Annotated in this window: 45 protein-coding genes and 1 pseudogene; 25 read left to right on the top strand and 21 right to left on the bottom strand. The window is 71.8% G+C overall.

The window, feature by feature from the left end:
- Positions 1-379: 379 nt before the first annotated feature.
- Positions 380-1354 carry a hypothetical protein gene (locus ADK64_RS31265; RefSeq protein ID WP_053664508.1) on the bottom strand — a complete coding sequence of 325 codons (975 nt, stop codon included), beginning with the start codon at positions 1352-1354 and terminating at the stop codon, positions 380-382.
- A gap of 145 nt (positions 1355-1499) precedes the next feature.
- Between ADK64_RS31265 and ADK64_RS31260 the strand changes: the two genes are divergently transcribed.
- The 6 genes from ADK64_RS31260 to ADK64_RS31235 all read left to right on the top strand — a co-directional run bounded on the left by ADK64_RS31260 (position 1500) and on the right by ADK64_RS31235 (position 6781).
- Complete coding sequence (locus ADK64_RS31260) at positions 1500-1949, top strand: enoyl-CoA hydratase-related protein (protein ID WP_234384767.1); 450 nt, start codon at positions 1500-1502, stop codon at positions 1947-1949.
- 1 nt (position 1950) lies between these two features.
- The gene (locus tag ADK64_RS31255; protein WP_053664506.1) at positions 1951-2697 is read left to right on the top strand and encodes an acetoacetate decarboxylase; all 747 of its coding nucleotides are present in this window, start codon (positions 1951-1953) and stop codon (positions 2695-2697) included.
- Complete coding sequence (locus ADK64_RS31250) at positions 2694-3632, top strand: 3-hydroxyacyl-CoA dehydrogenase NAD-binding domain-containing protein (RefSeq protein ID WP_053664504.1); 939 nt, start codon at positions 2694-2696, stop codon at positions 3630-3632. The genes ADK64_RS31255 and ADK64_RS31250 overlap by 4 nt, the downstream gene beginning before the upstream one ends.
- A 1-nt stretch (position 3633) precedes the next feature.
- The gene (locus ADK64_RS31245) at positions 3634-4989 is read left to right on the top strand and encodes an acyl-CoA dehydrogenase family protein (RefSeq protein WP_078992942.1); all 1356 of its coding nucleotides are present in this window, start codon (positions 3634-3636) and stop codon (positions 4987-4989) included.
- A 197-nt stretch (positions 4990-5186) separates the two neighbouring features.
- Positions 5187-5381 carry a DUF3046 domain-containing protein gene (locus ADK64_RS31240; RefSeq protein WP_053664502.1) on the top strand — a complete coding sequence of 65 codons (195 nt, stop codon included), beginning with the start codon at positions 5187-5189 and terminating at the stop codon, positions 5379-5381.
- 149 nt (positions 5382-5530) lie between these two features.
- The gene (locus ADK64_RS31235; RefSeq protein WP_078992941.1) at positions 5531-6781 is read left to right on the top strand and encodes an AI-2E family transporter; all 1251 of its coding nucleotides are present in this window, start codon (positions 5531-5533) and stop codon (positions 6779-6781) included.
- Positions 6782-6853: 72 nt separating this feature from the next.
- Here ADK64_RS31235 and ADK64_RS31230 read toward each other — a convergent pair whose 3' ends face one another.
- The 4 genes from ADK64_RS31230 to ADK64_RS31215 form a co-directional block, all read right to left on the bottom strand.
- Positions 6854-7597, bottom strand: coding sequence for a hypothetical protein (locus tag ADK64_RS31230; protein ID WP_053664500.1), 744 nt, complete (start codon positions 7595-7597; stop codon positions 6854-6856).
- A 102-nt stretch (positions 7598-7699) separates the two neighbouring features.
- Positions 7700-8863 carry an oxygenase MpaB family protein gene (locus ADK64_RS31225; protein ID WP_053664498.1) on the bottom strand — a complete coding sequence of 388 codons (1164 nt, stop codon included), beginning with the start codon at positions 8861-8863 and terminating at the stop codon, positions 7700-7702.
- 130 nt (positions 8864-8993) lie between these two features.
- Entirely contained in the window at positions 8994-10049 is a 1056-nt protein-coding gene (locus tag ADK64_RS31220; RefSeq protein WP_053664519.1) for a polyprenyl synthetase family protein, read from the bottom strand.
- Positions 10039-10317 carry a hypothetical protein gene (locus tag ADK64_RS31215; protein ID WP_053664496.1) on the bottom strand — a complete coding sequence of 93 codons (279 nt, stop codon included), beginning with the start codon at positions 10315-10317 and terminating at the stop codon, positions 10039-10041. The genes ADK64_RS31220 and ADK64_RS31215 overlap by 11 nt, the downstream gene beginning before the upstream one ends.
- A 197-nt stretch (positions 10318-10514) precedes the next feature.
- Here ADK64_RS31215 and ADK64_RS31210 point away from each other — a divergent pair, with 197 nt between their 5' ends.
- The gene (locus ADK64_RS31210) at positions 10515-10835 is read left to right on the top strand and encodes a hypothetical protein (RefSeq protein ID WP_053664494.1); all 321 of its coding nucleotides are present in this window, start codon (positions 10515-10517) and stop codon (positions 10833-10835) included.
- On the opposite strand, the pseudogene ADK64_RS47715 reads toward ADK64_RS31210, so the two are convergent.
- Positions 10735-11252, bottom strand: a pseudogene (locus tag ADK64_RS47715) (hypothetical protein). The gene ADK64_RS31210 and the pseudogene ADK64_RS47715 overlap by 101 nt on opposite strands.
- A gap of 289 nt (positions 11253-11541) precedes the next feature.
- On the opposite strand from ADK64_RS47715, the gene recA reads away from it, so the two are divergent.
- The 3 genes from recA (at position 11542) to ADK64_RS31195 (ending at position 13926) form a co-directional block, all read left to right on the top strand.
- Positions 11542-12669, top strand: a complete 1128-nt coding sequence (recA, locus tag ADK64_RS31205; protein ID WP_053664492.1) for a recombinase RecA — start codon at positions 11542-11544, stop codon at positions 12667-12669.
- A 7-nt stretch (positions 12670-12676) separates the two neighbouring features.
- The gene (recX, locus tag ADK64_RS31200) at positions 12677-13480 is read left to right on the top strand and encodes a recombination regulator RecX (protein ID WP_053664490.1); all 804 of its coding nucleotides are present in this window, start codon (positions 12677-12679) and stop codon (positions 13478-13480) included.
- A 179-nt stretch (positions 13481-13659) separates the two neighbouring features.
- Positions 13660-13926, top strand: coding sequence for a hypothetical protein (locus tag ADK64_RS31195; RefSeq protein ID WP_420713063.1), 267 nt, complete (start codon positions 13660-13662; stop codon positions 13924-13926).
- 176 nt (positions 13927-14102) lie between these two features.
- Here ADK64_RS31195 and ADK64_RS31190 read toward each other — a convergent pair whose 3' ends face one another.
- From ADK64_RS31190 to ADK64_RS31160, 8 genes are all read right to left on the bottom strand, one after another.
- The gene (locus ADK64_RS31190; protein ID WP_324614459.1) at positions 14103-14504 is read right to left on the bottom strand and encodes a rhodanese-like domain-containing protein; all 402 of its coding nucleotides are present in this window, start codon (positions 14502-14504) and stop codon (positions 14103-14105) included.
- A 122-nt stretch (positions 14505-14626) separates the two neighbouring features.
- Positions 14627-15160 carry a cysteine dioxygenase gene (locus ADK64_RS31185; protein ID WP_053664517.1) on the bottom strand — a complete coding sequence of 178 codons (534 nt, stop codon included), beginning with the start codon at positions 15158-15160 and terminating at the stop codon, positions 14627-14629.
- A 78-nt stretch (positions 15161-15238) separates the two neighbouring features.
- Positions 15239-15286, bottom strand: a complete 48-nt coding sequence (locus tag ADK64_RS49200) for a hypothetical protein (protein ID WP_309506048.1) — start codon at positions 15284-15286, stop codon at positions 15239-15241.
- Between the two features lie 116 nt (positions 15287-15402).
- Entirely contained in the window at positions 15403-17025 is a 1623-nt protein-coding gene (locus tag ADK64_RS31180; RefSeq protein ID WP_053664484.1) for an FAD-dependent monooxygenase, read from the bottom strand.
- Positions 17026-17404: 379 nt separating this feature from the next.
- Entirely contained in the window at positions 17405-18343 is a 939-nt protein-coding gene (locus ADK64_RS31175; protein ID WP_053664482.1) for an amino acid ABC transporter permease, read from the bottom strand.
- A complete protein-coding gene (locus ADK64_RS31170) occupies positions 18340-18987 on the bottom strand; it encodes an amino acid ABC transporter permease (protein WP_053664480.1) in 648 nt (215 codons plus the stop codon). Before ADK64_RS31170 ends, ADK64_RS31175 begins: the two co-directional genes overlap by 4 nt.
- A gap of 164 nt (positions 18988-19151) precedes the next feature.
- Positions 19152-20069 carry a glutamate ABC transporter substrate-binding protein gene (locus ADK64_RS31165; RefSeq protein WP_053664478.1) on the bottom strand — a complete coding sequence of 306 codons (918 nt, stop codon included), beginning with the start codon at positions 20067-20069 and terminating at the stop codon, positions 19152-19154.
- A 74-nt stretch (positions 20070-20143) separates the two neighbouring features.
- Positions 20144-20920, bottom strand: coding sequence for an amino acid ABC transporter ATP-binding protein (locus ADK64_RS31160; RefSeq protein WP_053664476.1), 777 nt, complete (start codon positions 20918-20920; stop codon positions 20144-20146).
- A 289-nt stretch (positions 20921-21209) separates the two neighbouring features.
- Between ADK64_RS31160 and ADK64_RS31155 the strand changes: the two genes are divergently transcribed.
- Entirely contained in the window at positions 21210-21896 is a 687-nt protein-coding gene (locus tag ADK64_RS31155) for a response regulator transcription factor (RefSeq protein WP_053664515.1), read from the top strand.
- A gap of 9 nt (positions 21897-21905) precedes the next feature.
- Positions 21906-23309: a sensor histidine kinase gene (locus tag ADK64_RS31150; protein ID WP_053664473.1), complete on the top strand. Its 1404-nt coding sequence runs from the start codon at positions 21906-21908 to the stop codon at positions 23307-23309.
- A 128-nt stretch (positions 23310-23437) separates the two neighbouring features.
- On the opposite strand, the gene ADK64_RS31145 is transcribed toward ADK64_RS31150, so the two are convergent.
- Entirely contained in the window at positions 23438-24436 is a 999-nt protein-coding gene (locus ADK64_RS31145; RefSeq protein WP_053664471.1) for a TAXI family TRAP transporter solute-binding subunit, read from the bottom strand.
- 141 nt (positions 24437-24577) lie between these two features.
- Here ADK64_RS31145 and ADK64_RS31140 point away from each other — a divergent pair, with 141 nt between their 5' ends.
- Positions 24578-25006 (top strand): MazG nucleotide pyrophosphohydrolase domain-containing protein, encoded by a 429-nt coding sequence (locus ADK64_RS31140; RefSeq protein WP_053664469.1) that lies wholly within the window; start codon positions 24578-24580, stop codon positions 25004-25006.
- On the opposite strand, the gene ADK64_RS31135 is transcribed toward ADK64_RS31140, so the two are convergent.
- From ADK64_RS31135 to ADK64_RS31125, 3 genes are all read right to left on the bottom strand, one after another.
- Entirely contained in the window at positions 25003-26472 is a 1470-nt protein-coding gene (locus tag ADK64_RS31135; RefSeq protein ID WP_053664467.1) for a hypothetical protein, read from the bottom strand. The genes ADK64_RS31140 and ADK64_RS31135 overlap by 4 nt on opposite strands.
- Positions 26473-26759: 287 nt before the next feature.
- Positions 26760-27203 (bottom strand): MarR family winged helix-turn-helix transcriptional regulator, encoded by a 444-nt coding sequence (locus ADK64_RS31130; RefSeq protein WP_053664465.1) that lies wholly within the window; start codon positions 27201-27203, stop codon positions 26760-26762.
- Between the two features lie 24 nt (positions 27204-27227).
- Positions 27228-27587, bottom strand: coding sequence for a DUF6204 family protein (locus ADK64_RS31125; RefSeq protein ID WP_053664463.1), 360 nt, complete (start codon positions 27585-27587; stop codon positions 27228-27230).
- A 566-nt stretch (positions 27588-28153) separates the two neighbouring features.
- Between ADK64_RS31125 and ADK64_RS31120 the strand changes: the two genes are divergently transcribed.
- The 5 genes from ADK64_RS31120 (at position 28154) to ADK64_RS31100 (ending at position 33322) form a co-directional block, all read left to right on the top strand.
- The gene (locus ADK64_RS31120) at positions 28154-28843 is read left to right on the top strand and encodes a class I SAM-dependent methyltransferase (RefSeq protein ID WP_053664461.1); all 690 of its coding nucleotides are present in this window, start codon (positions 28154-28156) and stop codon (positions 28841-28843) included.
- A 341-nt stretch (positions 28844-29184) separates the two neighbouring features.
- Complete coding sequence (locus ADK64_RS31115; RefSeq protein ID WP_053664459.1) at positions 29185-30384, top strand: serine hydrolase domain-containing protein; 1200 nt, start codon at positions 29185-29187, stop codon at positions 30382-30384.
- Between the two features lie 181 nt (positions 30385-30565).
- On the top strand, positions 30566-30844 hold the full coding sequence (locus ADK64_RS31110; RefSeq protein WP_053664457.1) for a hypothetical protein: 279 nt from the start codon (positions 30566-30568) through the stop codon (positions 30842-30844).
- A gap of 76 nt (positions 30845-30920) precedes the next feature.
- A complete protein-coding gene (gene miaB, locus ADK64_RS31105) occupies positions 30921-32450 on the top strand; it encodes a tRNA (N6-isopentenyl adenosine(37)-C2)-methylthiotransferase MiaB (protein ID WP_053664455.1) in 1530 nt (509 codons plus the stop codon).
- A 158-nt stretch (positions 32451-32608) separates the two neighbouring features.
- The gene (locus ADK64_RS31100) at positions 32609-33322 is read left to right on the top strand and encodes a class III extradiol dioxygenase subunit B-like domain-containing protein (protein ID WP_078992939.1); all 714 of its coding nucleotides are present in this window, start codon (positions 32609-32611) and stop codon (positions 33320-33322) included.
- A gap of 109 nt (positions 33323-33431) precedes the next feature.
- Here ADK64_RS31100 and ADK64_RS31095 read toward each other — a convergent pair whose 3' ends face one another.
- Both ADK64_RS31095 and ADK64_RS31090 read right to left on the bottom strand, forming a co-directional pair.
- Positions 33432-33701, bottom strand: a complete 270-nt coding sequence (locus ADK64_RS31095) for an antitoxin (RefSeq protein WP_053664451.1) — start codon at positions 33699-33701, stop codon at positions 33432-33434.
- A 24-nt stretch (positions 33702-33725) separates the two neighbouring features.
- The gene (locus ADK64_RS31090) at positions 33726-34028 is read right to left on the bottom strand and encodes a hypothetical protein (protein ID WP_053664449.1); all 303 of its coding nucleotides are present in this window, start codon (positions 34026-34028) and stop codon (positions 33726-33728) included.
- A gap of 182 nt (positions 34029-34210) precedes the next feature.
- Between ADK64_RS31090 and miaA the strand changes: the two genes are divergently transcribed.
- From miaA to hflX, 6 genes are all read left to right on the top strand, one after another.
- The gene (miaA, locus tag ADK64_RS31085; protein WP_053664447.1) at positions 34211-35149 is read left to right on the top strand and encodes a tRNA (adenosine(37)-N6)-dimethylallyltransferase MiaA; all 939 of its coding nucleotides are present in this window, start codon (positions 34211-34213) and stop codon (positions 35147-35149) included.
- Between the two features lie 374 nt (positions 35150-35523).
- A complete protein-coding gene (locus ADK64_RS31080; protein WP_053664514.1) occupies positions 35524-35991 on the top strand; it encodes a hypothetical protein in 468 nt (155 codons plus the stop codon).
- A 105-nt stretch (positions 35992-36096) separates the two neighbouring features.
- Complete coding sequence (gene dapF, locus ADK64_RS31075) at positions 36097-36972, top strand: diaminopimelate epimerase (RefSeq protein WP_053664445.1); 876 nt, start codon at positions 36097-36099, stop codon at positions 36970-36972.
- Positions 36973-37255: 283 nt separating this feature from the next.
- Entirely contained in the window at positions 37256-39436 is a 2181-nt protein-coding gene (locus ADK64_RS31070) for a RelA/SpoT family protein (RefSeq protein WP_053664443.1), read from the top strand.
- A 143-nt stretch (positions 39437-39579) separates the two neighbouring features.
- Complete coding sequence (locus ADK64_RS31065) at positions 39580-41082, top strand: M1 family metallopeptidase (protein WP_053664441.1); 1503 nt, start codon at positions 39580-39582, stop codon at positions 41080-41082.
- Between the two features lie 156 nt (positions 41083-41238).
- Positions 41239-42732 (top strand): GTPase HflX, encoded by a 1494-nt coding sequence (gene hflX / locus ADK64_RS31060; RefSeq protein ID WP_053664439.1) that lies wholly within the window; start codon positions 41239-41241, stop codon positions 42730-42732.
- A 65-nt stretch (positions 42733-42797) separates the two neighbouring features.
- On the opposite strand, the gene ADK64_RS31055 is transcribed toward hflX, so the two are convergent.
- Positions 42798-44015, bottom strand: a complete 1218-nt coding sequence (locus ADK64_RS31055; protein ID WP_199829755.1) for a trypsin-like serine peptidase — start codon at positions 44013-44015, stop codon at positions 42798-42800.
- Positions 44016-44436: 421 nt separating this feature from the next.
- Between ADK64_RS31055 and ADK64_RS31050 the strand changes: the two genes are divergently transcribed.
- A partial coding sequence (locus ADK64_RS31050) for a diaminobutyrate--2-oxoglutarate transaminase family protein (protein WP_078992944.1) occupies positions 44437-45947 on the top strand: 1511 nt, incomplete at its 3' end.

Raw genomic sequence — 45947 nt, 5'->3', positions numbered from 1 at the left:
GGTGGGGGCCTGGGGCAGAGGGGTGAGGGTGCGGGGGTACGGGTGGTACGGGGGTACGGGGCGTGGTGAGTGGCTCAGCGGTGCGGTGGACGGGTGCAGCCGGTGGGGGCGGTGGGGGCAGGTGTACGGCACAGGTGGGTGTGGTCGGCAGGCTGTGGCTTTTCAGTGGTGCGTCTGGTGGTGCGTCCGGTGGGACGGTGGGTTTTCAGTGGTGCGTTCGGTGGGACGGTGGGTTCTGTGGTGGGGCAGGTGGGTGTGGCCGGCAGGAGCGGTGGGCATGGCAGCGCCGCGGGCCGGGGCAGTTGACCCGGTCGGGTCGGCCCGTGCGGCGGGACGGCTCGACCTGTGCCCCGGACCGCCCCCGGCGCAGGGTGCCGGCTCAGCCCACGAAGCGGCCGTACGACCTCAGGGTGCGCAGTGCCGCGATCGTCACCAGGGGGCGTGCCTCCAGGGCGGGGGCCGGGGCCCACTGGCGCTGGGGGTACCACCCGCGCGTCTGGCAGTGGGGGAGGACGGGCCAGCCGCCGTCGTCCTGCTGCTCGGCCGCCAGGTGGTCCAGCGAGCGGGCCATCTCGTCGTCCGTGAACCACGCGCGGGCGAGCGAGTCCGGGCTTCTGGCGAAGTCGTGCGGGAAGTGGTGCCCGGCCGGGGCGTAGCCGGCCGCGACCGGATATCTGTCGAGCCGGTCCGGATCCAGTGCCGCGAGCCGCTGCGCGCGCACCATGCGACCCAGCCGGTCGGCGGCGGCCTCCGCGCGCGGGCGGTCGGGCACGGAGTCCAGGAAGGCCACGGCGGCCTCCACCTCGTACGGGTGGGACTTCTCCAGGGACTCCACGGCCTGCCAGCAGAAGTCGGTGGCCCGGAACAGCCAGGCGTGCCACACCTCGTTGCGGTGCAGCAGCCCGACCACCGGTCCGGTCGCGAGCAACTCGCTGGGCGGGCTGTCGAGGATCGGCACGAACGGTGCCGCCGGATAGCCGCGCTGGCTGGGATGGACCGCCGGCAGGGCGCCGTCCGCCGTGGAGACCGAGGTGAGATAGCGGCACACGCGCTCCACCCGCTGTCCGCCGCAGCGCCCGATGGCGTCCAGGACGTGCAGTGCGTGGGCGGTGTGCAGCGGCTGGCTCACGGGTCCGCGCAGATCGGGCTCCAGCGCGTGCCCGTACCCGCCGTCCTCGTTGCGGTAGGCGTCCAGCGCCGCTTCCACCGCGTCCGGGGTGCCGTGCAGGAAGTGGTGGGCGAAGAGGCGCTGCTCCAGCACGCGCGCGGTGAGCCATACGAACCGTTCGGCGCGGAAGAGCGGAGAGCGCGCCTGGGGCGTGGAGGGGAGTGGGGAGACTCCGGTGTCGGCCATGCGTCAGACCGTAGGACGGAAAGCGGTCTCGGCAAGCGGTCCCGGCCGGGGCCCACCCCCAGGGGCGGGATACTGAGGTCATGCGGTTGACAGTCTGCTGGCGGCGGAAGCCCCGGCGACTCGCGGAGACCTTCGTCGTCGTGCCGTGAACCGACTTGGTGCGGATCGGTTCGTACACGAGGGACGGCCTCCCGCCAAGTTCGGTCTGCCGGAGGTCACGCGTGGCCTCATCGCCGCGGGCGGCGGGGTGATCCGGCTGCCCAAGCGCATTCCGTACCACCTGGCGATGGAGCTTCTGCTGACCGGTGAGCCGGTCAGCGGCCGGCGTGCCGGAGATCTGGGCCTGGTCAACCGGCTGACCACACCCGGCGAGGCGGTGGCCGGCGCGCTGGAACTGGCCGAACAGCTCGCCCGGAACGGCCCGCTCGCGCTGACGGCCGTGAAGGCGCTCGTGCGGGTCGCGGACGGCATGCCGGAGGCCGACGCCTTCGCCGTGCAGCGGGGGGAGATGGCCGCCCTGACGTCCTCGGCCGACGTACGGGAGGGCATGACCGCGTTCGCCGAGTGCCGCGCCCCGCAGTGGACGGGGAAGTGACATGAAGATCGAAGACGTCCGCCGCCACCCGACGACGCCGCTGACCAGTCCGGCGTACCCCCCGGTGATGCCCTGGTTCACCGACCGCGAGTACCTCAACATCGTCTACCGCACCGACCTCGACGCGCTGCGTGCCGTCGTACCGGAGCCCCTCGAGATCGAAGAGCCGCTGGTCCGGTTCGAGATCATGAAGATGAACGACGTCACCGGGTGCGGCCCCTACACCGAGGCGGGCCAGGCGATCCCGGTCAGCTTCGACGGCGAGAGCGGCGAGTACCTCCACGCGATGTACCTCGACAACTTCCCCGCCACCGCCGCCGGGCGCGAGGTCAGCGCCTACCCGAAGGCCATGGCCTCGCCGAAGCTGTACGTCGACAACGACGTGCTGGTCGGCACGCTCGACTACGGCACGCTGCGGGTGGCCACGGCGACCATGGGCTACAAGCACTACCAGCTCCACAAGCGTGAGGCCGAGGCAGAGATCACGGTGCCGACCTTCATGCTCAAGACCGTCCCGGGCTACGACGGCACCCCGCGCGTCCAGGAACTGGCCCGCACCCAGATCACCGATGTGGTCGTCAAGGCTGCCCACACCGCTCCCGCGCGGCTGCAGCTGTTCCAGCACGTACTCGCCCCGCTGGCCGATCTGCCCGTCCTCGAGGTCGTCTCCGCCAGCCACATCCTCACCGACCTGGCTCTCGCCCCGGTCAAGCCGGTCTTCGACTACCTGAAGGAAGGCAACCGATGACACAGGACTTCCGCACCGCCGCGGTGATCGGCGCCGGCATGATCGGGCTGTCCTGGACGGTGCTGTTCGCCGGTCACGGCATGGACGTGTGGGTGAGTGACCCGCGGCCGGACCTCGCCGAGGCACTGGACGCCGCGCTGGCCGAGTTCACCCCGCACCTGGCTGCGCAGGGGCTCGACGTCGCCGGGTTCGCCGACCGCGTCCACGTCGCGACCGATGTCACCGAAGCTGTCCGCGACGCCGACATCGTGCAGGAGAACGGTCCCGAGGACGTCGAGTTCAAGAAGAACCTGTTCGCCCAGCTGGTGCGCGAAGCCCCGCGCCACGCCCTGCTGCTCAGCTCCTCCTCGGCGATTCCCTCGACCGCCTTCACCGGTGAGATCGAGGACGCCGGCCGGATCCTGATCGGACACCCGTTCAACCCGCCGCATCAGATCCCGCTCGTCGAGACCGTGCCGGGCGAACACACCGGCGAGGACGCCGTCCAGGCAGCCGTGGACTTCTACACCTTCGTCGGCCGCACCCCGGTCGTCGAGCGCAAGGAGATCCCCGGGTTCGTGGGCAACCGGCTGCAGAACGCACTCAGCCGCGAAGCCAGGTACCTCGTCGAGCAGGGCGTGGTGACCCCCGACGACCTCGACAAGGTCCTCACCACCTCGCTCGGTATCCGCTGGGCGGCTGTCGGCCTGTTCCTCGGCCAGCACCTCGGCGGCGGCCCCGGCGGCTACCGGCACCTGATGGAGCACATCGGCAAGTCCATGGACCGGATGCCCCTGGGTGCGCCGTCGGCCGACCCCGAAGACCAGGAACGAGTCATCCAGGCCGTCGAGCAGGCCTACGGCTCCTCCCCCTCCGCGCAGCTCGCAGAAGCCCGCGACCGCAAGCAACTGGCCGTGCTGTCCGCGCTGGACGTCGCCGCCATCAAGGAGAACTGACATGAGCACCGACGTCGCACCCCTGGACGACCAGTTGGTCTCCGACTTCTACAACTTCGAGGCCCTCCTCCCGGACGACGAGCGCAAGATACTCCTCAAGGCCCGCACCCTCCTGCAGCAGGACATCAAGCCGCTGGTCAACAAGTACTGGGCCAAGGACGAGTTTCCCGAGGAGCTGATCCGGAAGTTCCGCGGCAGCGGCCTGGCCGGCCTCGCCTACGAGGGCTACGGCGAGCACAAGCTGGCGGTCAGCAACCTCCTCCAGGGCATGCTCGCGGCTGAACTGACCCGCCTGGACGCCTCGGTCGCCACCTTCTTCGGTGTCCACAACGGACTGGCCGGCTACTCCATCTACGCGGGCGGCGACGAGGAGCAGCGCGAACGTTTCCTGCCCGCGTTGTTCGCGTTCGACAAGATCGGCGCGTTCGGCCTGACCGAGCCGCTCAGCGGCTCCGACGCCGCGGGCGGCCTGCGTACCACCGCCAAGCGCGAGGGCGACTCCTGGGTCATCACCGGCGCGAAGCGGTGGATCGGCAACGGCACCTTCGCCGACCACGTGGTGGTGTACGCCCGGGACGTCGACGACAACCAGGTCAAGGCCTTCGTCGTCGAGAAGGGCATGCCGGGATTCCAGCCGGAGAAGATCGAAGGCAAGATCGCGCTGAAGATCGTCCAGAACGCCCACATCACCCTGACCAATGTCCGGGTGCCGGAGGCGAACCGCCTGCAGAACATCAACTCCTTCAGGGACGTCGCCGAGATCCTCCGGTTCACCCGCAGTGGCGTCGCCTGGCAGGGCCTGGGCCTCATGCTCGGCGCCTACGAAAGCGCCCTCGCCTACGCCAAGGAGCGCCAGCAGTTCGGCCGTCCCATCGCGAAGTTCCAGATGGTCCGGGACCTCCTGGTCAAGAGCCTCGGCAACATCACCTCCTCGTGGGGCATGCTGGTGCAGCTCGCGCGCCTTCAGGACGCCGGCGTCTTCCGTGACGAACACTCCTCGCTCGCCAAGGGATTCGTCACCGCGCGGATGCGCGAGGTCGTCGCCTGGTGCCGCGAGATCTTCGGCGGCAACGGCATCGTGGTGGACTACGACATCGCGCGGTACTTCTCCGACGCCGAGGCCCTCTACTCCGGGCTCCGCGTGCTTACCCGCTTTTCCTGGCCACCCGGCAGCGGCGCGCACGCAACCGCGACACATGGAACGCGCGCCTTTGGAAGCCCGCGCTCGCCTCCGCCGGACTCATCGGCAAAGTGGACCCCGATTCCGGCGGGAGCAAGTGGCAGCCGTCACGCGAGCTCGGCTTCCATGCCTTGCGCCACACCTACGCCGGCGTCCAGCTCGAAGCCGGCGAGTTGATCGTCTCCCTCGCCCGCCGGCCCTGGCTTTACTCTGCGTACATACATGCACTTCACGCCCGGCGCAGACACGCGAGGTCGCGCCGCCATGGATGCTTGGTTCAGTGGGGAGGCGAACTCCCTGGAAACCCCTGACGGGTCATGCGGGGCATGAAGGACGAGAAACATGCAGGTCATGGCAGGTACGGAGCGGAATTCATGCGGTTGACGGTCTTCTGGCAGCGGATGGCGGATCACTTCGGTCCGGGGTACGCCGACACCTTCGCGCGCGATCACGTGATGACGGAGCTGGGCGGACGCACGGTGAACGAGGCGCTCGACGCCGGCTGGGCGGCGAAGGACGTGTGGCGCGTGGTCTGCTCCGTCATGAACGTGCCGGGCGAGCGGCACTGACGCGTTGACTGCCGGCCTGCTGCCGTCCCGCTCCCCATCGCCGCCCTATATGCCCGAATTGCGGGTAAAGGTAGTTGCGGTACGGCACTGATCGGTCACGAAATCGCAGGTGGGCGCGGGTTGTCGGTGGCGTCGGCGAGACTTGCCTCGTGGCACCCACTGACGAGGACAACGAGCCGCTGACCCGGCACACGGCATCCACCGGTACGACAGCGCCCGACCGGCCCCCGGCCCGGACCACCGTCGTTCCGGGCGGCCGCATGCCGCGCTGGCTGCCGCGCGCCATGGTGCTCGCGCTCGCTCTGATCGCCGTCTTCCAGCTGGGCACGTGGGCCTTCCACCAGCTGACCGGGCTGTTGATCAATGTATTGATCGCGTTCTTCCTGGCCCTCGCGATCGAGCCCGCGGTGAGCCGGATGGCCGCCCGCGGGATGCGCCGGGGCCTCGCCACCTTCCTGGTCTTCCTGGCATTGACGATCGCCATCGCCGGGTTCGTCACGTTGCTCGGATCCATGCTGGCCGGACAGATCATCAAGATGGTCGAGGGTTTCCCGGACTATCTTGATTCGCTCATCCGCTGGATCAATGACTCCTTCCACACGGACCTCAAGCGCGTGGACGTCCAGGAGGGCCTGCTCCACTCCGACTGGCTGCGCAAGTACGCGCAGAACAGCGCGGCCGGTGTCCTCGACGTGTCCGCGCAGGTGCTCGGCGGGCTGTTCCAGCTGCTGACGGTGGGACTGTTCTCGTTCTACTTCGCCGCCGACGGCCCCCGGCTGCGCCGCGCGCTGTGCTCCGTACTGCCGCCCGCGCGCCAGGCCGAGGTGCTGCGCGCCTGGGAGATCGCCGTCGACAAGACCGGTGGTTATCTCTACTCGCGCGGTCTGATGGCGCTCATCTCCGGGATCGCGCACTACATCCTGCTCCAGACCCTGGGCGTGCCGTACGCGCCCGTGCTCGGTGTCTGGGTGGGGCTGGTCTCGCAGTTCATCCCCACCATCGGGACGTATCTCGCGGGCGCGCTGCCGATGCTGATCGCCTTCACCGTCGACCCCTGGTACGCGGTGTGGGTGCTGGTCTTCGTCGTGGTCTACCAGCAGTTCGAGAACTACATGCTCCAGCCCAAGCTGACCGCGAAGACGGTCGACATCCACCCGGCGGTCGCCTTCGGCTCGGTCATCGCGGGCACCGCGCTGCTCGGTGCCGTGGGCGCGCTGATCGCCATCCCCGCGGTGGCCACCCTCCAGGCCTTCCTGGGGGCGTACGTGAAGCGGTACGACGTCACGGACGACCCCCGGGTGCACGGGCACCGCAGCAGCCGGGGCCCGGGCGGTCCCGGGATGTTCGCACGCATACTCCGTCCGCGGGCCGGGGAGTCCGAGGCGGAGGAGACGCCGTAGGCCGTTGCCGCTCGGGTCGGGCCGTCGGCCCTCGGAGGGGACGTCGCGGAACGGCGTGTCCCTGGGCCCTTCTCAGTACGTCAGCACCGCCCACACGCCCGCTCCGGCGACGGCCGCCGCGTAACAGCCGACCGCCGTGGCCACGATCCGGCGGCGCGTCTGCTCGCTCCAGGGCGAGCGGGACAGCAGCCGGGCCAGGAGCGGCAGGACGAGGACGGCGTGCAGGCTCACGGCGTGCAGGGGCTTGAGCGGGGCCGTCGAGTGGTAGGCGGCCTGCTGGTGGCCGGTCCGGGTCAGCACGACCCCGCGCGCGATCATCGCCGCGCCCGAGGCCAGCGCCACCAACAGGATGGCGAAGCCGGAACGGACCGCGAGCGACATGCCGGCGGGGCCCGTCGGCCGGTACCGGAACGACGCGACGGCGAAGACCGTGAGCAGGACCACCAGGACGGCGCCGCCCACCGCGAGGCTCATGGACACCGCCGTGTCGAAGGGCGTCTCCATGTTCAGATGCGAGGGCACCCGGCGCCACGCCTGGAGCGTGATGCCGCCGACCTCCACCACGCAGTCGGCGGCGAAGACGAGCAGCAGGACCGCACGCAGCCGCGCCTCCACGCGCAGATACGACGTGACCCAGGTGACCGCGATCAGCGTCAGTCCGAAGGAGAGCCCGAACGTGAAGGGTTTGCGCCAGGAGACCGGGCCGTCCCAGGGGCCGCCGTCGACCGCGAACACCACCAGGTGCACGAGACCGGACAGGACGAGGAACAGCCCCGTCGCGTGACAGAGGCGGTCGACGGGCCGCGGAATGTTCATGGGCCAAGGCTCCCGGGAGCGGCCCGCGCAGTCGTCGTCCGGCCGAAGACAACCGCCGTACACCACAGGGAGTAGCGGCGTCGGGTATCCGGCCGGGAGGGGTCACGGGGAGACCGTGGCGACGGGCGGGGTCCAGCGGTTGGTGCGGGGCACCGAGCCGGTGACGCCGTAGTCCTTCTTGAGGTGCTCGGGGATGGCGTAGTGCATCACGCGCCCCCGGGTGAGGGACGACAGTTCGAAGATCGTCGTGAGATGGCCGAGCCGGTCCAGGGCCCAGGCGCCGAGCGGGGAGCGGTCCTCGATGGTCTCCAGCACCCCGAGGAGGTGCGGAACGGCCTTGACCAGGGTGTCCCAGCGGGTGCGGGGCACCCGCAGCCAGTCGGCGCAGGTGTCGCCGATCAGATGGCGGACGAGGGCGGAGACGATCGGATCGAAGAGGGTGCCGGGCACGACCTCCTCGTAGAGGTCGATGAGCTGCCGGGTCAGCTCCGCACCCTCCTCGGAGGGGCCCATGTGACGGAGCATGTACAGGTCGAGGAAACTCCGCGCCTCCTCGAGGGTCTTGGGCACGGCCTCCTGGTCGACACCGAGCATCGCGCCGACCACCCGCCAGGCGTAGTAGTAGGCCTCCGCGCCCTCCGTGGTCATGTGGATGCCCAGCCGGTGCAGGCTGTCGAGGACCAGCAGCGAGAAGCACATCTGCCCGCCGATCATGTCCTCCTGGCAGATCGGCGTGCCCAGGGCCGCCGTGTCCCAGCGCTCCTCGCGCGCGAGGTGGTGCCGGATGGACGCGTGCAGCAGCCGGACCTTCTGGGCGGCGGGGACGAAACGGCTGCCGGCCTCGAAGGCGTCGGGCTGCATCAGGTAGACGGTGAACTGCCCGGTCTCCGCCATCCGTTTGGATGGGTACTTGAGCGAGTGCGTGGCCGACAGCAGCTTCGCCACGTGCGGGACGACGTAACAGGCGGGCATGGAGGCGAAGGACAGCGCCGTGGAGATGTGCACGTTGTTGTCGATGAAGAACAGCCGCGCCTTCTCCATCTCGCCCCAGTCCACCCAGGCCGGCGGGACGCTCGTCGCCAGGAGGTACTCGCGGGCCACGTCGGGCAGCCCGTTCGGCAGCGGAGCGCCGGCCGTGGAGACGTACCGCATGAGGCTGTTGAAGGTACCGACCTCCCCGCGCGCGAAGAGGGTGGCGACGGTCGCGTCGGCGAGTTCGTCGCCGGCCTCCCGCAGCGCGTCCATCGAGGCCTCGGTGAAGGTCATGGCAGGGCTCCTTGTCCAGGCGGTCATGGGGTCCAGGCGGTCGTGGGATCCGGGGATTCGCGGGGGCCGGGCGTCGGCCCGGGTCGTTGCGAGGGTCGGCCGCCCTCCCGTTAGGCCCCTGTGCTGCGAGTCAGAACGGGCGGATCGTCGCCGCATGCGCCAGCCCGGCCAGGGCGTCGGCGGCGGGCGCGGACACGTCCAGCTCGTGCAGGGCGTCGAGCGCCTCCGCCACGCGCGCGGAGATCATGTTCTCGACGCGGTCCGCAGCCCCGAGCCGGCGCATCACTTCCCGTACGGCGTCGAGGCCCGCCCGGTCCGGCCCGCCCCGGCCCAGCAGGCCCCGCAGCCGCTCCCGCTCGTCCGCGCCGGCGATGCGCCAGGTCTCCGCCAGCAGCGCGGTCGGTCGATGGCCGCGCACGTCATCGGTGTCGGCCTTGCCGGTGCGCTCCGGGTCTCCGAAGAGCCCGAGCAGGTCGTCGCGCAGCTGGAAGGCCTCGCCGAGCGGCAGCCCGTACGCCGAGTAGCCCGCCCGCATGCGCTCGCCGGCCCCGGCCAGGGTGCCGCCGATCAACAGGGGCTGTTCGACGGTGTACTTGGCGGTCTTGTACCGGATCACCTTCAGCGACGCCGTGGTGTCCGGGACGGTCCCGGTGTGCAGGATCTCCAGGCACTCGCCCGCGATCAGCTCCCGGGCCAGCAGCGACCACAGCGGGCGGGCCCGGGCCAGGTACGCGGCGGGCAGGCCGCACGTGGCGAACAACTGCCCGGCCAGCGACATCAGCAGGTCCCCGACCAGCATCGCCAGCGACCGCGCGGCGGCGCCGGGACACGGATGCCCGGGTACGGCACCGCGCAGGGCCAGGTGGGCGGTGGGCCGGCCGTGCCGCAGGGGGCTGTCGTCGATCAGATCGTCGTGGACGACCGCGGCGGCGTGCACCAGCTCCATGGAGGCCGCGGCCCGCAGCAGCGCGTCGCTGTCCGGCTGGCCGGCCGCGCGCCAGCCCCAGTAGCAGAACGCCGCCCGCAGCCGCTTGCCGTGCGCGACCGTCGCCTCCAACTGGTCGGCCACCGGCGCCAGGGCCGGGTCGACCTCGGCCAGCAGATCGGCCTCCTGGGTGACGAAGCGGTGCAGCACCTGGTCGACGCGGGTCCGGAACGCGGCCGCGTCCCAACGCTCAGCCGCCATCGGCACCCCGGCGGGCGAGCGCGTGCCCGGCGAGGATCTCCAGATGGGCCGGGGGTACGGTCGTGTACCGGTCCAGTGCCAGCCGGCCTCGGGCCATCAGGTCCTGCTCGGCGGCCGACGCCAGCTCCACCGCGTCCGAGCGGCGCAGCAGCCCCCGTACCGTCGTCAGGGCCGAGCCCAGCGTGCTCACCACCAGGTCCGCCACTCCCGCCGCCAGCAGCACGGCCTGCTCGTCCAGGCTGCCACGGCGGCCCCCTCCTTGTGTCATACCCTCTCCCACCAGCGCGTCCGGCTTCCCACCGGCACCTGAGCATGGCGGCTCCGAGTACGCGGGGGAGGCGGAATCGGAGCCGGGCGCACCAACGGGTGACCGGTTCGGCAGGCCGTGCGGTTCCCCCGCCTGGGCCCGCGGGAACTCGCGGTCGAGCGGGACGTGTCCCTGCCGGGCCATGATCGTTCCCGGACATGAAGAAGATCATCGGCATCGCCGCGGTCGCGCTCGTCGCGGCAGCCCTGGCCACGTCCGCCTTCGCCGGCAACGACAGCGACTTCGGCCCCGGTGTCGAGGCCGCGAACAAGTGGAACTTCAGCGCGGCGGCCGTCTGCTTCCAGGAGCCGGCCGCCGTCCCTGCGGCAAGCCCCTGGACGGGGAACCCCCTGAACCACTGCACCCATGGCAACGTGCTCAACCCCTCCGGCCACCGACAAGGCGTCGCGGCGCGGCCTGAGCGGCTGGGCTCCAGGTGGCCTTGCCGCCCGGGCGGCTGTGGACGCCGGCCTCTTTGATGAGGATGCCGCCGAGGGCGCGCGGCCCCGCCCAGCCGCGAGCGCGGCGCAGGGTCGCGGGGTCCGGGGCGGGACGGTCGGCGGCATGGAAGCGGTCGGCGGGTGTGCCCGGCGCCCAGGGGGTGACGATGCAGGGGCGTGGAAGCCGCACGGAGGGTTCGCCGAGCGCTGGGGGACGCGCACCGGGAGGGGAGGCGTTGGGCCAGGGGCGGCAGCCAGGCGTACTCCTTGCGCAGCAGGGCGTCCACGGACCGCGTGGCCCAGGGCGGCCGGACCGCGAGGTCGTCGCCGAGCCGCCACAGCTGGTCGTCCCAGCCGCGCGCCGAGCCGTGACGGGCGATCGGCCAGGTCGGGGTGCTGGTCGCGCGGCAGATCGGGGACGAACTCCGCGGTGATCCCGGTCTCGGTGTGGGTCATGCGGAGCGACGATGAAGGGAGCGGCGGCCTGCACAGCGGGCTTCTTTCCGGGCCTCGGGACGCTGCCGAACCTTGGATTCCGGCATCGCGTGGTGCGCTTGACACGAAAATCGAACATCCATTCTTATGGAAGTTCAGGCGAGGCTCTGGATGGTGGATTTCATCCCGTTTTGCGGGGAGATGTCTCTCGGTTATCCACAGGCTGGGCCTGCGTCGGGGCGCATTGTCAGTGGCAGGGGTTAGCGTCTTTGACGTGAAGCGATCGACTCAAGCAAACCGGGTGGAACCCATGGCAGGAACCGACCGCGAGAAGGCGCTCGACGCCGCGCTCGCACAGATTGAACGACAGTTCGGCAAGGGTGCGGTGATGCGCCTGGGCGAGCGGCCGAACGAGCCCATCGAGGTCATCCCCACCGGGTCGACCGCGCTCGACGTCGCCCTCGGCGTCGGCGGCCTGCCGCGCGGCCGAGTGGTCGAGGTGTACGGCCCGGAGTCCTCCGGCAAGACGACCCTGACCCTGCACGCCGTGGCCAACGCCCAGAAGGCCGGCGGCCAGGTCGCGTTCGTGGACGCGGAGCACGCCCTCGACCCCGAGTACGCGAAGAAGCTCGGCGTCGACATCGACAACCTGATCCTCTCCCAGCCCGACAACGGCGAGCAGGCCCTGGAGATCGTGGACATGCTGGTCCGCTCCGGTGCCCTCGACCTCATCGTCATCGACTCCGTCGCCGCGCTCGTCCCGCGCGCGGAGATCGAGGGCGAGATGGGCGACAGCCACGTGGGTCTGCAGGCCCGCCTGATGAGCCAGGCCCTGCGGAAGATCACCAGCGCGCTCAACCAGTCCAAGACCACCGCGATCTTCATCAACCAGCTCCGCGAGAAGATCGGCGTGATGTTCGGCTCCCCCGAGACCACGACCGGTGGCCGGGCGCTGAAGTTCTACGCCTCGGTGCGTATCGACATCCGCCGCATCGAGACCCTGAAGGACGGCACGGAGGCGGTCGGCAACCGCACCCGCTGCAAGGTCGTCAAGAACAAGGTCGCGCCGCCCTTCAAGCAGGCCGAGTTCGACATCCTCTACGGCCAGGGCATCAGCCGCGAGGGCGGTCTGATCGACATGGGCGTGGAGCACGGCTTCGTCCGCAAGGCCGGCGCCTGGTACACGTACGAGGGCGACCAGCTCGGCCAGGGCAAGGAGAACGCGCGCAACTTCCTCAAGGACAACCCCGACCTGGCCAACGAGATCGAGAAGAAGATCAAGGAGAAGCTGGGCGTGGGGGTCCGCCCGGAGGAGCCCGTCGCCGAGCCGGGCGCGGACGCGGCCGTCACCACCACGACCGACGACGACGCCAAGTCGGTGCCCGCCCCGGCAGCCGCCAAGGCCGCCAAGCCCAAGGCCGCCGCAGCCAAGAGCTGACCGACCCGTGACACGACGAACCGACTGGGCCGAGTACGAGTACGCCACCCCCGGTACCCCGCGGGGGAGGGGCACCGGGGGCTACCCGGACTCCGCCCCGGACGGTGACGACGGACACCGGGACGACGTACGCGGTGGGTACGGCGGTGAAGACGGACCCGGTGGGCACCGCGGAAACGGTGGGTACGAGGGCGACGGCGGCGCCCGCAGGGGCGGTCGGAGCCGGCGACGGCGCGGCTTCGGGGACGCACCCGGGGAGGACGAAGGCGCCCCTTCCTCGTCGAGGGCCGAGCAGGGGGAGTCTTCGGGGGACCCGGCTGAGCGGGCACGGGCGATCTGCCTGCGCCTGCTCACCGGGACCCCGCGCACCCGCAAGCAGCTCGCCGACGCCTTGCGCAAGCGGGAGATTCCCGAGGACGTGGCCGAGGAGGTGCTGTCGCGGTTCGAGGAGGTCGGGCTGATCGACGACGGCGCGTTCGCGGAGGCCTGGGTGGAGTCCCGGCACCACGGCCGGGGGCTCGCCCGTCGGGCACTCGCCCGGGAGCTGCGCACCAAGGGGGTCGACTCGACGCTGATCGACGAGGCCGTCGGTCAGCTCGACTCCGAGCAGGAGGAGGCGACCGCCCGCGAGTTGGTCGCCCGCAAACTGCGCGCCACCCGCGGTCTCGACCGCGACAGACGGCTCCGCCGCCTCGCCGGCATGCTCGCCCGCAAGGGCTACCCCGAGGGCATGGCCCTCCGCGTCGTCCGCCGGGCCCTGGAGGAAGAGGGCGAGGACACGGAGTATCTGGGAGGGGACGGGGACATCTGAGGGCTTCCGGGGAGGGGCTCCCGGGCCGGACGGAGGGGTTTCGCGGGTCTGGACGGGGCTCCGAGGCGTTACGGCAGGGGGGCCGAGGTCTCACCGCGGGGCCGTACGTTCACCGGACCACCGTCAAGCGCACAAGTGACCTGGTCGTCGAGGCGGACCCCGGGCAGGTGCGGCAGGCCGTGGCGACAGCGCTGCACGGCACCACCGCCCAGGTCGCCGGCGGCGACGCCCGAGGACCCGTCGAATTCCTGGAGGCGGCGACTGCCCGCACCCGGCTGGTCAGCATGGGCGGCACCTCGCTGCTGGTGGCCGTGCTCGTGGTCGTCTCACTGTGCAGCAGCACCACCGTGAACTCGCCCTGCTCCGCGCCGTCGCCGCCACACCCGGGCAGATCCGTGCCCCGCCCGGGCTGCCGCTCGGTGGCGTGCTGTACGGCGAGGGAGTAGCGGCGGCGCCGCATGCCCGGCCGGCCATGCGCCGAATCGGCCTCTCACCGCCCTGTTCTCTTGACCGATGCCGTCGCCTGCGCCCAGGTACCGCCGGTGCCCGCACCGTACCGCCGCGCCCGCGGCCGTTCTGCCGTTGGTGCCCGCGGCCCTCCGCAAGGCGTCGCCCGCTTCGTTCAGGACCGCACCGGTTCCACCGGCAGGCCCGCCGCCCGCCATGCCTGGAAGCCGCCCACCAGGTCCGTCGCCCGGCGCAGGCCCAGTTGGTGGAGGGAGGCGACGGCGAGGCTGGAGGCGTAACCCTCGTTGCAGATCACCACTATGCGCAGGTCGTGGCCGGTGGCCTCGGGGGTGCGGTGGCTGCCCTGTGGATCGAGGCGCCACTCCAGTTCGTTGCGCTCGATGACGAGGGCCCCGGGGATCACGCCGTCCCGCTCACGCAGGGCCGCGTACCGGATGTCCACGAGCAGCGCCGCACCGGTTCGCGCCGCCTCGTGCGCCTCCGGTACATCCACGCGCCGGTATCCCGCGCGCACCCGCTCCAGCAACTCGTCGATCCCGACCGGCTGTTCACTCACCACACCGACCGGCTGTTCAACCGCCGCCTCCGTACCACCGGCCGGCCCCTGTTCCGCGCCGCCGCTCCCCGCCGCCTCCGCGCCACGCGCTCGACCACCTTGTGGCCCCCCGCCCCCGCTGCTCACTGCCAGTCCTCCGGGCGTTCCACCTGCTCCAGGCGTAGTACCTGGCCCGTGCGGCCGTAGCGGCGGATGCGGGGGAGGGGTGGGTAGTAGGCGTGGACGGAGATCGCGTGGTCGGTGCGGGACTCGTTGAGGACCTCGTGGACGTGGTGGCGGCCGAAGGCGCGGCCCCGGCCGGTGGGGAGGCGGCGTTCGCGGTCGACGTCCTCGGTGAGTTCCAGGGTCTTCCAGCCGTCGGTGGGCAGCCGGGCGGCGAGTGAGTTCTCCTTGAGTTCGCCCGAGGCGGTGAGGAACGCGCCGACCGACTCGGCGTGGTCGTGCCAGCCCGTGCCGGTGCCGGGTGGCCAGCCGATCAGCCAGGCCTCGCTGCCGCCCGGCCCCTCCAGCCGCACCCAGGTGCGGCCCTCCGGATCGAGCGGAAGGGAGGCGATCAGCCCGGCGTCGGCGGCCGTGCGCCGCACGAAGTCGAGGAGGTCCGCCTGGGTGGGCGCCGAGCCGACGGCAGGGGACACGGAAGCAGGGGAGACAGACACGAGCACCGTCCTGAGTCCTGAGCGAGTTCGCGGAAACGGGCGCACCACGGCGCCCGGAAAGGGAAAGGGGATGCGAATTCAGCAGGACGGGCGACACACGCAGCCCGCGTAGCGGACGAGGTCCATATGGACCCTCCGCCACAGGCGCACGCAGGTGTCGGTCATGGTCCGGAGTACAGCATGGGCATGCACTCCGGTCAACTCACCGTCACCATATGGACAGAGCGTGACCGGAGTACGGGTCAGCGCGCGCTGGAGGCGGCTTCCGCCTCCTTCTTCTTCTCCTCGTGTTCATTCTTCGCAGCGCCGCCCACCGCCGCCTCCGCCGCCGTGTACAGGTCGGCCGGGCGGACCCCGCTCAGCGCCGTGACCAGGTGGCCGTCGGGGCGCACGAGCAGCACGCTGTGGGCCGGCGCACCCGGGTACTCCTCGGCGACCAGCAGCTCGGCGGGGTGCGGCAGTGCGGTCACCGCGGCCGCCAGACGGGGCATCACTCCGGCGGACACCCAGTGCTTGCGGTCCCACACCCCCGTGCCCGGCGCGATCAGGACGACGAGCAGGACGCCGCGGCCGAGCCGGTCGCGCAGCCGGACGAAGGAGCCGTCCTCCGCGGTGACCCGTACGTCGGTGACCGGTGCGCCGGGGGCCGTCTCGACCGGGATCTCACCCTCGAGACGCCCGGGCGTGAGCGGCGAGTCGGCGTACGTCCCCGGCGCGCCGAGCGGCCCGCGCCCCAGGTGACCGTCCGTGAGCAGCGCATCGTGACCCCGCGCCGCACCCGGCACCCTCTGGCGCAGTCCGCCCCCGCCGCGCAGCACCGGCAGCGCCTGGTCGGCGGCGCGCAGCCGGGCGGCGACCACCGCGCGCCGCTCGGTCTCGTAGCTGTCCAGCAGCGCTTCGTGGTGTCCGTGGTGCCAGGCCGGGGCCAGCTTCCAGGCGAGGTTGTCGGCGTCCCGCAGGCCCTCGTCCAGTCCGTGGGTGCCGAGCGCGCCGAGCAGATGGGCCGCGTCCCCGGCGAGGAAGACCCGGCCGGCGCGCCAGCGGCGGGCCAGCCGGTGATGCACCGTGTGGACCCCGGTGTCGAGCAGGTCGTACGGCGGTGTGGAGCCGTCCGTCCAGCCCGCGAGGGTCTCGCGGACCCGGGCCACCAGGATCTCGGGGGTGACCAGCTCCTTGCCCGGCGGCAGCAGCCAGTCCAGGCGCCACACGCCGTCCGGGAGAGGGCGGGCGGTCACCTCCCCGGCCGAGGGCCCGGACTGCCGCCACGGCGGCATCCGATGGAGCAACGCCCGGCCCTCCCACGGAAGTTCCGCCCGCAGCGCGGCGACCGCGTGTCGCTCCACCGCCGTACGGCCCGGGAAGCGGATGTCCTGGAGTTTGCGCACGACGGAGCGCGGTCCGTCGCAACCGATCAGGTAACTGCCGCGCCACCAGGTGCCCCTGGGGCCGCGGGTGTGCGCGGTGATGCCGGAACGCTCCTGCTCGATCGCGTCCAGGCGGCTGTCCACGGCCACCTTCACCAGCGGCTCGTCAGCGGCGGCCGCGCGCAGGGCGCTGGTGAGGACGTGCTGGGCGAGGTGCAGGGGGGCGGGCCCGGCGTCGTCGAAGGCGATCTCGCTCATCACCTGCTTGCGCCGCAGGGACCGCCATCCGGACCAGCGCACACCGTGTTCACCGAGCGCCACACCGGTCAGCCGCTCCAGCAGCGCGGCCGTGTCCTCGCGCAGCACGACGGTGCGTGCCGGGCGGGGTTCGTCCTTGCCGGGGCCTTCGTCCAGAACGACGGACGGCACCTCATGGCGGGCCAGCGCCAGGGCGAGCGTGAGCCCGACGGGCCCCGCTCCGACGACGATCACCGGGTCCACGGCGTGGTGCCCCCTGCCCGCAGCGGTGTCCTGACGGAGTGGTGCGAACACAGGAGGGGAGCAGGGCGAACGATCACAGAACGTATGCAACCCACTGCCGGGGCTGGCGTCAAGCGAGGCAGGCGGTCATCGGGGACATACCGGTTCTCGGCCGGACCGGTCCGCGGACCGATCGAACGGCCTGGGCAGGGGCCGCGGCCACGGTGAGCCGTCGGCGGAGGTCAGGCGGAACTCGTCGTGGTGGCTGCCAACCGGCTCAGCGGACTCCCGCGGCGCTCCCCTGGGTGACGACCCGACGACCTGACGACCTGACGGCCGGTTCCCTCGGCATGCCGGGAGGGAACCGGCCGTCGTGCGACCGCGGACGCGTGCCGGTGTGTCAGGGCCGGGGCTCACGTTCGGTCGTGTGGCCGAGCGGGCCGGCCGAGGCGTCGAGCAGTCCCGGCGTCTCGGCCGGCCCGGCTGCCGCTGCCACGATGACGCCGGTCTTCGCACGGCGCCCCCGTCGCTCGATCCAGGTCGCGAGCGAGGAGAGGGCGAGGCACATCGCGATGTAGATCGCGCCCACCACGATCGTGACCGCCGTGAACGGGTTCTCCCCGTTGACGATGATGTTGTTGGCCATGGTCCGGGTGGCGAACAGAAGCTCCGTGTAGGTGATGACGTAGCCGAGTGAGGTGTCCTTCAGGGTGACCACCAGCTGGCTGATCATCGTCGGCAGCATGGCGCGGACCGCCTGCGGCAGCAGGAGCATCGTCATCACCTGGTACTTGCGCAGGCCGAGCGCGTACGCGGCCTCCACCTGTCCCCTGGGCACGGAGTTGACGCCCGCGCGGAACACCTCGGCCTGCACAGAGCCGTTGTAGACGGTCAGGCCGATGACGAGACCCCAGAACGCGGTGTTGTCCCCGACCACGCCGAGGTCGTTCTTGTAGGTGAGGAACAGCACCCACAGGGCGTAGATCGTGATGAGCAGGGGTACGGCGCGGAACAGCTCGATGAAGCCGGTGGCGAACCAGCGGACCGGCCGGTGCTCCGACAGGCGCGCCACGGCGAGCAGCAGCCCGAGGACCAGGGACAGCGCACCTGCCACGGCGAACACCTTCAACGTGGTCAGCACCCCGTCGCGGATGTTGGTGCGCACGCCCGCGTTGTTGAAGATGTTCCAGACCTTCGGGTCGAGCTGGCCCTTGGCATCGAGCCGGTACACGACGAAGGCGAGCAGCGCGAGGAGCGCCAGGGCGCCGACCGCCGTGTAGATGCGGTTGCGCATGCGGGCCTTGGGGCCCGGCGCGTCGTACAGCACGCTTGCAGTCATCGCGCGACCCCCAGGCGCCGCTCCAGCAGCCGGAACAGACCGCTGATCGAGAAGGTGATGACGAGATATCCCAGGGCCACCCACAGGAAGATCCAGGTGATGGTGAAGCCCTGGTCGCTCAGCAGCTTCTGCACGCCGAACAGTTCGGTGACGCTGAACGCGCCCGCGATCGCCGAGTTCTTGGTCAGCGCGATGAAGATCGAGCTCAACGGAGCGATCACGGCGCGCGTCGCCTGCGGCAGGACGATCAGCCGCAGCGTCTGCGAGAAGGTCATGCCCAGCGAGCGGGCGGCCTCCGCCTGCCCCAGGGACACGGTGTTGATGCCCGACCGCACCGCCTCGCAGACGAAGGCCGAGGTGTAGAAGCCCAGGGCGAGCAGTGCCTTCGTCCACGGGCTCAGGCCCGGCACGAAGATGACCGGGACGACGAACCAGGCGATGAGGAAGAGCAGCGTCAGGGGGGTGTTCCGGAAGAGGGTGACCCACGCGGTCCCGAACATCCGCAACGGAGGGACCGGAGAGACGCGGAACCCGGCGATGACGACACCCAGCGTCATCGCGAGGAGCCCGCTGGCGAGGGTCAGCAGGACGGTGCCTATGAACCCCTCGCGGAATTCCGCGAGATGGTCGAGCAATACGTTCACGGGGAGGTCCTCGTGGCGGTGTACGGGCAGGGCAGGCCGCGTCGGGGACGATGCGCCGGACGGCGTCGCCGGGACGGGCCGGCCGGCCGGCGCCGACCCGCAGGGCACAGGGTCGGCACCGGCCGGCTCACTCGACGCCGCGAGGGCGACGTCTCAGCAGCGCGTCAGTAGCGGCTGACGGCCGGCGGCTCCGCGTACGGGGAGCCGGACAGGCCGAGCGTCGCGTCGTACGCCTTCTTGTAGTCGCCGTTCTTCTCGTGCTTCTCCAGCGCGGCGTTGACGGCGTCACGCAGCGCCTTGTCGTCCTTGTTCATGCCCACGCCGTACGGCTCCTTGGTGAACGGCTGACCGACCACCCGGAGCAGCTTGGGGCGCTGCGCGGCATAGCCCTTGAGGATCGCGTCGTCGGTCGTGACGGCGTCGACCTCGTTGTTCAGCAACTGCTGTACACACTCGGAGTACTTCGACAGCTCGATGGTCTTCGCACCGTACTTGGGCTTCTTGATCTCCTGAAGCGGAGTGGAACCCTTGATGGAGCAGACCGTCTTGCCCTTGAGCGAGCCCGGCCCGGTGATGCCCTTCTCGCCCTGGCGTACGAGCAGGTCCGCGCCGGCCATGAAGTACGGTCCCGCGAAACCGACCTGCTTCTTGCGCTCGTCGTTGATCGTGTACGTGCCGACGTAGAGGTCGACCTCGCCCTTGGAGATGGTGGTCTCACGGACGTTGGAGTCCACGGTCTTGAACTCGATCTGGTCGGGCTTGAAGCCGAGGTCGGCGGCGACCATCTTGGCGATCTCGATGTCGAAGCCGGACCGCTTGCCGGTGGTGTCCTCGAAGCCGAGGTACGGCTGGTCGTTCTTGGCGCCGATGACGAGCTTGCCGGCCTGCTGGGCCTTCTTCAGCGTGGGAGAGTCGATCTTCACGCCGGCGGCCACGGCGTACGTGGGCAGCTTCGGCGCGTTCGCCCCGGAGCTCTCCCCGGCGGGCTGGTCACCGGCGTTGCCGGACGAGCCGCCGCAGGCCGTCACGGTCAGGGCCAGGGTGGTGAGGAGCGCTGCGGAGGCGGACTTGCGGAGCTTCATGCTGGACATCCTTCGAGTCGGCAGGTGCGGCGTTGCGCGGGACGGGGGCCCGTGGGAACGGGCGCCGGCGGCAGTCAGTGATGCAGGATCTTCGACAGGAACTCCCTGGCCCGGTCGCTGCGCGGATTGCTGAAGAACTGGTCGGGCGCGGCCTGTTCGACGATCCGGCCGTCGGCCATGAAGACCACCCGGTTCGCAGCCGAACGCGCGAACCCCATCTCGTGGGTGACGACGATCATCGTCATGCCCTCACGGGCGAGCTGCTGCATGACCTCGAGGACCTCGTTGATCATCTCGGGGTCGAGGGCGGAGGTCGGCTCGTCGAAGAGCATGACCTTCGGGCCCATCGCCAGCGCCCGCGCGATCGCGACGCGCTGCTGCTGGCCACCGGACAGCTGGGCGGGGTACTTGTCGGCCTGGGTGCCCACCCCGACCCGGTCGAGCAGCGCCCGGGCCTTCTCCTCGGCCTGCTTCTTCTCCGTCCTGCGGACCTTGAGCTGGCCCAGCATCACGTTCTCGAGCACGGTCTTGTGCGCGAAGAGGTTGAAGGACTGGAAGACCATCCCGACGTCGGCGCGCAGCCGGGCCAGCTCCTTGCCCTCCTGGGGCAGGGGCTTGTCGTCGATCGTGATGGTGCCCGAGTCGATCGTCTCCAGGCGGTTGATCGTGCGGCACAGCGTCGACTTGCCGGACCCGGAGGGCCCGATGACCACGACGACCTCGCCGCGGGCGATCGTCAGGTCGATGTCCTGGAGCACGTGCAACGCGCCGAAGTGCTTGTTGACGCTCTTCAGGACGACCAGTTCGTCGGACGTGACCGCGTCATCCTTGGTCACCGATACTTCGGTCATCGCTCTCGGGCTCCGTCCTCCTCGGTTTCGGAGGACAGTAATGAGCCACTGTGACCTGCGTCATCACATCTGAGGGAGATCTGAGCATCACGATCCGGTAGCAGTCGGACACGTGTCGTAGTTCGTACCACCCGCGCGCGTATCGGCCGGATAACGGAAGCGACGGGCAACCGGAACCCTCTTGACGCCGTCCTTCTCCATCGGCGTCACTGCCATGGTGCACGCGCGCGTGGGCTACAAGACGCACGAGAACCCACACCGTACGACCGCTGAACCGGAGGGGGCCGGGATGAGACTGCTGCTCGTCGAGGACGACAACCACGTCGCCGCGGCGCTGTCCGCCGTACTCGCGCGGCACGGCTTCGACGTCACGCACGCGCGCAGCGGCGAGGAGGCGCTCCAGGCGCTCGTCCCCGAGGGCGACGGTTTCGGTGTGGTCCTCCTCGACCTCGGGCTGCCCGACCAGGACGGATACGAGGTCTGCGGCAAGATCCGCAAGCGCACCGGCACCCCGGTGATCATGGTCACCGCGCGTTCCGACGTCCGCTCCCGCATCCACGGGCTCAATCTGGGCGCCGACGACTACGTCGTGAAGCCCTACGACACCGGGGAACTGCTCGCCCGTATCCATGCCGTCAGCCGGCGCAGCACCCACGAGGACGCGGGACCCGGCGGTGACGGCTTCCTGCTGCTCGGCCCCGTGCGCATCGAACTGCCCACCCGGCAGGTCACCGTCGCCGGATCGGTTGTCCAACTGACCCGCAAGGAGTTCGACCTGCTCGCCCTGCTCGCGCAGCGCCCGGGCGTCGTCTTCCGCCGGGAACAGATCATCAGCGAGGTCTGGCGCACCAGTTGGGAAGGCACCGGCCGCACCCTGGAGGTGCACGTCGCCTCCCTGCGCGCCAAACTGCGCATGCCCGCGCTGATCGAGACCGTACGCGGCGTCGGCTACCGGCTCGTCGCGCCGGCCGCCTAGCGGGGCCGGGTGCGCGCACGCCTGCTGCCGCTGCTCATCGTCCTGATGGCGGCCGTCCTCCTCGCCCTCGGGATCCCGCTCGCCGTCAGCCTGGCCGCCGCCCAGCAGCAGAAGGTCGTCGTCGACCGGATAGACGACACGGCGCGCTTCGCCGCGCTCGCCCAGTTCGTCACCGACGGCCCCAGCGGATCCCGCCGCACCAGCACGGACGAGCGCCGCGAGGCCCTGCGCAGCGAACTCGACAGCTACTACGGCGTCTACGGCATCCGCGCGGGCGTCTTCTACCGCAACGGCTCGGCGATGGCCAACGCCCCCGACGACTGGTTCGTACCGCGAGTGGGGGAAGTTCGGGAGGCCTTCGACGAGGCGCTGCTCAGCCGGCGCAGCCACGACCCGCGGCAGGTGTGGCCCTGGCAGCACAGCCGGCTGATCGTCGCCTCGCCGGTGATCCGGGACGGGGACGTCGTGGCGGTCGTGGTCACCGACTCGCCCACCGGGCAGATGCGGTCACGGACCCTGCGCGGCTGGCTGCTCATCGGGGCCGGCGAGAGTGCGGCGATGCTGCTGGCCGTCGGCGCGGCGCTGCGGCTGACCGGCTGGGTGCTCAGGCCGGTGCGGGTGCTGGACGCCACCACCCACGACATCGCCACCGGGCGCCTGAAGTCCCGGGTCGCGGCCGCCGGCGGGCCGCCGGAACTCAGACGGCTGGCCCGCTCGTTCAACGAGATGGCGGACAACGTCGAGGACGTGCTGGAGCAGCAGCGCGCCTTCGTCGCCGACGCCTCGCACCAGTTGCGCAACCCGCTCTCGGCGCTGCTGCTGCGCATCGAACTGCTCGCTCTCGAACTCCCCGAGGGCAACGAGGAGATCGCCTCGGTCCGCACCGAGGGCAAGCGCCTCGCACAGGTCCTGGACGACCTGCTGGACCTGGCGCTGGCCGAGCACGCCGAGGCGGACCTGAGCCTGACCGACATCGGTGCGCTGGCCGAGGAGCGGCTGGCCGCCTGGTCACCGGCCGCCGACGCCCAGGGCGTCCGGCTGACCGGGGACTGCCCGCCGACGACCGCCTGGGCGGACCCGATCACCCTGTCCAGCGCCCTGGACGCGGTGATCGACAACGCCGTGAAGTTCACCCCCGAGGGCGGCACGGTGGAGATCGCCGTCGCCGCCGACGGTGACAGCTCCACGGTCGTCGTCACCGACAGCGGCCCCGGCCTGACCGACGAGGAACTCGCGCGCGTGGGCGACCGCTTCTGGCGCAGCGGCCGCCACCAGAACATCAGGGGCTCGGGCCTCGGCCTGTCCATCACGCGCGCGTTGCTCGCGGCGGGCGGCGGCTCGATCGACTACGGCCACCACGCGCCGCGCGGCCTGCGGGTGACGGTGACGGTGCCCCGGCACGGCGATCGCTGACCGGGGCATGCCCCCGGGCGAGCGGGGCCGGTGAGGTCCGTCGCGGTCCGGCGGCGCCCGGAAGGGGCGCGGGCCGCGAGGGTGCCGCGGACGGGCCACGGCACATCGCGGCCCTCACGGTGCGGCGCTCAGGGTTTCACCGAGCGGTAGTAACGGCGGGCGCCCTCCTGGAGGGGCAGCGGGTCGGTGTAGATCGCGGTGCGCAGGTCGACCAGCTGGGCGGAGTGGACGTGGGCGCCGATGTCGTCGCGGCTCTTGATCACCGTGCGGGTCACCCACTCGGTCAGCCGGGGATCCATGTCCGTGCGGGTCATCAGCAGATTGGACACGGCGATCGTCGGCACCTCGTTGCCCTGCTGTACGGCCGGATAGGCCGACTCGGGGATGTTGGTGGCCCGGTAGTAACGTGCCTCCTGCCCCTGGCCGTGCAGCCGGGTGACGAGGTCGCCGTCGATCGGCACGAACTTGAAGGCGGACCGCTTCGCCAGCGTGACCAGCCCCTTGGTGGGCAGCCCGCCCGACCAGAAGAACGCGTCGATCTTGCCCTGCTGCAGCCGCTCGGGTCCGGTGTCGATGCCGTCCCCGCTCGGGGTGATGTCCGTGCGCGGGTCGATGCCGGCGGCGCTGAGCACCCGGTCGGCGATCAGCCGTACCCCGGAGTCGGCCAGCCCGGTCGACACCCGCTTGTGCCGCAGGTCCGCCACGCTCCTGATGTCCGAGTCGCGCCGCACGATGAGGTGCACGTAGTCGTCGTAGAGCCGGGCCACCCCGCGCAGCCGCCCCGCGCCGCTGCCGTGGGCCAGCTCGTACGTCTCCACGGCGTCGGCCGCCGCGATGGTGAAGTCGGCCTTTCCGGTCGCCACCCGCTGGACGTTCTCCTGCGAGCCGGCGCTGTTGAGCAGCTTCACCTTCAGCCCGGGCATGTCCTTGCCCATCTCGGTGCGCAGCCGCTCGCCGTACTCCTGGTAGACGCCCCGCGAGGTGCCCGTGCTGAAGACGATCGTCCCGCTCGGCGGCTTCTCGCCCAGGGGCAGCAGCCACCACAGCAGCAGCCCGAGCGTCACGGCACCGGCGGCCGCGACCGGCAGCGCCCGGCGTCTGCCGAGCCGGGAGAACACCTTCGACATGCGGCGATCCTGCCAGGCCGGGCGGGAAGCTGAACAGGGCCCGGGGCCACTCAGGGAGCGGGAAGGAGCGCGCGGGCCGCGTCAGTCGTGGCCGCCGGAGAGACCACGGGCTCTGTCAGTGGTCGCCGTTAGAGTCGTCGCATGAGCACTTCTCCCGCCGGCCTCGTCCGCGAATTCCACCACGCCTTCGGCCTCGACGCCCGCAGTGTGCCGACGGAGGTGGACCCCGAACTGGCCGCGCACCGCGGGGAACTGCTCGCCGAGGAAGCGGCGGAGGTCGCCGAGGTCGCGGTCGAGGGCCCGCTGGACGAGCTCGCGCACGAACTGGCGGACGTGGTCTACGTCGCGTACGGCACGGCTCTGGTCCACGGCATCGACCTCGACCAGGTGATCGCCGAGATCCACCGCGCCAACATGAGCAAGGTCGGCCCGGACGGACAGATCGCCCGCCGGGCCGACGGCAAGGTCCTCAAGGGGGAGCACTACCGGGCGCCGGACGTGTCGGCCGTGCTGCGCCGCCAGGGCTGGATACCGGCGGTGCGGCAGACCGCCGCGGGCCCGGGCGCCTAGGAGGCCTTGGACCCGGTCGTGCGGAGGGTGCCGCCCGCCAGCTTCCACTCGTGGTGCAGCGCGCCCAGCGGGATGTCCCGCCGGACGACCGGTGTGCCGAAGACGGACAACTGGAGACGCAGGGTCCCGGACAGATCGACCCCGCCGTACACCCCCCAGGCCACCCCGGCCTTCGCCCCGCCGCCGGCGGAGGAGCCGGAGACCGTGCCGGAGGCCTCGCCCCGCAGGTACGGGGCCAGGTCGGCGGTGACGCCGACGGTGCCGTAGAGACCGACCGAGGCCTCGGCGCCGAGTGCCGTCTTCAGGCTCCCGGCGGTGCTCACGGAGGCGCGTACGGGCGTGCTCGTCATGTCCGAGGAGCTGACCGGCGTCCAGCCCTGGGCCGGGCCGAAGGTGCCGCCCGCCGTGAAGGCGCCCTTGAGGCTCTGCTCGACGTCGACGGTGACCCGCCCGTCGCCGCTGATCTGGACGTAACAGGTCAGGTCGAGGTTGACGACGACCGGGACGGGGCCGACCTGGAGGACGGGGTCGGCATGCAGCTTGGCGAACGGGATCCGCAGCGGGGTGCCGGTGGTCGCTGCGGCCCGGCCCCCGACCGACCAGCCGGAGGTCCAGTTGCCGGACACGCCGAGGTACGCCGAGCCGGGCGCCGCGTCGGCGCCGGTGCCGCCGTAGGCGAAGTCGACCCGCGGGGCGACCTGGACGAAGCCGCGCACCGAGGCGCCGGCCGAGGCCGGGGCGTCCTTGGCCGTCGGCACCTCGGCGTGCACGTCGAGCCGCAGGCTGCCGAGCGGCACGGTCGCGCCCTTGGGGCCGACGCGGACGTCACCGGCCTTCGCCCAGGACACCTTCACATCGGGCAGCAGCTTGTCGACGGCGAACGACGACGGGTCGACCGGCACGGCACCCTTCGCCGTGTCGCCGCCGAGCAGCGCGTTGAGCGTCGCCGGCTGCGTCTGCACCTCCGTGCCGCGCTCCGTCTCGCCGAGCACCTGGGTGACCTTGGCGAGCAGCCCGTGCGGCGCCCCGGGGGCGGGCGCGCTGGCGATCACATCGCCGACGGCGGCCCGGTGCGGGACGCCGGAAGAGGCGCCGGAGGGCGAAGGAGCGGGGGCGGACGAGGGGACGGACGAGGGAGCGGGGCGTGAACTCCCGTGTCCGGAAGGCTTGTTGGAGAGTACGGCCCGCCGTGTGTGGCTGTCGTACGAGCTGACGGCGAGCGTGGTCTTGTGCGCCCGCTGCCCGGTACCGGGCGGGCCCGCCGCGGCGGTCGCGGTGGTGGCGGGAGCGGCGGCCACGGTGAGCGAGTGGTCCGCGTCGTCGGCGGGCCGGTCGGTGGCCGTGAGGCGCTGTCCGTGCCCGGCGGCCGCCGACGGCTCGGCGTGCGGTGCGGGCGAGGAGCAGGCCGCGGAAAGGAGGAGGGTGGTCACGGCGAAGGCGGGCAGCAGGGCACGCCGGTGCCTCATGCGTCTGCGCAAGGTCGGTCCTGTGTGGAGTGGGGGTGGCAGGGAGGTACCGACGATTGGGCTACTCAAGGGTAGAACCGGCCGGTAACTCGGTGTCGAGCCATGAGCATGCCACGCTTCGCCCATCGTTCCCTCACCGTCCGGTCACATCCGAACGTGAGGTGTGCCACGGTGGGTTCGGGCCAGAAGTGACCGAAGTGCACGAGTCGACGGGAGTGTTGAGGGTGCCGCCGCACTGATACGGGCGGCGGCGACCCGGGTCCGGTCGTTGCCTGACCAGGCGGATGTCAGCGGCCGTTGAGGCCGGTGCCGCCGAGCCGGGTCAGCAGGCTCGACAGCAGTGCGACGTCCTCGGCGCTCCACGCCGGGGCGTGGAACACCTCGGCGGCCGTCTCCTCGGCCGTGGCGAGCATCTCGGGCAGTCGTCGCCGGCCCGTCGCGGTCAGCGACGCGTACGCCACGCGGGCGTCCCGGGCGTCCGGCTCGCGGGTCACCAGACCGATCCGCTCCAGCGGGGCGAGCCCGCGCGTGACCCCGGAGGCGGTCAGGCCCAGCGCGTCGGCGAGATCGACCCGGCGCATGCGTCCGCCCGGCGCCTGCCCCAGTCGTAGCAGCAGGGTGAAGTCGGCGAGGCTGACCCCGTGCAGCCCGCTCAGCCGGGCGTCGAAGCGCCGTACGAGCGTCGTCTCCGCCCTGACCAGGCGCAGGGCCGCGTCGAGAGCGTTACTCATTGCTACATCCTTGAGTGCTCAAGTTTATGCCCCGTCGAAACGTGCCGCACGCCGCTGGCGCTTGCTCAGCGGAGCCTGGGAGAGGTCCTCGGCGCTGGAGCGGAGGTTCTTGAAGCCGTAGCCACGCTCGGTCAGCCAGGCCTTGGCCGCCTCCTCGGCCCGCTCGGTCGCCTCCAGGATGTCCTCCTCTTCCTCGCCGGTGTCGGAGAAACGGAAGACGAAGGCGGGGCGGGCGGCGATGTCGTAGGTGAGGCTGCCCTCGGGCGTGAACGCGGCGCGCAGCACGTCGTGCGCGGCGGCGTCGGCCTGCAGGGCGGCCCGCTGTGCGTCGGCGAGGCCGTCGAAGGCGCCACGGACGGTGATCCGGAACGTACGTGTACTCATCCCACGACCTTAGGCAGCACGGGCGCGTCCGCTCCACCGGGTTTCGGGTGGCCGGCCGCCGGTTCCTCGCCGGGACCGGGCAGGGCGGGGGCGCAGATCCGCGCGGCCTCGTCGGCGGGGATGCCGGACTGCCGCGACCGGGTCCACGGAGGCCGACCGGCGGTGCGTCAGCGAGGTGCCGAGGCCGCCGTGGAGGAGACCGGTCAGCCAGTGCCGGAACCGGGTGAACAGGGGCTGATCAAGGCCGAGTCGGCGGGGGATGGCCTGCGGGGTGTGCGCAGGGACGTACGCCGCCCACGCAGGACACGCTCACCGCGGGTCCTGCCGCCGGCCCCGACCTCGAAGGCGTGGCCGGACGGGTGCCGACCGCGGGGCCGATCCGGCCTCCGGCGTCCGCAGCCCCTGATCCTCCCCGGTCGGACCGCCGCTGGCCGTCGCCGTCGCCGATGGGCTCGCGGGCATCCCGGAGCCGAGACGGCGGGAGCCCTGGTCCTCCGCCGGACGCCGCTTTGCCGGACCGGCAACAGGAGTGGCGTGGCCGGAACGCGAGGGGCAACGGTGGGCCCGTGACCGACAACGACGCAGCAGGATCGCAGATGCCCGACACCCCCGCGCCCGCCGACGGACATGGCGGATACGCAGGAGACCCCACGGTGCGGGCGGAGTGGGACAGCCGGTACGCCGACCGACAGCAGTTGTGGAGCGGCGAGCCCAATGGCGCACTCGTGGCCGAGGTCGCCGGACTCACGCCCGGGCGCGCGCTCGACGTCGGCTGCGGCGAGGGCGCAGACGCCGTCTGGCTCGCGCGCGGCGGCTGGGACGTGACCGCGATCGAGGTCTCCGGCATCGCGCTGGAACGGGCGGCCCAGCACGCACGGGACGCCGGCCTCGCTGTGCGCTGGCTGCACGCGGAACTGACGGAGGCGGCGCTCCCGCCGGCCTCCTTCGACCTGGTGTCCGCGCAGTACCCGGCCCTGCTGCGCACCCCCGACGCCGCCGCCGAGCGAGCGCTCCTCGCGGCCGTCGCGCCCGGCGGCGTGCTGCTGCTCGTACACCACGCCGGGATGGACACCCAGCAGGCGCACGAGAACGGATTCGACCCGGCCGACTACGTCTGGCCCTCGATGGTCGCCGCCCTGCTCGACGACGACTGGCAGGTGGAGGTGGACGAGCAGCGGCCACGTGTGGCCCCCGGCGGCGGTGCCGGCGCGCACCATACCGACGACCTGGTGCTGCGCGTGCGTCGGCTGCGCTGAGCCCCCTCCGCTCGCGGCAGCCCGGCAACCGGGCGGACTCGACGACCGGGCCCCTGACAACGCGCTGCGACCCCTGACGGATCCAGAGCGCGCGGGACACGGCGGACGACCGCGGCACGGGCGCCGAGCACGGACACGGCGGCATCGGCGGCGACCGTGCCGAGCCCGGCAGCCCGACCGCTGAAACACCAGAAACCCCCATGATCCCGGTCATACCCGTCCGCGCTGCGGGGGCCAGCCTCACCTGGCGTCCGGGTGGCAGCTCCATCGATTCGAAGGAGCGGTGGCGAGTTGACTGGCACGGGTCAGGAACGGGTCGGGCCGATCACAGGGGTGGCAGCGTGACGGGGAAGCGTACGGCGGTCGTGGCGTGCATGGCGGCACTCATGGCGTGCGGGGCGGGAGAGGTGCCCGCCGGGGCGCACACGGCGGGCGGCGGCTACTCGGTGGGGGAGCTGAGGCGGGATCTGGCGGCGGTCCGGGCCGCCGGCGGCGGCGATGTGAACGTGGTGGCCCGGGTGGACGGGGCGGGCGGCGCTGTGCTGCGGGCGCGGTACGGGACTGCGGGCGTGGGCTCGACCGCGCCCGTGCCGTGGGATCCGGAGTTCCGGGTGGCGAGCACCAGCAAGACGTTCACGGCGGTGGTGGTGCTCCAACTGGCCGCGGAGGGGCGGCTTTCGCTCGACGACACGGTGGAACGGTGGCTGCCCGGCGTGGTCCGCGGACACGGCAACGACGGCGCGCGGATCACCGTACGCGATCTGCTCCAGCACACCAGCGGGATCTACGACTACGTCACCGACCCCGCCGTACAGGACAAGCTGCTGAACCACTTCGACGAGAACCGGTACGACTCCACTCCGCCGTCCGAGCTGGTCGCGATCGCGATGCGACACGCCCCGCTCTTCGTCCCGCCGCCGAACGGTTCGCCGCGCCGGTGGGCGTACTCGAACACCAACTACCTGTTGGCGGCCATGATCGCCGAGAAGGCGGGCGGTGTGGGCTGGCGGGAGCTGGTGGAGCACCGGATCATCGCACCGCTCGGGCTGCGGCACACCTACATCCCCGGCGAGAACCCGTACCTGATCGGCCCGCACGAGCGGGTGACCATCGACGGGCCCGCGGGCGAACCGGTGGACCTCACCGAGGAGAGCCTCCAGCACACCGCGGACTCCGGCGTGGTGAGCACCCCGTCCGACCTCGACACGTTCTTCCGCGCCCTGGCGGACGGGCGACTGCTGCCCGCCACGCAGTGGGCACTGATGCGGCGGACGGTCCCCTACGACGACCTGCCGGTGCCGCCCGCGGGCCAGCAGGGCGGATACGGGCTCGGACTGCGGGTCGTGCCCCTGACCTGTGGGGGCGTCTACTACATGCACGAGGGGGACGGCCTCGGGGTGTACGGACGGCCGGCGGTCGGTGCGGACGGCCGGCGGGCGGTGACCGTGTCGGTGACGTCCACCACCGCGCTCGTCAACGAGGACCGGCTCAACAAGGCGGTACAGACCCTCACCGACCACGCACTGTGCGCCCGGCGCTGAGGCGTCGGCCGGGGGGCGAGCGACCGCGCCGCCGGACACCCGTGCCGGCTGGAGGAGTCTCGGCACGGTGGTGGACGGTCGTGCCTCGTGGTCACCCCGAAATCGGCGGACGGCATCCGGATCGCAGCCCTTCGCGCCTGGCCGCGGGCCATTCGGCCGTATGCCGGCCTACGGTGGAGACATGAGCGAGATCGTCGTCTACGAACTCGACAAGGCGGTGGCGACGCGCTCCTCGGCAGCACCGCCGAGTGGCGCGCAGCGGCGCGTCCGCAAGGTGCACGCAGCACCCGCGGCCCCGGGATCGCGCACCGCCGCGGGACCGCGGACCCTGTGCGGCAAGGACACCTTCGCCATGGAGACGGCCGGCTGGAAGCCCTCCGGGCACCCTGGAGCGCCCTGGTACCCCGCGGAACACGCATCCGTGGTCTGCCCGGACTGCGATGCCGTCCTCGCGATCTGACCGGTGCCGCGACCGCCCGGGCGGTGACAGAGGTCTGCCGGAACAGGGCTCTCCCGACAGCACCTACCCTTGACCCATGACCAGCAGCAGCGACCGGAGCCCCGCAGTGGACGTCTCAGCACCCAAGACCTACGAAGTGCGGACCTACGGGTGCCAGATGAATGTCCACGACTCCGAGCGATTGTCCGGGCTGCTCGAAGACGCCGGGTACGTGCGGGCGGCCGAGGGGTCCGACGGGGATGCGGACGTCGTCGTCTTCAACACCTGCGCGGTGCGTGAGAACGCCGACAACCGGCTGTACGGCAACCTCGGCCGGCTGGCGTCGAAGAAGGCCGTGCGGCCCGGTATGCAGATCGCGGTCGGCGGCTGCCTCGCACAGAAGGACCGCGACACCATCGTGAAGAAGGCGCCCTGGGTGGACGTCGTCTTCGGCACGCACAACATCGGCAAGCTCCCCGTCCTGCTGGAACGCGCGCGCGTGCAGGAGGAGGCGCAGGTCGAGATCGCCGAGTCGCTGGAGGCGTTCCCGTCCACCCTGCCGACCCGGCGCGAGAGCGCGTACGCGGCCTGGGTGTCGATCTCCGTCGGCTGCAACAACACCTGCACCTTCTGCATCGTCCCGGCCCTGCGCGGCAAGGAGAAGGACCGCCGTACCGGCGACATCCTCGCCGAGATCGAGGCGCTGGTCGGCGAGGGCGTCTCCGAGATCACGCTGCTCGGCCAGAACGTCAACGCCTACGGCTCCGACATCGGCGACCGCGAGGCCTTCAGCAAGCTGCTGCGCGCCTGCGGCACGATCGAGGGCCTGGAGCGGGTCCGCTTCACGTCCCCGCACCCGCGCGACTTCACGGACGACGTCATCGCCGCGATGGCCGAGACGCCGAACGTCATGCCGCAGCTGCACATGCCGATGCAGTCCGGCTCGGACACGGTCCTGAAGGCGATGCGCCGCTCCTACCGGCAGGAGCGGTACCTCGGGATCATCGAGAAGGTGCGCGCCGCCATCCCGCACGCGGCGATCACGACCGACATCATCGTGGGCTTCCCCGGCGAGACCGAGGAGGACTTCGAGCAGACGCTGCACGCCGTCCGCGAGGCCCGCTTCACGCAGGCCTTCACCTTCCAGTACTCCAAGCGGCCCGGCACCCCGGCCGCGACCATGGAGAACCAGATCCCCAAGGAGGTCGTCCAGGCGCGCTACGAGCGTCTCGTCGCGCTCCAGGAGGAGATCTCCTGGGAGGAGAACAAGAAGCAGGTCGGCCGCACCCTGGAGCTGATGGTCGCCGAGGGCGAGGGCCGCAAGGACGGCGCCACCCACCGCCTCTCCGGCCGTGCCCCGGACAACCGGCTCGTGCACTTCACCAAGCCGGAGCAGGAGGTCCGCCCCGGTGACATGGTGACCGTCGAGATCACCTACGCCGCTCCGCACCACCTCCTCGCCGAGGGCCCCGTCCTCGCCGTGCGCCGCACGCGCGCGGGGGACGCCTGGGAGAAGCGCAACGCCGCCGAGGCCGCCAAGCCCGCGGGCGTCATGCTGGGCCTGCCGAAGATCGGCGTACCGGCCCCGCTGCCCGCCGCGACGGGCGCGGGCTGCGGCTGCGACTGACCCGGACCGCGACCGAACCGCGCGGGCGCGGGACGGGCGGGAGCACGGGCGACGGCAGGTGGCGGCTCTGCGGCCGGACGCCCTGGACGCCCCGGACACCGGCTCCCGGCCCGCCCTGGTCTGCCGGTTCGCCGTAGTACGGCATTACGCTGCCGGTCATGCTTGTCGCCGCCGCAGTCTGCCCCTGTCCTCCGCTGCTCGTGCCCGAGGTCGCCGCGGGCGCCGCACCCGAGATGGACGCCGCCCGCTCGGCCTGCGCCGACGCGCTCGGCGTGCTCGCCGCCGCCCGCCCGGACCTGCTGGTGGTCGTCGGGCCCGCCGAACAGAGCGGGCGCGGACCGTTTCCGCAGGGCACTCCGGGTTCCTTCCGCGGGTTCGGGGTCGACGCGGAGGTGCGCCTGGGCCCGGCCACGGACACCGCCGCCGAGCGCGAGCTACCGCCGTCGCTGGCCGTCGGCGCCTGGCTGCTCGAACGGACCGCCTGGGGGGACGCCCCGATCGAGGGCCTCGGCGTCGGGGAACCGCTGGCGCCCGAGCGGTGCGTCGACGTCGGCCGGGAGATCGGTGCCCGGGTCGCGCGGGTGGCGCTGCTGGTGATGGGAGACGCCAGCGCGTGCCGCACGCTCAAGGCGCCCGGTTACCTGGACGAGCGGGCGGCCCCCTTCGACGCGGAGGTCGCGCGGGCGCTCGGCACCGCGGACGTGGCGGCCGTCCGTGCGCTGGACGCCGAGCTGGCGTACGAACTGCAGGCCTCCGGCCGGGCCCCCTGGCAGGTCCTGGCCGGCGCCGCGGAGGGCGCGGGCCTCGGCGGCGCGCTGCTGTACGAGGACGCGCCGTACGGCGTGGGGTACGTGGTCGCCACCTGGTCGTAGGCCGCCGGGACCCGGCGATGCGGGCCCCGTGCCGCAACCGCGGACGGCGGACGGCCGGGAGCCACCGTGCTCCACGGCCGTCCGCCGATCCGCGTGCCGTACAGGAGACTCAGGAAGCCGAGGGCGGCTCCTGCGGCCGGGTGGGCATCGCCGGGTCGGTGCCGGTCTCCTCCTTGTGCGCGAGGCGGTCCATCGCGTCCTTGGCCTTGCCCGTACCCGCCTGGATCTTGTCGCTGTACTTGCCCTTGGTCCGCTCGTCGACGGCCTTCGCGGCCTTGTCGATGCCGTGCTGGACCTTGTCCCCGTGCTGCCGCGCGAGGTCCGACACCTTGTCCTTGGCCGGGCCGAGCTTGGCCTTCATGTTGTCCAACAGACCCATGGTCCACCTTCCCTCGCGGGACAGTTACCTGCGGGCGCCCTCGCCGGCCGCGCTGTCGGCGGCCTCCCCGGCGGACTGCTGCTTGGGAATGCCGGAGCCGTCGGACGCGTCGTCCGTACCGGCGTCCGACCGCGCCGTCACGTCCTCGCGCCCGTCCCCGGCCGAACCCTTCGCCTCCGCCGGTCCAGCTTCCTTCGCCGCCGCCGACTCCGCCGATTCCGCCTCCTCCGCCTCGACTCCTTCCGGCTCAACACCGGTCTGCGCCTCGGCGGCCGACGTCTCCGGAGTCGCCTTCGACCTGCCGAAGAATCGAGCAAACACGCCCATATCCACTCCATACGGTACTCGTGCGGGCGAATTCCCGCGTCACCCGGTGCGTACGGTTGCGCCGCCCGGGTCACCGACTCCGGCGAACCGGAGGCGGCACCTCGCCACGGGCAACGACGCGGGAAAGCCCCCGTCACGTAACTCGTTCGAGACCCCACCGGGAGGTTTGCGAAACTGGTGCGGTGAGCAGTGCACTCCCCACCCCCCGCGTCATCGCCGTTGTCGGACCCACCGCGGCCGGAAAGTCCGATCTCGGCGTCTTCCTCGCCCAACAGCTGGGTGGTGAGGTCGTCAACGCCGACTCCATGCAGCTGTACCGGGGGATGGACATCGGCACCGCCAAACTGACGCCCGAGGAACGCGGTGGTATCCCGCACCACCTGCTCGACATCTGGGACGTGACGGTCACCGCCTCCGTCGCCGAGTACCAGCGCCTCGCCCGCGCCCGGATCGACGCCCTGCTCGCCGAGGGCCGCTGGCCGATCCTGGTCGGCGGCTCCGGGCTGTACGTCCGCGGGGCCGTCGACAACCTCGAGTTCCCCGGCACCGACCCCGAGATCAGGGCCCGTCTGGAGGAGGAGCTGGCCCTGCGCGGCTCCGGCGCCCTGCACGCCCGGCTGGCCGCCGCCGACCCCGAGGCGGCCCGCGCGATCCTGCCCAGCAACGGCCGCCGTATCGTCCGGGCGCTGGAGGTGATCGAGATCACCGGCCGGCCCTTCACCGCGAACCTGCCCGGCCACGACTCGGTCTACGACACCGTCCAGATCGGCGTCGACGTGGCCCGCCCGGAGCTGGACGAGCGCATCGCGCGCCGCGTCGACCGGATGTGGGAGGCGGGCCTCGTGGCCGAGGTGCGCTCACTGGAGGCGCAGGGCCTGCGCGAGGGGCGCACGGCATCGCGCGCGCTGGGCTACCAGCAGGTGCTCGCGGCGCTCGCCGGGGAGTGCACCGACGCGGAGGCGAGGGCCGAGACCGTACGCGCGACCAAGCGCTTCGCGCGCCGTCAGGATTCATGGTTCAGGCGGGACCCGCGGGTGCACTGGTTGAGTGGGGCCGCGGCCGACCGCGGGGAACTTCCGCACCTGGCGCTGGCGTTGGTCGAACGACCGGTTACAGCCTGATCACGTGATGGCATCGGGATGCGCCGCCGGTCATCGGGGCCTTCGGCGCCGTGCCATCATCGAGCTTCGATCGACCAAGTGGAGCCTAGTTGGGAGGGCGCGTGGCGATGGAGGCCGGCCCTCGTGACACCGCACCAAGTGCCGAGCACGTCACCACCGACGGCCACGAACCGGACCCGGCCGGGACCTGCCCGACCGAGAGCGGGACGACCGGTCACCGGCCGGTCGGCAACCGCCTGGACGGGGACCGCGCGACCGAGGTCCGGCCGGCTGCCGACCGCCTGGACCGGGACCACCGGACCGAGGACGGCCGTCCGGACAAGGACGGCTCGAGCGACGACCGGCCGGCGCCTGACCGGCTGACCCAGGACCTGATGACGGAGGTCCGGCTGGACGGCGACCGGCTGCCCGGGGACCGGCTGGCCGAAGACGGCCCCGACGAGGTCCCGGACGGGGTGACCGCCGACGGACCCGCGCCCGAGGAGATGTACCAGAGCGGGCCCGAGGTCGAGGTCGAGCTGCGCCCGCAGCGCCGACTGCGCATCTGGCAGCTCGCCCCCATCGTGGCGCTGTCCGCCGTCGGCTCCCTGATGTTCGCCTTCCCGCTCGCCTTCGACTTCGGCGACAGCGGTGCCGTCATCGCCATGCTCGGCCTGCTGATCTGCTCCTGCGCCGCGGGCTGGGGCATGATGGCCGCCAGCCGGGTGGGCCACACCTGGCCCGGTCTGCCCCCGCGCGGCTCCGGCCGCCGGGTCGACTGGCGAGTGGTGCTCGCGTACATGCTGCTGGTCGCCGTGGTGGTGGTCCTCGCGGTGTGGCGAGTGGCCCGCCTGCGCGGCTAGGGCCTGTCCGGGGGGACCGCCCGGCCCCTGACCCCGGGGCGGGGCGAGGCGGGGCGGCGTACGGCCGACACGAGGTCCGTCGTACCCACCCCTTACGATCGAGGAATGAGCACGCGCGCGCGGATCGCCTTCCTCAAGGGTCACGGCACAGAGAACGACTTCGTGATCGTCCCGGACCCCGAGAACGCCCTCGACCTGACCCCGGCCGCCGTCACCGCCCTGTGCGACCGCCGGGCCGGCATCGGCGGCGACGGGGTGCTGCACGTGGTGCGGTCCGCCGCGCACCCGGAGGCCGGGGCGATGGCCGCCGAGGCCGAGTGGTTCATGGACTACCGCAACGCCGACGGCTCGATCGCCGAGATGTGCGGCAACGGCGTCCGTGTGTTCGCGCGCTATCTCCAGCACGCCGGACATGTGGCCGAAGGGGACTTCGCGATCGCCACGCGCGCGGGCGTGCGCTCCGTCCACCTCGCGAAGGACGGAGACGTCACCGTCGGCATGGGCCGGGCCCGCCTCCCCGAGGGGGACGTCACGGTGACCGTCGGCGAGCGCAGCTGGCCCGCGCGCAACGTGAACATGGGCAACCCGCACGCGGTCGCCTTCGTGGCCGACCTCGCGCACGCGGGCCGCCTGCTCGACGCGCCCCCGGTCACCCCGGAGCAGGCCTACCCGGACGGGGTGAACGTCGAGTTCGTGGTCGACCGGGGCCCCCGCCACGTCGCCATGCGCGTGCACGAGCGCGGCTCCGGCGAGACCCGCTCGTGCGGCACGGGCACATGCGCCGTCGCCGTGGCCGCCGCCCGGCGCGACGGCGTCGACCCCGCCGTCACCGGAGTCCCGGCCACCTACACCGTGGACGTGCTCGGCGGACGCCTCGTCATCACCGAGCGGCCCGACGGCGAGATCGAGATGACCGGACCCGCCGTGATCGTCGCCGAGGGCGAGATCGACGGCGAATGGCTGGAAAACGCTCTCCGCTGACCTGGCGAAACCACGCCAACAGTGGTCCCCGGTACCCGGATCAGCGGTTTCCGGCGACCGGGGCTGTTCGAATCCGCGGACGAGCCCAGGCCACGTGGCGCAAACCCTAAACCTCTTCTCCGTCGCTCGAATGGGTGATCCGTTTCACGCTCGGCGAGAGGCGGTCTGTCGCACGTGGTGGGCTCGGTAGCATCAAGCACCGGCACGGACGGGGGAACGTCGCCATCCCTGAGCCGCGTGCGCCCTGGAGCCCCGTCCGCCGGTCCACGAGCCGGAGGTGCCCATGAGTGCGGAGGCCACGAATCCTGCGACCCCTGGCCCGGTGACCGCCGCGTCGTCCGCGGCGGTCACCGCCCCCGCGGTGCCCCGGGCGGACCGCAGGAAGTCCCGGCCCCGGATCGACCTGCGCAGGCTCGGCCGGGCCGCGCTGCTCGGCCCTGCCGTCCGCGGCAAACTGCCCGATGCCATCAGCCATGTCGTGGAGGCGCACCGCGCCCACCACCCCGACGCGGACCTCGACCCGCTGCGCCGCGCCTACGTCCTCGCGGAGTCCTCGCACCGCGGCCAGATGCGCAAGAGCGGCGAGCCGTACATCACCCACCCGCTCGCCGTGACCCTGATCCTCGCCGAACTCGGCGCGGAGACCACGACGTTGACCGCGTCCCTCCTCCACGACACCGTCGAGGACACCGATGTGACGCTCGATCAGGTGCGGGAACAGTTCGGTGAGGAGGTTCGTTATCTCGTCGACGGGGTGACGAAACTCGAAAAGGTCGACTACGGGGCAGCCGCCGAGCCCGAGACCTTCCGCAAGATGCTCGTCGCCACCGGCAGCGACGTGCGCGTGATGTCGATCAAGCTCGCCGACCGGCTGCACAACATGCGCACGCTCGGCGTGATGCGCCCCGAGAAACAGGCGCGGATCGCCAAGGTCACCCGTGACGTCCTCATCCCGCTCGCCGAGCGCCTCGGCGTGCAGGCCCTGAAGACCGAGCTGGAGGACCTGGTCTTCGCCATCCTCCACCCCGAGGAGTACGAGCACACAAGAGAACTCATCGCCGAGAACGCCGCCCGGACGGGCGACCCGCTCGCCGAGGTCGCCGACGAGGTACGCGGGGTGCTGCGCGAGGCCGACATCCAGGCCGAAGTCCTCATCCGTCCCCGGCACTTCGTCTCCGTCCACCGGGTGGCCCGCAAACGCGGCCGGCTGCGCGGCGCCGACTTCGGCCGCCTGCTCGTCCTGGTGCAGGAGGACGCCGACTGTTACGGCGTCCTCGGCGAGCTGCACACCTGTATGACGCCGGTCGTCTCGGAGTTCAAGGACTTCATCGCCGTACCGAAGTTCAACCTGTACCAGTCGCTGCACACCGCCGTCGCCCGCGCTGACGGCCAGGTGGTCGAAGTCCTCATCCGCACCCACCAGATGCACAAGACCGCCGAGGCCGGAGTCGTCGCGCTCGGCAATCCGTACGCTCCCGCCTCGGACGCCGCAGCCTCCGACGACCTGGCGGACGGCGAGCGCGCCGACCCCACCCGCCCCGGCTGGCTCTCCCGGCTCCTCGACTGGCAGCGGGCCGCCCCCGACCCCGACACCTTCTGGTCCACCCTGCGCGAGGACCTCGCCCAGGACCGAGAGATCACCGTCTTCCGCCCCGACGGCGGCACCCTCGGCCTGCCCGAGGGCGCCACCTGCGTGGACGCCGCCTACGCGCAGTACGGCGAGGACGCCCACGCCTGCATCGGCGCCCGCGTCAACGGCCGTCTGGCCACCCTCAGCACGGTCCTGAAGGACGGTGACACGGTCCAGCTCCTCATGGGCCAGGACCCGGCTTCCGAGCCCTCCCGCGAATGGCTGGAGCACGCCCACACACCGGCCGCCCGCATCGCCATCCAGCGCTGGCTGGCCACCCACCCGGGCGGCGGCGAGACCGAGGAGGCGAGCGGTCCCCGCGCCGAACCGGCCGATCCCACCCCCGTGGCCCGCCCCGCGGAGAGCGCTGCCAGGCCCCGGGGCGCGGACGTCCTCGTGGACCGGCCCGAGGCCGTCGTACGGCTCGCCGGCTGCTGCACACCCGTACCGCCCGACGAGATCACCGGCTTCGCCGTACGCGGGGGAGTGGTGACCGTGCACCGGCTGGAGTGCGCCACGGTGGCGCACATGAAAAGCCGGGGGCGCGCGGAGATCGACGTGCGCTGGGGGGACACCACCGACATCCGGGTCACCTTGGTCGCTGAATCGTTCGGCCGCCCCCATCTGCTCGCCGACCTCACCGAGGCGATCTCCTCGGCGGGCGCCGACATCGTCTCGGCGACCGTGGAACCCCCCAGCCAGCAGCGGGTACGGCACACGTACACCCTCCAGCTCCCCGACGCGGCCCACCTCCCGGCCCTGATGCGCGCCATGCGGGACGTGCCGGGCGTGTACGACGTGACCCGCGCCCAGCACCAGGCCCCGGCCTTCTGAGCGACACCGGACGGTGCGACCGGACCCCCGCGGTGACCGGGCCGCAGGGGTGTGACCAAGAAGGTCCCGGGGGACCAATCCGTTCGGGTGGGACGGGCGCGAGTCGCCGTCGCAGCGCGGCAGCGCACTGGTAGCGGTGGTGCATGCTGCTCAGCTCTCCCTCCCGGCGCACGCCCCGGATCTCCCGGCGCCGCAAGGCGGCCCTGCTCGCCTCCGCCGTCTCCGTCTGCCTCCTCGCCGCCGCGGCGCCGCCCGCGCCCCTGGGCATCGGCGACCGCCTCTACCCGCACCTGGGCAACCCGGGCTACGACGTGGCGTCGTACGACCTGTCCTTCACCTATCCCGGCAGCAACGACAAGCCGCTCGAGGCCGTCACCACCATCGACGCCTGGACCACCGCCGACCTGGAGCGCATCAACCTCGACTTCGCGCACGGCACCGTCCGGTCCGTCGAGGTCGACGGGCGTCCCGCGAGTTTCACCGGCGCCGGCGAGGACCTGGTCGTCACCCCGGAGCACCCCCTGTCCCAGGACAGCTGGACCCGGATCACCGTGCGGCACACCAGCGACCCCAGTCCCGTCAAGGACCGGGACGGCGGCTGGGTGCGGACCTCCGACGGCCTCGCCATGGCGAACCAGGCCGACGCGGCCCACCTGGTCTTCCCGTGTAACGACCACCCGTCCGACAAGGCGATGTTCACCTTCCACATCACCGCCCCGAACAGCTACACCGTCGTGGCCAACGGCGTGCCCGCCGGAGCGGACCGGGTCGGCGGCTCCACCACCTGGACCTACCGCACCCAGCACCCCATGGCCACCGAACTCGCCCAGGTGTCGATCGGCCGCTCCGCCGTGCTGCGCCGCGAGGGCCCGCACGGGCTGCCGGTCCGCGACGTCGTGCCCAGCGCCGACCGCAAGGCGCTCGAACCGTGGCTCGCGAAGACCCCCGACCAGATCGCCTGGATGGAGAGCAAGGTCGGGGCGTTCCCGTTCGAGACCTACGGCGTGCTGATGGCACAGGCCGCCACCGGGTTCGAGCTGGAGACACAGACCCTCTCGCTCTTCGAGAAGAACCTGTTCACCGAGGCCGCCTACCCCAAGTGGTACATCGAGTCGATCATGGTCCACGAGCTGTCCCACCAGTGGTTCGGCGACAGCGTGAGCCCGCGCACCTGGTCCGACGTCTGGCTCAACGAGGGACACGCCACCTGGTACGAGGAGCTGTACGCCGAGGAGACCGCGCACCGGCCCATGGAGGAGCGGATGAAGGCCGCCTACAGCTCCTCCGACCGCTGGCGCGACGCCGGCGGCCCGCCCGCCCGGCCCAAGCCGCCCGCGCCCGGCCAGAAGATCGGCATCTTCCGGCAGAACATCTACGACGGCGCCGCCCTCGTGCTCTACGCCCTGCGTCAGGAGATCGGCCGCCCGGCCTTCGAACGGCTGGAGCGCCTCTGGGTCCGCGCCCACCGGGACTCCACCGCCACCACCGCCGACTTCGTCCAGCTGGCCTCGACGGTCTCCGGCCGCGACCTCAGCGGCTTCTTCCAGACCTGGCTCTACGGCGAGAAGACCCCGCCGATGCCCGGCCACCCGGACTGGAAGCCGCTGGCACCGCTCGCAGCGGCCCCTCAGCGCGCCAAGCGATAACACGGTGACGAGACGTGCCGCCTCGTGCGACCATCTTCGGGTCGGCGCGAGACGGGACACGGGAATCTCCCGGGGTACCCGTACGTTGTCCAAGCGAGCGGTCCGGGCGACCGCCGTACCGACGCCGAGCGGCACTCTCATCGACGTAAGGATCCAATGACCTCCTCTTCTTCCCCTTCCCAGGACACCAAGCGCCTCGCGCACGCCTACCCCGAAGGTCTTCGGGCCGATGCCCTGATGGAAGAGGACGTCGCCTGGAGCCACGAGATCGACGGCGAGCGGGACGGCGACCAGTTCGACCGCTCCGAGCGCGCGGCCCTGCGCCGCGTGGTGGGGCTGTCCACCGAGCTGGAGGACGTCACCGAGGTCGAGTACCGCCAGCTCCGCCTGGAGCGGGTCGTGCTCGTCGGCGTGTGGACCACCGGGACCGTGCAGGACGCGGACAACTCCCTCGCGGAGCTCGCCGCCCTCGCGGAGACGGCGGGCGCGCTCGTGCTCGACGGCGTCATCCAGCGCCGCGACAAGCCCGACGCGGCCACCTACATCGGCTCCGGCAAGGCGCTGGAACTGCGCGACATCGTCGTCGAAACGGGCGCGGACACCGTCATCTGCGACGGTGAGCTGAGCCCCGGCCAGCTGATCCAGCTGGAGGACGTCGTCAAGGTCAAGGTCATCGACCGTACGGCTCTGATCCTGGACATCTTCGCCCAGCACGCCAAGTCCCGCGAGGGCAAGGCGCAGGTGGCGCTCGCCCAGATGCAGTACATGCTGCCGAGGCTCCGCGGCTGGGGTCAGTCGCTGTCCCGCCAGATGGGCGGCGGCAAGGGCGGCGGCCTCGCCACCCGTGGTCCCGGTGAGACCAAGATCGAGACGGACCGGCGCCGGATCCGCGAGAAGATGGCGAAGATGCGCCGGGAGATCGCGGAGATGAAGACCGGCCGCGAGATCAAGCGCCAGGAGCGCCGGCGCAACAAGGTGCCGTCCGTCGCCATCGCGGGCTACACCAACGCCGGCAAGTCCTCGCTGCTCAACCGCCTCACGGGCGCCGGCGTCCTGGTCGAGAACGCCCTGTTCGCGACCCTGGACCCGACCGTGCGCCGCGCGGAGACCCCGAGCGGCCGGCTGTACACGCTGGCGGACACCGTCGGCTTCGTCCGGCATCTGCCGCACCACCTGGTCGAGGCGTTCCGCTCCACCATGGAGGAGGTCGGCGACGCCGACCTGATCCTGCATGTCGTGGACGGCTCTCATCCGGTACCGGAGGAGCAGCTCGCCGCCGTGCGCGAGGTGATCCGGGACGTCGGCGCCACCGACGTACCCGAGATCGTCGTGATCAACAAGGCGGACGCGGCGGACCCGCTGGTCCTCCAGCGGCTGCTGCGGAACGAGAAGCACTCCCTCGCGGTCTCGGCCCGCACCGGCCAGGGCATCGCCGAGCTGCTCGCGCTGATCGACAACGAGCTGCCCCGCCCCTCGGTCGAGATCGAGGCGCTCGTCCCGTACACGCACGGCAAGCTCGTCGCCCGCGCCCACACCGAGGGCGAGGTGATCTCCGAGGAGCACACCGCGGAGGGCACCCTGCTCAAGGTCCGGGTGCACGAGGAGCTGGCGGCGGACCTGGCGCCGTACGCACCGGTCTCCGCGGCCTGACCCACGCCGGAAGGCCCGCCACCCCCACGGGGCGGCGGGCCTTCGTCATGCCCGGCCGGGTGGCGTCACTGCCCGGCGAACTTCTTGCTCACCGACTGGTACACACCCTTGGCCACGTCACCCAGCCGCGGCCCGGCCAGCCACCCCGACGTGACCGGACCGATCGACGTGTTGGACACCAGCGCCGGCTTACCGTCGGAACCGGTCTCCACCCAGCCACCTCCGGAGGAGCCCGCCGTCATCGTGCAGCCGATCCGGTACATCGTCGGGTCCGACTGCTGGATGGACAGCCGGCCCGGCTTGTCCTTGCACTGGTAGAGCAGCTGACCGTCGAACGGAGCCGCCTCCGGGTAGCCGGACGCGGTGATGCTGTTCACCTTCGGCACCGCCGGGGCGCCGAAGTTCACCGGCAGCGCCCCGCCGACGGTCTCCTCCAGCGACTTGCCGCCGTTGCCCTGCTCCGGTGTCACATGGATCACCGCGAAGTCGTACGGCGCGCCGTTGCCGCCCGTCTCACCGCCCTGGTCGATCCACTGCTGCGAGGTCTGCGCCGCGTCGGCCCACCAGACGCCGAACGGGGCGATCTCGGACTTGCTGGCGCTCTGCAACTGGGCGGCGGACTTGCCGGAGTTGTTGTACGACGGCACGAAGGCCATGTTGCGGTACCAGCCGCCGCTCTTGCCGGCGTGCACACAGTGACCCGCCGTCCAGACCAGGTTGGACTTGCCCGGGTGCGCGGGGTCGTCCACGACCGTGCCCGAGCACACCATGTGGCCCTCGGGGGAGTCGAAGAAGAGCTTGCCGAACGGGGCCGCGTTGGTGTGGTACGGCGCCGAGACCGTCTGCGCCTTCACCGGCTGCGGCGTCGGGTCCGTCACACCCTGGTCACCCGAGATGTCGTTGTCGTCGACACCCTTGCTCGGGTCGTTGGCGTGACGCATCCGGTTGGGGTCCCACAGGCCCTTGATGATCGGGTTGATGAAGTCGTTGGCCTCGCGCAGCCAGTCCTGCTTGTTCCAGTTCTGCCAGGCGCCGTTCTTCCATTTGTCGATGTCTATCCCGTGCTCCTTGAGCTTCTGCTTCAGGTCGTCCGGGATCTTGATCTTTCCGTCGCCGGCCGCCGTCGCGGTGGCGGTCGGCTTGCCGTCGGCGTTGTCGTCACCGTTGCAGGCGGTGGCGGTCATCGCCAGCGTCGAGACGAGGGCGACCGCCGCGAGCGAGGTGGAGGTGCGGCGGGTGCCCCTCCCACGCCGAACGGTGACCGACGGCCGAATGGATCGCATGCTCTTGACTCCCCGTGTGATGAAGGAACTCGGCGCTTTCGCCGTGCCACCGACATCGAACTCATGAGGAGTTCATGCCGGTCTCACGACCTTCTTGGAACGGCGACCCACACTATGCGGTCGCTGTGGGGGAGTTCCGACGGAACGGCAACGGTTCGGCTACAAGCCGTCTGACCTGGCCAATCATCCCTGGATGTGACGATTTGACGTTCTCTCACCCAGCTCACCCCGCTCACCCCGCGCGCCCCCGGCACCGGCCCCGTCGTTTTCCGCTCACATGGCAATGTTCTTCCCGTCACCCGTAACTCGCCGAGCAGTCCGCTGTTGTAGCGGTGGGGGGCCATGCCTGTCTGCGGTCCCCGCGGATCAACTCGCCTCTGAACAGCGGGGAGGACAGCGAGCCGTGGCCGTTACGGAGTCGATGGCTTCAGGTGCGCACGGGGAAGCGCGTGGCGTGCACGAGGGAATCCTGAGACGCCAGTCGGCGCGGGAATCCGCGGCGCGTACCTATGCCCGGGCCCTGCCCATCGTGCCCGTCCGGGCGCGCGGGCTCACCATCGAGGGCGCCGACGGCCGCCGCTACCTGGACTGCCTCTCCGGCGCCGGCACCCTCGCCCTCGGCCACAACCACCCGGTGGTGCTGGAGGCCATCCGCGGCGTCCTCGACTCCGGCGCCCCCCTCTCCGTCCTCGACCTGGCGACCCCCGTCAAGGACGCCTTCATCACCGAGCTGTTCCGCACCCTCCCGCCCGGCCTCGCCGACCGGGCCCGCGTCCAGTTCTGCGGGCCGGCCGGCACCGACGCCGTCGAGGCCGCGTTGAAACTGGTCCGGGCCGCGACCGGCCGCACCGGCATCCTCGCCTTCACCGGCGCGTACCACGGTATGACCGCCGGTGCCCTGGCCGCCTCCGGCGGCGCCCGCGACGTCCAGGTCGCCCGGCTGCCCTACCCGCAGGACTACCGCTGTCCGTTCGGCGTCGGCGGTCCACGCGGCGCCGAACTCGCCGCCCGCTGGACCGAGTCCCTCCTCGACGACCCCCAGTCCGGCGTGCCGCTGCCCGCCGGCATGATCCTCGAACCCGTCCAGGGCGAGGGCGGGGTGATCCCCGGGCCGGACGACTGGTTGCGCCGGATGCGGCGGCTCACGGAGGACCGGTCCATCCCGCTGATCGCGGACGAGATCCAGACCGGGGTCGGCCGCACCGGCGCGTTCTGGGCCGTCGGCCACAGCGGCATCACCCCTGACGTCATGGTCCTGTCCAAGGCCATCGGTGGCAGCCTCCCGCTGGCCGTGATCGTCTACCGCGACGACCTCGACGTCTGGCAACCCGGAGCCCACGCGGGCACCTTCCGTGGCAACCAGCTCGCCATGGCCGCGGGCACCGCCACGCTCTCCTACGTTCGTGAGAACGGGCTCGCCGAACGCGCCGCCGACCTCGGCTCCCGCATGCTGACCCAACTCGTCGAGCTGTCCCGCCGGTTCGCCTGCGTCGGTGAGGTGCGGGGACGCGGACTGATGATCGGGGTCGAGCTGGTGCACCCCGAGCCGGAACACCCGGACATGAGGCATCCGGACAGCAAGCACCCGGCCGTGACGCATCCGGAAAGCGACGGCGCCAGGTCCGACGACCACCCTCCCACGCTCACCGGCCTGGAACCCACCGGCCTGGAACCCACCCGTACTCCGCATCCGGCGGCCCCCGAACTCGCCGCCGCCGTCCAACGCGAGTGCCTCCAGCGCGGGTTGATCGTCGAACTCGGCGGGCGGCACGCGGCCGTGGTCAGGCTGCTGCCCCCGCTGACGATCAGTGACGAGCAGGCGGCGGCCGTGCTGGACCGTCTGACGGACGCCGTCGCCGCCGTCGCCCGCCACCACGAGGAGCACGGCCCACAGCACGGCCGGCCACACGGCCCTGCCCCGCGCGCCGGCTG

Source organism: Streptomyces sp. MMG1121, assembly GCF_001280015.1.
Taxonomy (GTDB): Bacteria; Actinomycetota; Actinomycetes; order Streptomycetales; family Streptomycetaceae; genus Streptomyces.
This window is presented reverse-complemented; position numbering and strand designations above follow the sequence as displayed.

Coding starts and splice junctions, on each gene's coding strand:
- ADK64_RS31220 (WP_053664519.1), bottom strand. CDS start 10,049: ATGGCGGCTGAGCGTTGGGACGCGGCCGCGTTCCGGACCCGCGTCGAC.
- ADK64_RS31130 (WP_053664465.1), bottom strand. CDS start 27,203: ATGAGTAACGCTCTCGACGCGGCCCTGCGCCTGGTCAGGGCGGAGACG.
- ADK64_RS31135 (WP_053664467.1), bottom strand. CDS start 26,472: ATGAGGCACCGGCGTGCCCTGCTGCCCGCCTTCGCCGTGACCACCCTC.
- ADK64_RS31240 (WP_053664502.1), top strand. CDS start 5,187: ATGCGGTTGACGGTCTTCTGGCAGCGGATGGCGGATCACTTCGGTCCG.
- dapF (WP_053664445.1), top strand. CDS start 36,097: ATGAGCACGCGCGCGCGGATCGCCTTCCTCAAGGGTCACGGCACAGAG.
- ADK64_RS31250 (WP_053664504.1), top strand. CDS start 2,694: ATGACACAGGACTTCCGCACCGCCGCGGTGATCGGCGCCGGCATGATC.
- ADK64_RS31265 (WP_053664508.1), bottom strand. CDS start 1,354: ATGGCCGACACCGGAGTCTCCCCACTCCCCTCCACGCCCCAGGCGCGC.
- ADK64_RS31160 (WP_053664476.1), bottom strand. CDS start 20,920: ATGACCGAAGTATCGGTGACCAAGGATGACGCGGTCACGTCCGACGAA.
- ADK64_RS31145 (WP_053664471.1), bottom strand. CDS start 24,436: ATGTCGAAGGTGTTCTCCCGGCTCGGCAGACGCCGGGCGCTGCCGGTC.
- ADK64_RS31095 (WP_053664451.1), bottom strand. CDS start 33,701: ATGGGTCTGTTGGACAACATGAAGGCCAAGCTCGGCCCGGCCAAGGAC.
- ADK64_RS31215 (WP_053664496.1), bottom strand. CDS start 10,317: ATGACACAAGGAGGGGGCCGCCGTGGCAGCCTGGACGAGCAGGCCGTG.
- ADK64_RS31080 (WP_053664514.1), top strand. CDS start 35,524: ATGACGGAGGTCCGGCTGGACGGCGACCGGCTGCCCGGGGACCGGCTG.
- ADK64_RS31110 (WP_053664457.1), top strand. CDS start 30,566: ATGAGCGAGATCGTCGTCTACGAACTCGACAAGGCGGTGGCGACGCGC.
- ADK64_RS31100 (WP_078992939.1), top strand. CDS start 32,609: ATGCTTGTCGCCGCCGCAGTCTGCCCCTGTCCTCCGCTGCTCGTGCCC.
- ADK64_RS31140 (WP_053664469.1), top strand. CDS start 24,578: ATGAGCACTTCTCCCGCCGGCCTCGTCCGCGAATTCCACCACGCCTTC.
- ADK64_RS31125 (WP_053664463.1), bottom strand. CDS start 27,587: ATGAGTACACGTACGTTCCGGATCACCGTCCGTGGCGCCTTCGACGGC.
- ADK64_RS31225 (WP_053664498.1), bottom strand. CDS start 8,863: ATGACCTTCACCGAGGCCTCGATGGACGCGCTGCGGGAGGCCGGCGAC.
- ADK64_RS31230 (WP_053664500.1), bottom strand. CDS start 7,597: ATGAACATTCCGCGGCCCGTCGACCGCCTCTGTCACGCGACGGGGCTG.
- ADK64_RS31155 (WP_053664515.1), top strand. CDS start 21,210: ATGAGACTGCTGCTCGTCGAGGACGACAACCACGTCGCCGCGGCGCTG.
- miaB (WP_053664455.1), top strand. CDS start 30,921: ATGACCAGCAGCAGCGACCGGAGCCCCGCAGTGGACGTCTCAGCACCC.
- ADK64_RS31245 (WP_078992942.1), top strand. CDS start 3,634: ATGAGCACCGACGTCGCACCCCTGGACGACCAGTTGGTCTCCGACTTC.
- ADK64_RS31165 (WP_053664478.1), bottom strand. CDS start 20,069: ATGAAGCTCCGCAAGTCCGCCTCCGCAGCGCTCCTCACCACCCTGGCC.
- ADK64_RS31065 (WP_053664441.1), top strand. CDS start 39,580: ATGCTGCTCAGCTCTCCCTCCCGGCGCACGCCCCGGATCTCCCGGCGC.
- ADK64_RS31090 (WP_053664449.1), bottom strand. CDS start 34,028: ATGGGCGTGTTTGCTCGATTCTTCGGCAGGTCGAAGGCGACTCCGGAG.
- ADK64_RS31055 (WP_199829755.1), bottom strand. CDS start 44,015: ATGCGATCCATTCGGCCGTCGGTCACCGTTCGGCGTGGGAGGGGCACC.
- ADK64_RS31175 (WP_053664482.1), bottom strand. CDS start 18,343: ATGACTGCAAGCGTGCTGTACGACGCGCCGGGCCCCAAGGCCCGCATG.
- ADK64_RS31210 (WP_053664494.1), top strand. CDS start 10,515: ATGAAGAAGATCATCGGCATCGCCGCGGTCGCGCTCGTCGCGGCAGCC.
- ADK64_RS31255 (WP_053664506.1), top strand. CDS start 1,951: ATGAAGATCGAAGACGTCCGCCGCCACCCGACGACGCCGCTGACCAGT.
- hflX (WP_053664439.1), top strand. CDS start 41,239: ATGACCTCCTCTTCTTCCCCTTCCCAGGACACCAAGCGCCTCGCGCAC.
- recA (WP_053664492.1), top strand. CDS start 11,542: ATGGCAGGAACCGACCGCGAGAAGGCGCTCGACGCCGCGCTCGCACAG.
- ADK64_RS31070 (WP_053664443.1), top strand. CDS start 37,256: ATGAGTGCGGAGGCCACGAATCCTGCGACCCCTGGCCCGGTGACCGCC.